Genomic DNA, 56467 nt, shown 5'->3' with positions numbered 1-56467 from the left:
CCTACCCGCCCGCAAACGCGCCCCGATTGCAGCCCAGCTACCAGCCTGCCTGACGTTCTCGCAGGTCGTTTCCCCAGGAGGAGACATGTCGGTCATCGCTCTCGCCCCCCGTCACCAGCGGCCCGCCGCCGGTCCCGGCCGCGCCACCACCCCCGGCGCCCGCCGTCCGGCCGTGACCGTCACGCTCTCCATCCCGCTCGGCCTCGGCGACAACACCCGCCTGCTCGAGGTGATCCGGGAGCTGGCCGCGCTGGGCGGGGGCCAGGTGTCGGTGGCCGACACCGGCGTCCCCGTGCCGGAGCCGGAGCCGCGCGCCGAGTCGGAGCTGCGTGCCGAGTCGGAGCTGCGTGTCGTGCCGGACCTCGCCGGCCTCACCGTCTACGCCGGCTCCCGGACCGTCTTCATCGGCCGCGAGCCGCTCAGCCTCACCCGGCTGGAGTTCGACCTGCTGCACTTCTTCGCGAACAACCCACGCCGTGTCTTCAGCCGCATGCAGCTGCTCTCCGCGGTCTGGGGCTACGAGCACGCCGGCGTGCGCACTGTCGACGTGCACGTGCGCCGCCTGCGGATGAAGCTCGGCGTCGAGGTCCCGCTGATCACCACGGTCTACGGCGTGGGCTACCGCCTCGCCGACGACGCCAGGGTGACGGTGCGCGCCGACGGGTGAGATCGCCGCTTGACTTCGGATAGCCGGACTATCCATACTCGGATAGTCCAACTATCCGAGAGGCCGTCATGGAACCGATCACGCTCATCGTCACCGGCGCCACAGTGCTCACAGTGGTCTCGATCGCGTTCGGCGGCACGTTCGTGCTGCGCGTGGTCACCGGCGGCCAGCCCGCAAACGAGCTGCAGAAGTCGTTCTTCCGGGCCGGCCACGCGCACGCCGGCGTGCTAGTCACGCTCGGCCTGGTCTGCGCGCTGCTGCTCAGCGCGGGCGACGTCCGTGGCCCGTGGCAGTACGCCTACCTCGGCGTGCTGGCCGCCGCGATCCTGATCCCGGCCGGCTTCTTCCTCAGCGTGCTCGGCCGGGACCCGCAGCGTCCCGGCCGGCTGATCGCGCTGCTCTGGGCCGGTGCGGCAGTCCTCGCGCTCGGCCTGCTCGCGGTCGGCCTCGCGCTGCTGATCACCGGCGTCCGGGCGCTGTGACTCAGCTGCCCACCCGGCCTCCGTCCGGGCGCCAGGTCACCGTGACCGCCGGCTTCGCGAAGTCGCCGTCCGGCCAGCGCGACGCGGGCTCGTCAAGCGTCGCGCCGTCGATCTCGCCCGGGTGCTGGACCGCCACGAACACCGACCTGCCGTCCGAGGTGAGGAACGGACCACAGGTCTCGGCCCCCGGGGGTACGGTCAGGAACTGCTTGAGGTGGCCGCGCTCCGGGCCCTCGATCGCTGTGGCGAAGAGCCCGTCGTTGCTGCCCAGAGCGTTGCCGTCGGTGGCGATCCAAAGGTTCCCGGCGCCGTCGAACGCGACGTTGTCCGGGCAGGAGATCGGCGACACCGCAGACTTGTCGTACCCGGCGAAGTAGGTGGCCGGGTCGTCCGGATCACCGCAGACGATCGGCAGCGACCAGGCGAACGTCTCGCCGGTGTGGTCGCCGCCGTCCTCGGTGATCTCCAGGATCTGGCCGTGCCGGTTCTGCCGCCGCGGGTTCGCCTCGTCCACGCCCGGGTACGCACCGACCGCCCGGTTGATGTTGTTGGTGAGCGCCGCGTAGATCTTCCCGGTACGCGGGCTCGGCTGCACGTCCTCCGGCCGGTCCATCCGGGTCGCGCCGACCGCGTCGCCGGCCTGGCGGGTGAAGGTAAGCACCTCCTCGACAGTCATCCCCGGCACGTGCGAGCGGTCGCCGGACGCGAGCCGGATCCACCGCCCGGTCCCGTCGAACGCGCCGTCCGAGGGCAGCGTGCCGGTGCCGTCGATCTCGGCGGGCGGGCTGTCCCCGGTGAGCTGCGCGACGTAGAGCGTGCCGGAGGAGAGCAGCGTCAGGTTGTGCCGCCGGTCGCCGGGCCGGTACCGCCCGTCCGAGACGAACTTGTAGAGGTACTCGAAGCGCTCGTCGTCCCCCATGTACGCGGCCACGTTGCCCCGCCGGGAGACGATCACGTTCGCCCCCTCGTGCTTGAGCCGGCCCATCGCGGTGTGCTTGCGCGGCACACTGCCCGGCTCGTGCGGGTCGACCTCGACGATCCACCCGAACCGGTGCGCCTCGTTCGGATGGCGGGCCAGGTCGAAACGCTCCTGCGCCCGCTCCCACCGGCGGGAGTCGGCCGGGTAGCGGGTGCTCACCGTCACGCCGTACCGGGCCAGCCGGGGTTTGAGCTGCTCCGGTGCCTGATCACCGCCGACGAAGTACTGGTTGACGTTCTCCTCACCGGACAGCACCGTGCCCCACGGCGTGACGCCGCCCGCACAGTTGTTGAGCGTGCCGATCGCGGTCCGCCCGGCCGGGTCCGCGGCCGTGCGCAGCCAGGACGAACCGGCCACCGGCCCGTCGAACCGGAACGGCGTGGACAGCATCGTGAACCGGCGGTTGTAGGGCAGACGCGGGCCGCGTACGGGACGCCACCGCCCGGTGCGCCCGGCCCGCTCGATCTCCACCACCGACATGCCGTGCGCCGCCATCGCCACCTCGACCTGCGCGACGGTCATCGCCTCGAGCGTAGTGAAGCCGGGGAACGCCCGCCGGGGTGACGGCTGATGATCGGCAGACCGGACATCGGAACCTCCCTGTTCCCCGCCGCGGCGAGCCACGACGGACATCGATGTCTGACCGTCGCAGCCTAACCCCGGAGCGGGTGCCCCTAGGGGCGACGCTCCCAGGGAAATGCCAGGGCTGCGGCACAGGTAATCATCAGGTTCGGTTGGCACGATGAGCCGCATGATGATCCGGCCCATCTCCCCGCCGAAACTGGTGGAGGAGCTCGCCGACCGCCTGGCGGCAGACCAGGCGGGCGCACGCCTGCGGGTCGCCGTGGACGGTGCGGCGTCGGCCGGGGTGGAGGAGCTGGCGGCCGCGCTCGTCGATCCGCTGCGGGCCCGGGGCCGGGCGGCACTTCACGTGCCGGCCGGTGGTTTCCTGCGGCCAGCATCGTTGCGGTACGAGTTCGGCAGGCACAACGCGGATTCGTTCTACGAGGGCTGGCTGGACGAGGCCGGGCTGCTCCGCGAGGTGCTGCACCCGGCCGAGCCCGGGCGCGTGCTGCCCTCGCTGTGGGACCCGGTGGCCGACCGGGCCACCCGCGCGCCCTACCAGGAGCTTCCCGTCGACGGGATCGTGCTGGTCAGCGGCCAGTTCCTGCTCGGCGGGACGCTGACGTTCGACGTGGCCGTGCATCTGACGCAGTCGGCGGCCGCACTCGCGCGGCGTACCCCGGAGAGTGAGCTGTGGACGGTCCCGGCCTTCGCTCGTTATGACGACGAGGTCGCGCCCGCCACGTTCGCCGACGTCGTTGTCCGGATGGACGATCCCCGGCACCCGGCTCTGGTCGAATATGCGTGATCTTTTACCGGGAGTTCCGGTTTGGAGGACGATTACGCGGGGTACCTGGCCGACCTCACGACAGCGACGGCATACGGGCTCCTCGTGCGGGGGACGACGGCCGAGGATTCACACAGACGGCTTTGCAGAGGAAGAGGGGGGACCATGCTCGTCAACAGCGTCATGACCGGTGGCACCAAGACCGCGCGCCCGGATCACGAGACCGACCAGATCCGGACCAGTCTCCAGCAGCGGTTCGAGGAGCTCACCGCGGAGTACGAGTCCGCGCTCGCGGACAGCCAGGCGCTGCGCCAGAGCGAGATCGACGACGCGGCCGGCGACGACAGCGCGGACAGCGGCACCAAGGTCGCGGAGCGCGAGGCCGCCTCGGCGCTTCTCCGCACCGTGCTGGACCGCCGTGACCAGTTCGCCCGCGCGATGGAGTCGCTTGACGCCGGCACCTACGGCTACTGCGACTCCTGCACCAAGCCGATCCCGGTGGAGCGGCTGGCGATCTTCCCGTCCGCCACCACCTGCGTCGCCTGCAAGAGCAACCGGGAGCGTCGCGCGCTCTGATCTCCACAAGCATGCGTAAGGCCCCGGGGGACATTCCCCGGGGCCTTAAAAAATTGGCGTCAGGCGCTGACGTGCCGCGGCGCACTGCACGCGGTGACGATCTCCTTGAGCACCCGCTCCGACTCCTCGTGCGGCACCTGGCAGGTCCCGGCCGCGAGGTGCCCGCCGCCGCCGTAGCCGAGGCAGATCGCGCCCACGTCCACAGGCGAGCTGCGGTCCACGATCGACTTGCCGACCGCGAACACGGTATTCAGCTTCTGCCGGCCCCAGATCACGTGCACGGAGACGCGCGCCTCCGGGTACAGCGCGTAGACCATGAACCGGTTGCCCGCGTGGATGGTCTCCTCGTCCCGCAGGTCCACCACGACCACGTCGTTGGTGATCGTGCAGACCCGCTTCAGCTGTGCCACGAACAGCTCGGACTGGTCGCGGTAGAGCAGCACGCGCTCGGCCACGTCCGGCAGCGCCAGGATCTGCTCCACGTCCTGGTGGTGCAGGCAGGCGTCGATCAGCTGCATCATCAGCTGGTAGTTGGAGATCCGGAAGTTCTGGAAGCGGCCCAGCCCGGTGCGGCTGTCCATCAGGTAGTTGAGAAGCGTCCACCCGGTCGGCCGGAGGATCTCCTCGATGCTGTACGCGGCCGAGTCCGCCTTGTCGACCGCGTCCATCAGGTCGAACGACAGGTCCGGGAACTGCGCCACGCCGCCGTAGTAGTCGTAGACCACGCGCGCGGCCGAGGGTGCGCTCGCGTCGATCACGTGGTTCTCCGGTTTGCCGCCGACCCGGATCGTCTCGGAGTGGTGGTGGTCGAAGACCAGGTGTGCCTCGGGCGCGTACGGCAGGTTGGTCAGGATGTCCGTCGGCCGGATGTCGACGACGCCGTCCTGCACGTCCTTCGGGTGCACGAAGAGCACATCGTCGATCATGTCGAGCCGGCGCAGCAGCACCGCGCAGACCAGCCCGTCGAAGTCGCTCCGGGTCACCAGCCGATGCTTCACGTGGGTCGCCTCCGGGCCGCCGCAGTATTCACCACGCGTCCCATCGGCCCGTTCCCGCGCCTCCTGAGCGGTTCTGCGACCTTTCAGCGGTCTTTCCGGGCTGCCCGCGCGCTCCCGCGAACCGCGGTCACCTGGTCGTCCGGCCCACCCCGGTCAGTGCTGATAGAGGTCGGCGGCGCTCACCAGGACGATGCTGTCGTCGTGGGTGGCCGCCTCGATCAGTTCGTCGCTGAAACCCACCGCGCCGAAGCAGGCCAGCTTGGCCTGGGCGGCACCCGGCCGCCCCTGGGCGTCGAGCAGAGTGCGGATTCGGCGCAGCCGGTCGACGTGCCCGGCCCCCATCCGCTCACCCCACTTGGCCTCGCCGATCGCGAGCAGCGGCTTCCGGTCGTCGTCGTCGAGACCGAACGTCACCAGATCGACCTCGTGCGAGGTCTTCGCGGCCGGGTCGTGGACCACGCCTCCACCGACTGCGTTCGGGTAGTCGCCGAACAGCTCGGGCGGGGCCATGTGCCGGACCCAGCCGCGGCAGACGTGCTCGAAGTGCGGTCCGAGCACGTTGCTCACGAACCGGCGCTGGCTGCGCTGCCACAGCCGGGTGGCGTCGCGGGTGTGTTCGAGATCGGACCAGAGCGGGCGCATCACCGCGTGGTAGAAGGTCATCAGCGGCTCCGCGATGCGGAACGTGGTGCGGTTGTCCCGGAACGCGTCTGGCTCCCTGGTGATCAGCCCGCTGTCCTCGAGTATCGAGAGCGGGTGGGCGAGGTCCCCGGACTTGCGGCCGAGGTAGGACGCGATACCCCCGCGGTGCGCGTTCCCGGCCGCGATCGCCGCGAGCACCGAGTGGTAGAGCGAGATGTTCTGCATGTCCGGCTCGTCGGCAAGCAGATACCGCGCCTCGCGGAACAGCGCGCTGGTGGGGGAGAGCACGGTGCGCAGCACCCAGCCGTCGAAGTCGTCCGGCCCGGCCGGGGTGTCGTCGCGGGCAAATTCCCGCCGGTACGCGGGTGTGCCGCCGACGATCGCGTTGACCTTCAGCGCGGTCACCGGGTCGTCCACGCCCCAGAACTCGGCCGCGAGCCGGTGGTCGAGCGTGTGCACGACAAGCTCCAGCCCGGCGCGGCCACGCAGCGGCGCGTTGCCGCTCAGCAGCCGGCCCATGAACGACATCGCGGAGCCGCAGAGCAGGAGTGCGGTCCGGCTGTCGTCCCGCTCCGGGCGTAGCGGCGCGAACGCGTTCTGGATGATCGAGGGTAGCTGCGGGTTGGCTCTGACCAGGTAGGGGAACTCGTCGATGACGACCGGGACGCGACGCTCCCGGCCCAGCGCGAGCAGCGCGTCGATCGCCGCGTGCCAGCTGTCGAAGGTGAACGGTGCGGGCGCGCCGACGTGCTCGGCGAGCGTGCTGCCGAGCCGGTTCAGCGACTCACGGTCGGCGGCCTCGTCGGCACCGAAATAGAACCCTCCGGTCGCGGCGCAGAGCGCGCGCAACAGGTAGGTCTTGCCCTGCCGTCGCCGTCCCGAGACGATTCCGAGGGTGGCGCCGGCGGCCGGATCGGTGACGAACGACGCGAGTGCCTGCCACTCCCGCTCCCGGTCGAACATCCCCGCTGGCTTCGTGACAGTCATCGGCCCCCGCCCACATAGCTCGGCTTGTCATAACTCCACTTATCATAAGTCGAGTTATGCAAACCTGGCATCGTTGCGGTCAGGCGGTGCCGCGGCGGACCAGGCTTGTGGGCAGGATGATCGGCGGCGGGGCGGGAGCGTCGGCGGGGGACTGGATCATGGCGATCAGTGCCTCGGCAGCGGCGGTCCCGAAGCCGGCCCGGTCCTGCGCGATCGTGGTGAGGCCGGGCGGGATGAGCGCGGCCAGCTCGATGTCGTCGAAGCCGACGATGGACACGTGCGCCGGTATGCGGAGGCCCGCCTCGGTCACGGCCTGAAGCGCGCCGACCGCCATCTCGTCGCCGGCCACGAAGACCGCGGTCGGCGGCGTGTCGAGCAGCAGCAGCTCACGCATGGCGGCCCGGCCGCTGGCCAGGTAGAAGTCGCCGTGCGTGACGTACTCCGGCGGCAGTGGCACGTTGTGTGCGGCAAGCGCGTCCCGGAAACCGGACAGCCGGTCCGCGCCCGGGCCGGTGCGCGCCGGCCCGGCGATCGTGGCGATCCGCCGGTGCCCGCGTTTGTGCAGGTAGGCGACGGCCTGAGCGGCGCCGCCACGATTGTCGGAGGTCACGTGCGTGCAGCGCGGGCCGGTCAGCGGCAGGTCAAGCGCCACGCAGGGTATGTCCGCGTCGGCCAGGCCGAGCACCGCCGGGTCGCGGCTGCCGTTGTCGATCAGCACCACGCCGTCCAGGTTGTGCCGCCGTACCGAGCGCAGATGCCGTTCCGGGCCGTCCGGCCCGGAGGCGAGCAGCAGCAGGTGCAGGCCGTGGGCGGAGAGCGCGGACTTCAGCGCGACAAGGATCTCCTGCAGGAACGGGTGCCGCCAGCCGGTGCTGCGGTGGTCGGTGTCCCAGACCAGGCCGATCATGTTCGACTTCTTGGTGGCGAGCGTGCGGGCGGACTCGTTCGGCAGGTAGCCGATCTCGGCGGCCGCGGCCTCGACCTTCTGCCTGGTGGCCTGGCTGACCACCTCTGGTGTGTTGAAGACGCGGGAGACGGTGGCCACCGAGACGCCGCAGTGCCGGGCAAGTTCGCGGATCGTCGCCATGACGGACACCTAACCACACGGGAGTCTGTAACCGGTTTCAGGCAGCGTACCATCGTGGCCATGAGTCTGATCGGGATAGACGAGCGTGAAAAGCCGAGGCTGCCGGACGTTCCGGCCGGCTTCGTGTGGGGGACGGCCACGGCCGCCTACCAGATCGAGGGCGGCGCCGCCGAGGACGGCCGTGGTCCGTCGATCTGGGACACGTTCAGCCGGGTCCCGGGCGCGATCGCGGACGGCAGCAGCGGCGACGTGGCCTGCGACCATTACCACCGCTGGGCCGAGGACGTGGACCTGCTCGGCGATCTGGGCGCGGACGCGTACCGTTTCTCGATCTCCTGGTCCCGGATCTTCCCGGACGGCGCCGGGCGGGTCAACCAGGCCGGGCTCGACTTCTACCGGCGGCTTGTCGACGGGCTGGCCGGGCGCGGCATCCGCCCGTTCGTGACGCTCTACCACTGGGATCTGCCGCAGGCACTCGAGGATCTCGGCGGCTGGCGCTCCCGGGACACCGCCGAGCGCTTCGCTGACTACGCCGGTGTGGTGGCCGACGCGCTCGGCGACCGGGTGCAGGACTGGATCACCCTCAACGAGCCCTACTGCTCAAGCATCACCGGGTACGCGGAGGGCCGCCACGCGCCCGGCACCCGCGAAGGCCACGGCGCGCTCGCGGCCGTGCACCACCTGCTGCTCGGCCACGGCCTGGCCACCCGGGTACTGCGCGAACGCCGCCCGGACGCGCGGGTCGGCATCACGCTCAACCTCTCCCCGGCCGTGCCCGCAAGCGGAAGCGAGGCCGACCGGGCCGCCGCGGACCGGCAGGACCTGCTCGTCAACCGCCAGTTCACCGACCCGGTGCTGGCCGGCGAGTACCCGGCCGGGCTCACCGGCCTCTACGCGGGCGTCACCGACTTCGGCTTCCGGCAGGACGGCGACCTGGAGGTCATCTCCGCGCCGCTCGACTTCCTCGGCGTCAACTACTACTACCGCATCCATGTCGCGGACGCGCCGTTCGCGGAGCCGGACCCGGCGCGGCGCTCGGCGTACGACATCGGGGTCCGGACCTTCAAGCCCGAGGGCGTTCCGGTCACCGACCTCGGCTGGCCGATCGAGCCGGAGGGCCTCCGTTTCACGCTTACCGGGCTGGCCGGCCGCTTTCCCACGCTGCCGCCGATCTACGTCACCGAGAACGGCCGGGCGGAGCTGGACCCGGGCCCCGTTCCGGACCCGGAGCGCATCGAGTTCGTCGCCGGTCACCTCGCCGCGATCCGCGAGGCGATGGACGCGGGCGTCGACGTGCGCGGCTACTTCTACTGGTCCTTGATCGACAACTTCGAGTGGGCGCGCGGCTACGGCCCCCGCTTCGGCCTCGTCCACATCGACTACCCGACCGGCACCCGCACCCCCAAGGACAGCTTCCGCTGGCTCCGGGACGAGCTGGCCGCCCGCTGATCGCGTCCAGGGCCCTGCTCCCGTTCGGGAGCAGGGCTCAGGTGCGGTACGACTCGGCGATCACGCGGATCCGGTCCGGGCCGACGCGGCAGCAGCCGCCGACAAGCGCGGCACCCCTGGCGAAGCCGAGGTCGTCCACGGTGACCGGCCCGGTCCAGCGGCGGGCGGACGCGTCCCACGACTCACCGCTGTTCGGGTAGACCACCACAGGCTTTCCGCCGCTGGCCGCGTGGGCGACCGGGACCGCGGCGGCGGCGTCGGCCGGGTCGCAGCAGTTCACGCCTACCGCAACGATCGAGTCGACGCCTTTGACCAGGCCGAACGCCTCTTCGAGGGACTGGCCGGCGCGAGTACGGCCGCCGGCGACCGTGTAGGAGAGCCAGGCGGGGGTCTCCAGCACGCTGAGCAGCGCCTCGGCCTCGCGGACGTCCGGCACGGTCTCCAGCGCGAGCACGTCCACGTCGGTCCCGGCGAGGATCTCCATCCGCGGGCGGTGGAACGCGGCCAGCTCGCGCACGCTCACGCCGTAGTCTCCGCGGTACTCCGAGCCGTCCGCGAGCATCGCGCCGTAGGGACCGATCGACCCGGCGACCCAGCCGGTGCCGCCCTCCGCGTCGATCGCGTCCCGGGCCAGCCGCACGCTTCGTCGCAGCAGGACGGCGGCCTCGGCGCTTCCGATCCCGTTCCGCGCGAACCCGGGCAGGGTGGCCTGGTAGCTCGCGCTCGTCACCACCTGTGCACCGGCCCGCAGGTAGGCCCGGTGGGCGGCCCGGACCGCGTCCGGATCGTCGCGCAGCAGCCGCGCGGACCACAGCGCGCCGGACAGGTCCGCGCCGGCCGCCTCCAGCTGTGTGGCGAGGCCGCCGTCCAGGACGAGCGGCCCGTCCGAGAGCGCCTGAGCGAAACCCGTCATGACCGCGACGGTACGCCCCGGGCCGCGCGGCCGTGATCAGACGTTCTGGACGACGATCGCCAGGCCGGCCGTGATCAGGGACGAGATGATCAGCACGGAGACCGAGCCCGCCTCCAGGACCGCGCCGCGGCGGTCCGCGTAGACCTTCGCGGCAAGCAGCGCGACGATCGGGCCGAGCGCGAGCGTGAGCAGCAGCGCAAGCACCGGGAGGACCACCGCGAGGTCGCCGCCGACCGAGCGTCCGGCCGCCCGCACGCCGAAACCGGCCAGGCCGGCCAGCAGACCGCCGAGCACGCCGAAGAGCGCGAGCAGGCGGCGGGTCTGCTCGGGCAGGCCGGGCAGACGGCCGGAGCGGGCCAGCTGGACACGCGCCTCCATCAGCCACTCGTCGGCGTCGCGCTGATCCTCGTCCGGGGGCAGCAGCGGCGTGGGCGCGGACGACAGCCGGCCGGCCCGTGCCTTGACGTCCTCCCACAGGCCGTAGACGCGCATGTCGATGTCGTCGGCGCGCCGGTTCGCGTCGCGCAGGCGCTGGGCGCAGGCGGTGACCCGGGCCTCGGCCTCGCGGTGTTTGGCCTCCGCGTTGCCGACCGTGCGGGCGTACCACTCGTGCGCCTCGGCCCGGTGCGCGTCGACCTCCGCGTCGATGCCGGCCAGGCTGCGGATCAGCTCGCGGTACGAGGTCATCAGGTCCACCCGTACGGGATGATCGCCTCGGCGACGCGGTGGACCGCCCGGTCGAAGAACAGGCCGCGCCACGGGCGGGGATACCAGCCCGGCCCGCGCCCGTCCGGGTAGAACTGGGCCAGCTCGCTGCCGTGCACGTCAAGCGCGACCCAGGAGCCGATCGCGTCCGTCCGGGAGCCGACGCCGCCGAGGTCGTCCCGCAGCCGTCCGGGCTGCCGCCACCAGCCGAGCACGTGCGTGTGGTGCTCCGGCCCGGCGGTCAGGATGCGGCGCAGGTCCTCGAGCCCGGTCGGCGGCGCCGGCAGCTCACTCCCGGGAGCGGGCCTGGCCGCGCCCGCGGTCGCGTTGACCGGCGGGATCACGCTGCGCCGCTGTTGCGCGGGGGCGGCTCCGGTGCGCGCGCCGAGCCGGGGGGTGACCGCGTCCACCGCGTACAGCAGGAGGAAGTGTGGCTCGTCGCCCTGGTCCTCAAGGCCGGCCGCGGTCGCGCGGAGCAGCGCCGCCACGTTGTCCGCGTGGTAGACGGTGGTCCGGTCCGGTGGGAGCACGCCGTGCAGCGCGTCCACGGCAAGCGCGGCGGACGCGTCCAGGCAGGCGACGGAGAACCGCGCGCCGCCGTCCGGATATTGCGCCGCGAGCGAGCGGGCGGCAGCGTTGAGCACCGCGCAGGCCTCGTCCGGGCGGGTGCCGACCACTGCCAGGTTCCGGCCGGGTGAGCGGGTGAGCGTCAGCCGGGCGGACCTGGCCTGTACGTCGATCGCCTCGCCGAGCAGCGCGACCGGCCCGCCGTCGGCCCAGCGACGTCCGGCCGCGTCCGCGCCGGGGGCCAGCGCCACGAAGTCCGGCGCGGCGTCCAGCCGGGGGATCGCGTCGCCGTCGAAGAGCCGCGGCTCGGAGTGCAGCTCGGTACGCCGCCGCCAGAGCTGCTGCTGGAGCGACCCCCAGGCGTCCCGGTCGCCGGCCGGCGGCACCCGGATGATCTGGTTCGCCTCAGGTGCGCCCGAGTCCGGGTTCACGATCGCGTGGTGCCGGGGGAGCGTGTCCGCGGCCGTGTTCTGCTCCGGGAGGACCTTGCGCGCCTTGGGAAGCGCGATCCGCAGCGAGAACTGGGCGACAAGCGACGGCCGGCCCCACAGCGCCTCGATGCCTGATACGTCCTGGCTGGCCAGGATCAGGTGGATGCCCTGCGAGCGGCCGCGCCGGGCCAGGTCGTCGAGCAGGTTGACCGACTCGGTGACCACCGCGTCGCGGCCGTTGAGCAGCACCTGGAACTCGTCGATCACCGCGACGATGCGCGGCCAGTGGCCGTCCGGGTTCTCCGCGCGCAGCTCCGGCAGCTTGGTCGCGTCGAACGCCTTCGCCGCGTCCGCCCGGCGGCGCAGCTCCTCACCGAGGAACCGCAGCAGCGCCAGGCCGAACTCGCGGTCGGTGTTCACGTTCACGCCGACCAGGCGTACGTGCGGCAGCCAGCTCGGGTCCCGGCGGCCGGGCGCGAACCTGGCGAAGGACACGCCCTCCTTGAAGTCGAGCAGGTAGAACTCCAGCTCGGCGGGGGAGTAGCGGGCGGCGAGCGCGCCCATCCAGGCGTAGATCAGGTTCGTCTTGCCGGTGCCGGACGGGCCGGCGATCAGCGCGTGCGGCGGGTAGTCGGCGAGCGTCACCTCGACCGGGCGGCCCTGCGAATCCTCACCGACCGGCGCGACCAGACCGTCGGCGGACGACTCCCGCCAGAACTCGGCCGGCAGCAGGTCCGCGAACCGGACCGGGGCCGGGCCCTCGGCGGCGCGCCGGGCCAGCGCGGCGGACGTCTCGGTGACCAGCCGGGCCGGTGGCGGCGGGTCCAGCACCACAGGCAGCCCGCCGAGGCCGCCGACCCGGACCCGGCCGCTCGCGCCGGTCCTGATCGTCTCCACGGACGGGCCGGACGGCATCGGCAGGCCGCGCACGATCAGGTGCACGTTGCAGGCCACGCCGGTCCGGGCGATGCGGTCCAGCTGGTCGCGTTCGTGCGGCGTCAATTCGTCCTTGCGGCCGGCGCCGAGCAGCACCGCGATCCGCCACGGTTCCGGGCGCCGGCCCTCGGCCTCGGCCAGCTCGCGCAGCGACGTGTGCGCGCCGGCCAGCACCTTCTCGTTGATCCGCCGGATGTGGTCGACAAGGCCGTCAAGCAGCTGCGACAGGCCGCCGGGGCCGACGAAGGTGAGCAGGCCCGCATTGGCGAGCGGCGCGAAGCCGGCCAGGCCGCCGCCGAGCTGCTCCGGGTCGTACCCGGTGATGTGCACCTGCCCCGGGGCGGCGCTGCCGAGCGCGCGCAGCAGCAGCGTGGTGACCACCCGGTCGCCGGTCTCCGCGTAGGCGGTGCCCGCGCCGGAACCGGTCTCGCCCCGGCCTATCTGCCGCCCGGTGTCGGCGTCCTCCGCCGCGGGCAGCGTCCCCAGGTGCACGTGCGCACGATCCAGAAGCGGCACCAGCGCGGGTGCGGGCCGGGTGCGCGCGATCCGCACCGCGCCGATCCGCAGCTCCGGTGCGGTCTGCCGGCGCTCGGACGGCGTCGGCTTCCACTCGTCCCACGGCAGGCCGGCCGCGCCCGGTGCCTCGGACTCGCCCGCGTCCGCGGCGGCCCGGGTCAGCGCGGCAAGCTTCGCGGCGTAGAGCTCGTCGATCTCGGCGAGCCGGGCGTCGCGCTGCCGGGCGGCCCGGACCGGCACCTCGTCCGCCACCCGGTCCAGCCGGTCCAGCCGGGACTCGGCCTGGTCCAGCTCGTGCTCCGCGTCGGCGAGTTCGCCGCGGGCGCGCCCGAGCGCGTAGGACAGCGTCCGGCGGACCTGGTCGGCGAAGGTGGCCCGCGAGTCAGGCATCGGCGTCCCGGTACGTCGGCACGGTCTCCGGCGCGGCCGCGTTCAGCGACCCGGGGTCCCGGCCGAGCCGCTTCAGCAGCACGCCGGTGAGCACCGCGCCGGCCACCGCCGAGTCCGCGGGATGGTCGCGCTCGGCCTCGTTGGCACGGCGGCCGTCGTCGGACCGGTTCTCGTCCTCGTCCTTCTTCTCCCGGGCCGCCTTGCGCTGCTCCGGGGGGACCCGGCAGACGCGCTCCGCGAGCGTGTCAAGCGTGGCGGCGGGCAGGCCGGGCAGCAGCTCACGCAGCTGTTCGGTCTCCTTGCGTACCCGCGGCAGGTCTTCGGGTCGTGGCTCGTGGCCCAGCAGGTCGGCGGTGAGCCGGTGCAGCAGCGCGGGCGTGAGCGCGGCCAGGCCCAGCCCGACCGGCGGTTCCACCTCGCCCAGCTCGCGGCGCATGCGGCCGGGGCTGCCCGAGCCGACGGACGCGGCGACGCGGCGCATCAGGTCGGCGCTGTCCACTGCCGCGTCCCGGTCGTGCTTGTCGCGCTCGCCGGGCGTGGCCCTGCCGGGGCCGCCGGCCGCGCCGGCCGACTCGTCCGCGTCCGCCTCGCCGCCGGTGAGGACCGTGACGCGCGCCTTCCACCAGCGGCCGAGCGGTGCGGCATCCGGCGTCTTCGGCTGCTCGCCGGGCCGGTCGCGCTCCTCGAACGCGACCGCGTCCCGCCAGCTGCCGTCCGCGCCGCGGGTGGCGTCGTGGCTCATGCCGATCGCGGTCAGATATTCGGCGATGGCGTCCTGCGCGCTGCGCAGCGCGAACGCGGCGTGCTCCGCGTGCTCGGTGGCGTTGGCCAGCTGCGGCACGCCCATCGGCTGGGATGACGCCTGGCGGACCCAGACCAGCAGCTCGGACGCGACCCGCAGGCGCTCGAGCGCGGCGAGGACCAGCCCGACCGGAAGTTCGTCATGTGTGGCGCGGATGCGCGCGCCCAGCTCCTCCAGAAGCGACATGGCGTCGCTCTACAGAGTCGCGGTGTAGGTCTGCGCCTGTTCCACCGCGGCGAGCGTGGCGGTATAACAGTTCTCCAGGTCCACCGTGGCCTGCTGCAACGACGCGTACGCCGCCTGCGTGGCCTGGTGCCCGGAACCGTCCCAGGCGGCGGCGAGACTCATCTGCGCCTCGGAGAGCTTCTCGTTCGCCGCGCTGATCGCCACCTGCGACTCGGTCACCTGCTGGACCGCGGCGTCGATGGCGGCGCGAACCTCAGCGACACTGGCCACTCGACGACCCCTCTCACACCCACTGAGGAAGATCCTAACGGAGATCGTCCGCGAAGGGTCCCGGCGGGTCTCATTGGGACGGACATTTAGGTCTGATGATGGACGCGACTCTGCGTCCACTTCACAGTAACCACTAGTCATCAGGAATAGCCACTCGTGGAGATTTCACTCATCGCACCGCACGGGGGCCCAGCACCCGCGCGCCAAGCGCGATGACCCGTTCCCGCAGGCCACGGTCGGCGGTCACCACCACGACGGACCGGCCCGCGGCCTCCCGGACCACGTCCACGACGGCATCGTCGCCGGAACCAGGCGCATCCACAACTGACACCTCTGGCGCGGCGCCGATGCCCTTCGCCTTCCCCTCCACGACAAGCACCACGTCAAGCGGCGGCGGCAGGCCGGGCAGTCCATCGGCGGCCAGCGGGCGCAGTCGTTCGCGCAGCCGTACGGCCGCGCCGGCGCGGTCCCGCCACCACCCGTCCGGCACCGAACCGACCACGTTCGCCCCGTCGACGACAAGCAGTGTCATGCGTCCATTAGATAGCCAGCAGGCGCTCGCCCGAGCGTTGCACGCCGAGCCGGGGCTTGCCGGCCACCCATTCCAGATAGCGCGTGTTGCGTCCCACCGACTCCCGGTAGGACTCGGTGGCGTGCTCGACCACGCGGTGGGCGACCCCGGCCGCGGTGCTCTCCGGGTGCCAGCCGACCAGGTGCCGCCAGCGCAGCGGCGTGCCGGCCAGCGGGACCGTCACCAGCCCCGGCGTCGGCCGGAAGGTGGGCTGGCAGATGCCGATTGCGGCGCCGGACTCGACCATGTCGATCGCGGCCCGCACGTCGATCTCGAACACCTGACGCGGCGTGAACCCGGCCCGGGCGCACGCGGCCGCGAAGCAGTCCGCGAAACAGCCGTCGCCGGGCGCGGCCACCCAGTTGTCGTCCGCGAGATCGGCGAGCGCCACCTCGTCCGCCTTCGCGGCGCGGTGGTTCTCCGGAAGCATCACGCACACGCCGTCGACCGCGACCGCCTCCCAGGAGAGCCCGAACTCGGCGGACGGCGAGGAGTCACCGCACATGCCGATCAGCCCGAAATCCAGGCGCCCACCGGCAAGCTTCTCGTAGAGCTCGTCGCGCAGCCAGGTGGAGTAGGTGGTGATCTGCGCCTGTGGCTGGTCCTCCGCGAGCCGGCGCAGCAGCCCGCCCACGATCGGGCCCATAGTCGAACCGATTCGATATCGGGTCAGCGCGCTGCCATTGCCCGCGAGCCGCGCCGCCTCGTCCTGCAGGCCCTTCATCGCGGGCAGCAGTACCCGCGCCCGGGCCAGCACCAGCTCGCCGAGCGCTGTGGGCCGGGCGCCGCGCCGGTCCCGGTCGAAGAGCGGGCCGCCGAGCGCCCGCTCGATGCGCTGCAGCTGCGCCGTCAGCGCCGGCTGGGCGAGCCCCAAGGTCGAGGCCGCCTTTGTGACACTCCCCGTTTCCGCAATCGTGCAGACCACCTTGAGATGCCGCAGCTCCAGGTTCATAGCGTGACGGTAGGACCTATGGGGGAGTAAGCGAAAGAGTTTCAGACAGTGAAGGTTGACCGAAAATACGAGTCGAACACTGTCGGGTCCGGCTGAACCACGGATCGGTCCGATGTGCTCAGTCGTCGCCGTGGGATCGCGCGGCCCACATCAGACCGCGCTCCGTGATCGTTCTGATCTCCGGTACCAGCAGGTCATCCACCCTGTGGCCGACCGTGCTGACGAACACGCGACCCGCGCCCCAATGCCGTGTCCAGACCGCCGGCATCGTGATCGACTCGTGCCACTCGCCGTCCTCTTCGTGATCGAAGGTCACCGTTGCGAGTACGTCGTTCAGCGCATCCGAGATCACCCAGTATTTTTCGGTGTGCAATTCGACTGAGTCAATGCCTGTAACAATCTCATGCTGAGTACGGCGGGGCGCCACCGTGAGCGTGTGATCCACGAAGCCGTCCGGGTGCCAGACGAACTGCCCGCCGGTGAGCCTTTGGTACGTGTTGTGGTGGAATGCGCCGATGATCCCGCCGTGCCACCCGGCGAGCCCGGTGCCGGCGCGGACCGCTGTCGCCAGGCCGGCGACCTGAGCATCCGTGACGGTCCCAATCGACCAGCACTGCACGATCAGATCCGTGTGCCGCAGCCGTTCCGCGTCCAGGTAGGCGTCGAGCGTGTCGCTGATCTCGATCTCGAAGCCCTGGGACCCGAGGAACGGGATGACGACGTCGGTGGCCTCGACCGGGACGTGCCCGTCCCAGCCACCTCGGACGATCAGGGCACGGCGCGTGGTCATGATCCTCATTGAAGCCGGTGGGGTCCTCGTTCGCCAGGACCACGGCGGGGCCGGTGCCCGCGGGAGCATGCGGGCCGGACCATCGCGGAAGCGGGACGATGGATTTAAAGGTCTGAGGGGTAGGTGGGCCGGCGCGTCACCACGTCGAGCACCTTGTCCACCACCGCGACCGCCGGGTCCACCACCTTGTTCCACGGCGGCGTCGCGGGCGTGCCCGGGTGCGGCCGGGTCGGCGCCGCCTCCTCCGCGACCTGCACCCGGTTGCCCAGGCGGATCAGCTCGGCCTCGGAGGCGATTTCCCGAAGGCCCGGGAGCAGCTCGCCGGTGGCCGCCTCGGTGTGGCGCTGGAGCTGGCCGCAGAGCGCGGTCGCCAGCCTGTCGAAGTCGGCGTCGCCGGGCTTCGTCGAGGAGAACGACTGCAGCGTCAGCAGGATCTCGCGGTCCTCGGCGATCTCCCGGTCCGCGATCGAGCGGCCGTCCTCGAGCGTGCCGGCGACGGCCGGGTAGACGTACTGCTCCTCGGCGGAGAGGTGCCGGGTCACCGTCGCGATCACGACCTCGGCGGTGCGGGCACGCTCGACGGCGTCGACGTCGGAGTCGGTCAGGCGGCCGCAGAGCGAGGTGATCCGCCGGTGCTCCTCGGAGAGAACCTTGACGACCTCCTCGCCGGCCGGCTTCCAGTCGGCGTCGCCGGGGACGGAGGGGAGCGGGGGAAGGGGGATCGACACGGGGTCCTCCTCGGGACTGCTGCGGCGGGCGACGCCCTGATTCCCGGCGCGCCTGACCGGCAAACGCCGTGCGGTGGTAAGAAAGGCGGATGAACGACTCAGCCGAGGTTGTCGGGATCTGCCGCGACCTGCTCCGGATCGACACGAGCAACACCGGGGACCCGGACACCAGCAAGGGGGAACGCGCCGCCGCGGAGTACGTCGCGGAGAAGCTGTCCGCCGCCGGGATCGAGCCGGTGATGCACGAGACGCTGCCCGGCCGGACCTCGCTCGTCGCGCGCATCCCGGGCGCGGACTCCTCCCGTGGCGGCCTGCTGGTCCACGGCCATCTGGACGTGGTGCCCGCCGACCCGGCCGAGTGGTCGGTGGACCCGTTCGCCGGTGAGCTGCGCGACGGCTACCTGTGGGGCCGTGGCGCGGTGGACATGAAGGACTTCGACGCGATGGTGCTGACAGTGGTGTCGCAGTGGCACCGCGAGGGGTACGTCCCGCCGCGCGACATCGTGCTCGCGTTCACCGCGGACGAGGAGGCCGGCGGCAGGTACGGCGCCAAGTCGCTCGTCGCCGAGCGCGCCGACCTGTTCGAGGGCGTGACCGAGGCGATCGGCGAGGTCGGCGGCTACTCGTTCACGGTGAGCAACGACCTGCGGCTGTACCTGATCGAGACCGCGCAGAAGGGGATGGACTGGCTTCGCATCCACGCGAAGGGCCGCCCCGGCCACGGCTCGATGGTGCACGACGACAACGCGGTGACCGCGCTTGCGGAGGCGGTGGCCCGGATCGGCAACCACAAGTTCCCGCTGACCGTGACTCCCACGGTGCGCACGTTCCTTGAGCAGACCACCGAACTGCTCGGGATCGAACTGGACCTGGACGACCCGGAGAAGGCGATCGCCAAGCTCGGCCCGATCGCGAACATCATCGGCGCGACGGTCCGCAACACCGCGAACCCGACCCGGCTGGACGCGGGCTACAAGGACAACGTGATCCCGGGCCGCGCGTCCGCCACCATCGACTGCCGGACGCTGCCGGGCCAGCACGAGCTCTTCTACGAGCAGCTGCGCGAGCTGATCGGGCCGGACATCGAGATCGAGTCGCGGGACCCGCAGCCGGCGCTGGAGACCACCTTCGACGGCGACCTGGTGGACGCGATGTCGGCCGCGCTCAAGGCGGAGGACCCGGGCGCGCTCGCCGTGCCGTACATGCTCTCCGCCGGCACCGACGCCAAACACTTCCACGACCTGGGCATCCGCTGTTTCGGCTTCGCGCCGCTGAAGCTGCCTGCGGATCTGAACTTCTCCGCACTGTTCCACGGCATCGACGAGCGCGTTCCGGTCGAGGGTCTAGAGTTCGGCACGCGAGTGCTGGACCGATTCCTGCGCGGCTGCTGAGTAAAACCCCTAGAACTGAGGAAATTTCATGACTGACCTGAAGCCGGCCGACCTCGACGCGGCGCTGGAGCGCGTCTTCGAGGCAGCCCGGGCCCACCTCGCGGCCGTCAAGGCGAGCGGCGGCGCGGTCGAGGACGACAACGTCGGCAAGGCCTACGTCGTGCTGAACAACGCCTCCTTCGACTACGACGAGCTGCTGCTCGACGCGTACAACGAGGTCACGCCGTGGGACGTGAAGCCGATCGACGAGGACGAGGCCGACCACGACCACGATCACGACCACGACGGCCCCGGTGACGCGTACCCGAACTCGATCGCGGTCCGTCAGCGCCGCGACTACCGGGTGCCGAGCGTCTCCGCGCTCATCCGGGTCGCCGAGTCCGCCCGCCGCGCCGCCGCCGGCCCCGACGCCGACGACGCCGACCTCGGCGAGCCGATCACGTCCGTCGGCGAGGCCGTGCTCGAGCTGCTGCAGAGCGGCGACGGCTCGCTCGGCGAACTCGACATCCCCGAGCTGGAGCCGCTCGACGGCCTCGTCACGGTGACCGAGGTCGTCGCGCCTCTCGACCTCGACGCGTTCGAGGAGGAGGACGGCGACGGCCCGTTCGCCCCCGGCCCCGAGGACCGGCTGCTCGGCCGCCTCGACGAGCACCCGTTCATCGAGCTGCCGGACGAGGACCGCTAGCCCTCAGATGGAGAGGCCCGGTTGCGGCTGTTCCCGGACCCGGCGGCGCAGCACCACCTGCCGCGTCCCGTCCCGGTACAGCCGCACCCGGGCCAGCTCCCAGCCGGAGAACTCGGCCTGGATGGCGAGCTGCGCCGTGGCGGTCGTCCGATCGACGTGTGGCGGCAACCGCAGCGGCGCGTATTCGTAGTCCATGACCTCTATCCTGCGCCGGGGATCGGGGTGCACGCCAGAACCTGTCCCGAACTGAGGGGCGGGTAACGGCAGAAGATCGTCTTCCCTCTCCCGCGGTGGTCCGGCCCCGTTCGCTCCCGACTCTGTTTCCCATTCGCGTCCGGCCGCCCGGGGACCCAGGATTGAAAGAGCTGGGCGTGGCGAGTGGTTTCGGCTGTTCGTTGTGGTTGCGGAGGGCGAGAGCAGCGCTGCCGTCGTCTCGGCAGCTGCGGGTTGAGGCGCCGCGGGTTGAGGTGGCGCGGGTTGAGGTGGCGTGCGTTGATGTGGCGCGCGTTGAGGTGGCTTTGGGTCGAGGCGGCTGGGGCGTGGGTGGGTGCAAGGGCCGGCATCGAGGCCGCGAGTTCCGCGGGTGTGCGGGTCGGTCGTGGCGCTTCGGCAGGTCTCAGGGCTGGGCATGAACGCAAAGCAACCCCGGATCCGCATATGTCAGGACACAGCCGACGCTCATGACCTGCTTCATGCAGGTCCGCGGTAGTGGCCCAGCTTCGAGCGCAGCGCGCCCGATATGTGTCAGGACACAGCCGACGCTCATGACCTGCTTCATGCAGGTCCGCGGTAGTGGCTCAGCTTCGAGCGCAGCGCGCCCGATATTTCGTTATATAGGTGCCTCCTGGCTCGTTCATCCTGACGCCGAAAGATCAGTAAGGCCCGCGTCAAGATCCTTGCGGCTCTGGTGGCCCTTATCTCACTCGGATAAGGGCCACCAGAGCCGCAAGGATCTTGCATCCCGTCAGATGGACGCGAGATCCCGAACAGCGAACCCATCTCGGCGTTGAGCGGCCGAGCTGCCTTTGTCTCTGGCGCGGCGATACGTGAGAGCCAAGATCGACTGCCCCTTCGGCAAGCTCTCGGCTTCGGTGCCGGCCCTTGCGACCGCCCCGGCCGCAGCCGCGCTGACCAGCCGCCGCCTACTGACCTTCCGCGGTCTGGGTAAGGCCCGTCAGGGGCTTCTTTATTACGAAATTTCGGGCGCGGAGTGCCCGACTCGCACCCCGACCGCGAAACCTCAGTAGACGATGGCCGTGCTGCCCCCGCATGCCGCGAAACCGTCGGCCAGCCAGACTGACCCGCCACCCCCCCTTCCTCGATGCCAGCCCTTCGATCGTGAGGCCCCAGACCGCCGCATGCGGATGGGCAACAGAGTCGCTCCCGCGGGCAGACCTCGCCGGGCTCCGCTGGCGCTCCGCTCGTCGCTCGGAGCCGGCTTCGCCGTGGGTCAGGGGCCGGTTTCGCCGTGGGTCAGGGGGCGGTTCCGTCGTGGGTCAGGGGCCGGCTCCGCCGTGGGGCTGGAGCCGTTTCGCCGTGGGTCAGGGGAGTTGGCCGCCACCGGCGCCGCCGCCGACGGCTGCGTCCGACTCGGCGAGGGCGGGGGCGCGGCGGCCGCGGCGCTTCTTGGCCGGGGGTGGCACCAGCGCGGCCAGGTCGCCACCTGTGTCGTTGGAGCGCAGCACGAACGGCCGGGTCGCGGTGTACCTGATCGCGGTGACGGAGGCGGGGTCGGCGACGATGCGCTGGAACTGGTCGAGGTGCAGGCCGAGGGCGTCGGCGGCGATGGCCTTGATGACGTCGCCGTGGCTGCAGGCGATCCAGACGGCCTCCGGGCCGTGCGAGGCGGTGATCTTTGCGTCCCAGGCGCGGATCGCGGCGACGGCGCGGGTGGCCATGGCGGCCATCGCCTCGCCGTTCGGGAAGACGACGGCGCTGGGGTGCTGCTGGACGACGGGCCACAGGGGGTCCTTGGCCAGCTTGGACAGGGGTTGGCCCTCCCAGGCGCCGTAGTCGCACTCGACGATGCCGTCCTCGAGCTGCGGCGGCGTGTCCGGCAGCGCGAGGGAGAGCGTCTGGCGGCAGCGCAGGAGCGGGCTGGAGACCACCGCGGCCAGGGGGAGCCCGGCGAGGCGGACGCCGACCGCGGCGGCCTGGCCACGGCCGGCGTCGTCGAGCTCGACGGGCTGGCGGCCGGCGAGCGCGCCGGAGGCGTTGGCGGTGGTCCGCCCATGACGGAGGAGAAGGACGGTTGCCACGAGATGCAACCCTACGCGACCCCGGACGCCTCGAAGGCCTCGGCGAGGGAGCGCAGCGTGGAGATCGAGGACTCCCGGTCGCCGGTGAACAGGTTGACCGACAGGGTGGTGACGCCGCTCTCGGCGTACCGCCGGATCTCTTCCTTGATCTTGTCCTTGGGACCGATGAGGGAGGTGCGGTCGATGAAGTCCTGTGGGACGGCGGCGGCCGCGTCGCGCTGGCGGCCGGTCAGGTAGAGGTCCTGGACCTCGGCGGCGGCCTGCTCGTAGCCCATCCGGACGGCGATCTGGTTGTAGAAGTTCTGCTTGCGGCTGCCCATGCCGCCGACGTAGAGCGCGGCGTGCGGGCGGATCAGGTCGGCGCAGGCGGCCAGGTCGTCGCCGATCGCGACCGGGACTGCGGGTGCCACGTCGAAGCCCTTGAGGTCGAGTCCGGCCTTGGCGCGGCCGGCGGCGACCGAGGCGAGGTAGCCGTCGGCCAGGTCGGGCGCGAAGAAGATGCCGAGCCAGCCGTCCGCGATCTCGCCGGCCAGCTCAAGGTTCTTCGGGCCGACCGCGGCCAGGTAGATCGGGATGTCGCCGCGCAGCGGGCGGAAGCCGAGCTTGAGCGCCTTGCCGGGGCCGTCCGGAAGTGGCAGCGTGTAATGCTCGCCCTGAAACTCGACCCGCTCGCGGCGCAGGGCGGCCTTGACGATCTCCACATATTCGCGGGTACGGGCGAGCGGCGCGCCGAACCGCACGCCGTGCCAGCCCTCGGAGACCTGCGGGCCGGAGACGCCGAGCCCGAGCCGGAACCGGCCGCCGGAGAACGTGTCGATGGTGGCCGCGGTCATCGCGGTCATCGCCGGTGTGCGCGCGGGGATCTGCATGATCCCGGAGCCGACGTGGATGCGGCTGGTCTGGCCCGCGATCCAGGAGAGCATGCTGACCACGTCCGACCCGTACGCCTCGGCCGCCCAGACGACCGAGTAGCCGAGCCGGTCCGCCTCCTGTGCGATCGCGAGATGGTCGGCGGGCGTGCTCCAGGCGGTCTGATAGCCCAGGCTCAGTCCGAGTTTCACCGCATTCAACCCCTTTAACCGTTTGTGAATACCCACGAGTAACGTCAAGGTGCCGACGAGGATATCCGTACGGCACAGTTCTTAATAAGGTTCACCCATGCAACAGCGACCGCTCGGCCGAAGCGGGCTGGCGGTTTCGCGGCTCGCGCTCGGCACCATGACCTGGGGCCGGGACACCGACGCCGACGACGCGGCCGCGCAGTTGAAGAGCTACCTCGACGCGGGCGGCAATCTGGTCGACACCGCTGATGTCTACGGCGACGGTGACGCCGAGGCGGTGATCGGCTCGCTGCTGGGCGGCCTGGTCCCCCGCGAGGACCTGCTGATCGCCACCAAGGCCGGCGTGCGGCCGGGTGCGGGCCGCCGGCGGGACTGCTCGCGCGGGCACCTGCTGCGCAGCCTGGACGCGTCGCTGCGCCGGCTCGGCACCGACTACGTCGACCTGTTCCAGGTGCACGGCTACGACCCGGCCACGCCGCTCGAGGAGACCATGTCCGCGCTCGACGCGGCCGTCACCAGCGGCCGGGTGCGCTACGTGGGACTGTCCAACTACTCCGGCTGGCAGACCGCGCGCGCCGCCACCTGGCAGGCCGCCTACCCCGGCCGCGCGCCGGTGGTCGCCACCCAGATGGAATATTCGCTGCTTGAACGCGGTGTCGAGCGCGAGGTGCTGCCGGCCTGCGCGGCGCTCGGGCTGGGCCTGCTGCCCTGGTCACCGCTCGGCCGCGGCGTGCTCACCGGGAAGTACCGCAACGGCCGGCCGGCCGACTCGCGCGCGGTGTCGCCGCACTTCGCCGCGTTCGTGGAGAGCTACCTCGACCCGCGCAGCTCGAGCATCGTGGAGGCGGTGGTCATCGCGGCCGGCGGGCTCGGCGTCTCACCGCTCGAGGTGGCGCTGGCCTGGATCCGCGACCAGCCCGGCGTGGTGGCGCCGATCCTCGGCGCGCGCACGGTGGGCCAGCTGCTCGGCGCGCTGCAGGTGGAGTATGTGGAGCTCCCGGGCGAGATAGTCCGCGCACTCGACGACGTGTCCGCCATCGGCTACGCGTATCCCGAGCGCGACGACTGAACACACCCGGCCGCCACGTGCCGCATCGGGCGACGATGTGCCGCATCTGACCGCGAGTGACCGCGAGGCAGCACATCGGGCTGGAACGAGCCTTGAGGAGGCGCAGTCCGGGTGGAGCGCGTGATTCCCGTGCTGCCCCGAGAGGTCCGGCGTCTTAGGGCTGCTCTGGGCCGGTCCCCGGCGGGACCGCGGCCCGCGGGAGCGTGCGGGCCGCGACCACCCGCGGAGTGGGAAGACCGGTTTTTGATCTTCGATTGGGGCTAGGCGCTGTGTCGACGTGGGATGCCGGGCTGCGGCGAGGCCCAGGCGCCCCCTGGACCGCGCCTCGCTCCGACCCCCACGTCGGCACAGCGCCTAGAGCTGTGAGCCGCCGCCGTCGACGGCCAGTTCGGAGCCGGTGGTGAAGGTGGCGTCGAACGCGAGGAACGCGGCCGCCCGGGCCACCTCGGCCGGCTCGCCGAAGCGCAGCATCGGGACCTCGGCGGTCATCTGCGCCTTTGTCTGCGCCGCCACCTCGGCCGGCAGCGACCGGTCGAGGATGCCGGTGTCGATCGGGCCGGGGCTGACCGCGTTGACCCGCACGCCGCGCGGGAGCAGTTCGCGGGCCATCGTCCGGGTCATCGAGCGCAGCGCCGCCTTCGTCGCGGAGTAGACGCTTGTCAGCGGGTAGCCCATCCTGTTGATCACCGAGGTGGTGAATACGACGCCGCTGCCCGGGGCGAGGGCCGGGACGAGTCGCTGCACTGTGAAGTAGGGGCCCTTCGCGTTGATCGCGAACAGCCTGTCGTACATCTCCTCCGGCGTCTCCTCGAACGATGCGAAGCCGTTGATTCCCGCGTTGACGAAGAGCCCGTCGAGCGGGCCGCCGTCCGCGTCGACGAACGCCGCGAGCGCCTCGATGTCGGACCTGGACGCGCTGTCGCTGCGGACCGCCGTCACGTCGCCGCCGATCTCGGCGCGCGCCTTGTCGAGCGTGTCCTGGGTACGGCCCGTGATGATCACGTGGGCGCCCTCGCCGGCCAGCAGCCGCGCGGTGGCGAGACCGAGCCCGCTGCCGCCGCCGGTGATGAGGGCCCGCTTGCCGTCGTACCTGCCCATGGGGGGTGCCTTTCCGTCATTGCCGAACCGGACGGATCAAGTCAACGGCCGGGCGGGCGGCGCGGTCCAAGACCCGTTCCGCACCCCGTCATGCAGTCATCGCATGACGGGCGTGTGGGTACGCTGGACCGGTGCGCGTACCCGGAGCGGATCTTGATTTACGGCTGGTCGGGTACTTCACGGCCGTCGCCGAGCACCAGAACTTCGGCCGGGCCGCGGCCGCCCTGCACGTCGCGCAGCCCGCGCTCAGCCGCCAGATCCAGCGCCTCGAGGACCGGATCGGCGTGCGGCTCTTCGACCGGACGCCGCAGGGCAGCCGGCTGACCGAGGCGGGGCACGCGTTCCTGCCCGAGGCGCGGCGGCTGCTGCGGACCGCGGACCAGGCGGTTCTCGCCGCGCGGGAGGCAGCGCCGGGCGAGTCCGTCACCATCGGGTACGCGGACGACCTGGTGATCACGCCCGCGATCCGGGATCTGCGCCGCCGCCGTCCCGCCGCGGTGGTCCACACCCGGCACGTCGGCTGGAACGATCCCGGCGTGCTTGCGGAACGCCGGGTGGACGCGCTTGTCACCCGCGCGCCGCTGCCGTTCCCGGACGACGGTCTGCACACGACAGTGCTCTACCGGGAGCCGCGGGTGCTGGTGCTGCCGCGGACCCACCACCTGGCCGGCCGGGTCTCGGTCACGCTGCGGGAGTTGGCGGGCGAGGCCGCACTCGACTGCCCGCACGCGGAGCCGGCCTGGGGTGAGTTCTGGCGGCTCGGGCCGGTGTTGGCGGACGTGCCGGTGGCGGCCGGGTACGACTTCGAGGAGAAGCTCGACCTGGTGGCGGAGGAGCGGGCCGTGCTGGCGCTGCCGGCCGGCGACCGGCGGGTGTCGCTTCACCCGGATCTCGTCACCGTGCCGATCACGGACGCGGAGCCGTGCCGGGTGGTGGTGCTGACCCGCTCCGGGGAGCGGAGTCCGCTCGTGGGTGCGTTCCGGGCGTCCGCGCTGGCATGCCTGTCCGGCCCGGCCGTCGTGACCGGCCTGCACCATCAAGTGATCATGCCCACCTAAACCGTCCGTTGCGTCCGGAATCCGCCGATCGGTTCGGTCTTATTCGGCCCTGTGCGCTACGCGCGTGGCCGTTCGGGCGGATAGGGTTCACCCTATGACCCACCAGGTGCATGCGTTCGAGCCGCCGGATCGGTTCGTCGCCGGGACCGTGGGGACGCCGGGTGACCGGACGTTCTTCCTCCAGGCCCGGGGCGGTGGCCGAGTGGTAAGCGTGGCGCTGGAGAAGGTCCAGGTGTCCCTGCTCGCGGAGAAGCTCGAGGAGCTGCTCGCCGAGGCCCACCGTCGCTTCGGCGTCGACCTGCCCGTGCTCGCCACAGTCAACGATCCGGACAACGACCCGCTCGACACCCCCGTCGACGAGGAGTTCCGGGTCGGCACGCTCGGCCTCGCCTTCGACGTGGACACTGCCACTGTCATCATCGAGGCGATCGCGGCAGGCGAGGGCGAGCAGGAGCTGATCGCCGAGGACGAGGACGACGCGGACGACGAGCCGGAGGAGCCCGACGAGGACCTCGACCGGCTGCGCGTGCGGCTCACGCCGGAGGCGACCCGCGAGTTCATCGACCGGGCCAAGCGGGTGCTCTCCGCCGGGCGGCCGCCGTGCCCGCTCTGCGGCCAGCCGCTCGACCCCAAGGGTCACCTCTGCCCGCGCCACAACGGTTACCATCGCTGACCATGATCTGCGTACCGGGTGACGCGTGACGTCCACCGAGGCTGACCGCCTGCTCGACGAGCCGGACGCGCTCCGGCTGCTGCGCCGCGGTGAGCTGGAGCTGGAAGGCCGGCTCGTCGACGCGTCGAACACCACGCTGCGGGCCTTCGTGACGCTCGACGGGGTCACCCGCCGCTGCGTCTACAAGCCGGTCCGTGGTGAACGGCCGCTCTGGGACTTCCCGGACGGCACGCTTGCCGGCCGCGAGGTCTCGGCCTACCTGGTCTCGTCCTGGATGGCGGAGCGGGACGCGGGCTTCGGCCTGATCCCGCCGACCATACTCAGGGACGGCCCGCTCGGCCCCGGCGCCTGCCAGCTCTGGATCGACGAGCCGGAGGAGGCGGAGCAGGTCGTCGGCTTCATCCCGGCCTGGGAGCTGCCGCCCGGCTGGTTCCGGATCGCCTCCGCTGAGGACGACGACGGCGAGCGCTACGCGCTTGCCCACGCGGACGACGAACGCCTGGCCCGGCTGGCCGTGCTGGACGCGGTGCTCAACAACGCGGACCGCAAGGGCGGGCACGTGCTGCTCGGCCCGTCCGGCCGGATCTTCGGCGTCGACCACGGCATCTGCTTCCACCAGGAGGAGAAGCTGCGCACGGTGCTGTGGGGCTGGGCCGGCAAACGCCTTCCGGCCTGGGCGCTCGCCGTGCTTGAGGAGCTGCGCACCGGCCTCCGCGGTGATCTCGGCGAGTCGCTCGACGAGCACCTCACCGGCGCCGAAGTCAACGCCACCCGGCGCCGCGTCGCCCGGCTGATCGCCCGCCGCACGTTCCCCGACCCGCCGGAGGGCTGGCCGGCCGTACCGTGGCCGCCGATCTGACCGCAGTGTGGCCGATCCGCGCGGGACCGCCGCGAGGTGTGACCGCGGGCCGGACCACCACGTGAGTGGGAAGATCAGCTTCTCCGCTGAGCGGGTGAGCGTTGGATCACCCGGAGGTACGGACCGGAGGCGGGCAGCGGTCGTTAGGCTTGCGCCATGGATCCATGGACCGGGCACGAGGTGCCGGGGCTGCCGGGCGACGGGCGGCCGCTGAGCTTGTACGACGCGTCCCGGCAGGGCGTCTTCCCGGTGACGCCCACGCCGGCGCCCGCGTCGATGTACGTCTGCGGCATCACCCCCTACGACGCCACCCACCTGGGTCACGCGGCCACGATGATCGCGTTCGACCTGGTCAACCGCCTCTGGCGGGATGCCGGTCGCGAGGTCAGTTACGTGCAGAACGTGACGGACATCGACGACCCGCTGCTTGAGCGCGCGGCGCGGGACGGCGAGGACTGGGTGGTGCTCGCGATGCGGGAGACCGCGCTGTTCCGCGAGGACATGGAGGCGCTGCGGATCATCCCGCCGGAGCACTACGTGGGCGCGGTCGAGTCCATCCCGACGATCGCGGCGAAGGTGGCCGGGCTCCTCGGTGAGGGGGCGGCCTACCGGCTCGACGACGGCACCGGCGACGTGTACTTCGACCTCGCGGTCGCGGCCCCCCGCTTCGGCTACGAGTCGAACCTGACCCGGGAGGAGATGCTGCCGCTCTTCGCGGACCGGGGCGGCGACCCGGAGCGCGCCGGCAAGAAGGACCCGCTCGACCCGCTGCTCTGGCGCGGCACCCGCGACGGCGAGCCGGCCTGGGACGGCGGTGTGCTCGGCCCCGGCCGCCCCGGCTGGCACATCGAGTGCGCGGTGATCGCGCTCGGCCTGCTCGGCGACCGGATCGACGTGCAGGGCGGCGGCAACGACCTGATCTTCCCGCACCACGAGTGTTCCGCCGCGCACGCGGAGCGGCTGACCGGCGTCTCGCCCTTCGCCGGGCACTACACGCACGCCGGCATGATCGGCCTGAACGGCGAGAAGATGTCGAAGTCCCGGGGCAACCTGGTCTTCGTCTCCCGCCTGCGCGCCGACCACGTGGACCCGATGGCGATCCGGCTCGCGCTGATCGCCGACCACTACCGCGCGGACCGGCAGTGGACGGACGACGTGCTCAAGACCGCGCAGCAGCGGCTGGCCCGGTGGCGGGAGGCTTCTCTGCTCGGTGGCGGTCCGTCCGGCGAGGCCGTGCTCGCGGCGGTGCGGGAGCGGCTGTCCGACGACCTGGACACCGCCGGCGCGCTGGCCGTGGTGGACGAGTGGGCGGCGGCCGCGCTCGGCGGGGACACGCCTGACACCGACGCCCCTCGCCTGGTGGCGCTGACCGTGGACGCACTGCTCGGCGTGCGTCTTTAACGATCAAGGGCCGCATCCGTGGGTACGGGTGCGGCCCTTCCTCATCAGGCCAGTGCCATCCCCGGGTCGGGGTCCGGGTCCGGAGCGGGCGCCGGGATCGTGTACTCCTCGGTAAGCGTGGTCTGCGGCCCCGGCCAGGTCGCCTGGGACACCTCGACCGGCTTGCGCGCCGGGTCGAACGCCACGTGCAGCAGGTGGAGCACAGGCGTGTCCGGCCGGATCTGCAGGATCATCGCCTCCTCCCGGGACGGCTGGCGCGCGCTGATCACGTCGCTCGCGGACGCGTACCGCCGGCCGATGACCTCCTCCGCCTCCTGGTAGAGCGGGCGGCCGAACGCCTCCATCCGCTCCAGGCTGGTGCCGGCCGCGTCCTGCACCCGGAACCAGGCCGCACCGACCTCGACCGGTGCGTCGTCCACACGTACCAGGTGACGGCGGACGATCAGGTCGGTGCCGTCCTTGACGCCGAACGCGTCGGCGACCTCGGCCGGCGCGGGCGCGCGGGTGACCTCGATGAGCTGCTGCCGGTAGCGGGCCGCGAGATCGGCGTGGTAGCCGCGGTGCCCGCCGTAGCGGCCGCGGGAGAGCCGGTTGAGCCGCCGCCGGGTGCCGCGGACGTAGGTCCCGGAGCCCGGCTTCGTGATCAGCAGCCCTTCCACGCGCAGCTGGTCGATGGCGCGCTGCACGGTCTGCTTCGCCACGCCGTACTGCTCGGCGATCCCCGGGATCGACGGCAGGCGCTCACCGGGCTGCCAGTCACCGCGCCGGATCTGCGCTCTGAGCTGTTCGGCGATCTGCCGGTGCGGGAACTCGGCGGCGCCGGGATTGATCTGGGCCATGCGGTGCCCTCCTACGCGACTAGGTTCCTAGGATGCACCAGGCGGCGTGCGCGCGCCACCCGCCGCACCGCGTTTCGCCGTGTTGTCGACTCGCGGCCGCCGATGTTGACTCGCGGCCGCCGATCAGGAACTGCCAGAGCGCCGGTCCCGGTCGGCCACGACGCACAGGACGGTGATCACTGCCAGCAGCCCGGTGAGGATCAGGACCGCCTCGGTGGGGCCGGCGCGATCGTCGATGGGGAGACCCGGTGGGACGAGACCGAGCGGGTCGCGCAGCACGATCACCGTGTCGCCCAGCCGGCCGTGGTCGCTCTCGCCGAAGGCCTCGTCGCCGTCCGGCCACGAGGAGAGCCGCCCGGGGATCCGCTCACCGTCGTAGCCGAGCGTGTAGCTGTCGCCGGACACCGCGGTCACTGTCGCGATCACCGGCTCTCCCCGGTAGGTGAGGCTCAGCTGACGGGCGTAGGAGGCGCCGAGCCCGCCGGCGCCCATCGTCGCCACCACCGCGACGGCCAGGCAGGCGCCGCGCACGTCCGGCCGCCAGGGGTCGAGCAGGTGAAGAGTCACCCCTGCGGCCACGCCGAGCCCGATGACGATGAGGGCCGCGGCCGGCGCCGGCACCCAGGCGGACGCGGCGGTCAGCGAGAGCAGTGCGGCGGTGGCGAATACGCCGAGCGCGCGCAGCACCGAGGGGGTCCACATGGGATAACCGTAGACAAGTAGATCAACAGGCTATCGTTGACCTGATGTCCATGTCGCCGCTGCCGGAGTGGGAGCGCCTGCGTCTGCGGCGCGCCGAGGACGAGTTCGCGTCGGTGCGCAAGAGCGTCCGGGTCGCGTACGGACTGTGGCTGGTCTCCGGGGTCTTCGGTGGTCACCGGTTCTATCTCGGCGACACCGCGCGGTCGATCGCGATGCTGTTCACGCTCGGCGGGCTCGGGCTCTGGACCCTCGCGGACGCATTCCTGATCGCCCGCCGGGTCAGGGCCGTGAACGCGGTGCGCCGGGCGGCGATCATGTCGCGGCACGGGATCATCGAGGGGTGAGGATCCCGTGCGGCGACACGGTCACCAACTGCCGGCGGTCGGCCCCGGGGAGCCGCCCCGGCGGCGCAGGTACTTCTCGAACTCCTTGGCGATCTCGTCGCCGGACAGCGGCTGGATGCCCGCGTCCTGAGCCCGTTCCTCCAGCTCACGCACGTACTCGCCGAGTTCGGCGTCCTGCTCGGCGGCGGCGCGGACCCGCTCCTCCCACTCCGCGGTCTCCTCTTCGAGATCTGCGGTGGGGACCGGGATGTCAAGCACGTCCTCGATGTGGTGCAGCAGCGCAAGCGTCGCCTTCGGGCAGGGCGGATTGTTCGCGTAGTGGGGAACGTGCACCCAGAACGACACCGCCTCAAGGTCCGCCCGGGTGGCCGCGTCGTGCAGCACCCCGACGATGCCGGTCGGGCCGTCGTACCGCGTCGGAACCAGCTTGTAGCGCTCGGCGGCACCCGACTCGGTCGCGCCCCCGCTGATCGGGAGCGGCCTCGAGTACGGCACGTCGGCGAGCAGCGCACCGAGCAGCACGATCTTGTTGATCTCCATGCTGTGGCAGACCTCGAGGATCTGCTCGCAGAACGTACGCCAGCGCATGCTCGGCTCGATGCCGCGGATCAGCACCACGTCGCGCTCCGCGCCGGGCGGGCTGGCCACCATGAATTTGGTGCTCGGCCACTCGATGCTTCGCGTCTCGCCCTCGGACATCGTCACCGTCGGCCGGCTGACCTGGAAGTCGTAGAAGTCCTCCGGATCAAGCTCGCTGACCTTGCGTGCGTCCCACACCTGTTCCAGGTGCTCGACGGCGGCCGTCGAGGCGTCGGCCGCGTCGTTCCACCCCTCGAACGCAACGACCGCGATCGGGGATCGCAGCATGGGCAGCCCGTCGAACTCCGTCACGCCATCACCCTTTCCATGCTCACCTCCGCCAGCCTACGTGCCGCCGCGCGAACTGGCTTGCTGGCCGCGCCGCCGGAGGATAGCCGGGCGGATTGCGTACAATGCGGCTTTTGCTGTTAATGGCCCAGGAACTGCGCCAGGTGCGGGACCTCGACGGCCTCGAGCGTGGCGCGGACGTGGATGCCGGTCTCGCCGTCCAGGTGGCTCAGGTCCAGCTCGCACGGGACCGCAAGCACTGCCGCGCCCGCCGCCCGCGCGGACGCGATGCCGGCCAGGGAGTCCTCGATCGCCACGCACGCCGCGATGTCCACGCCGAGCGCGTCCGCGGCGATCCGGTACGGCGCCGGGTCCGGCTTGTTTGCGGTCACCTCGTCGCCGCAGACCACCACGTCGAACGAGTCGCGGCCGAGCGTGTCGAGCGCGACCTCGACCAGGCGGCGGCGGGTGGACGTGACAAGCGCGGTGGGGATGCCCGCGGCGCGCACCGCGGCCAGCAGCGCCATCGCGCCGGGCCGCCAGATCAGGCCGGAGGCGAACAGGCCCGCGACCCGGTCCTCGAGCGCCGTGGCACCGGCGCCGTGGTCGCGCCAGGTCTGGCCCAGGTCCTCGTGCAGGATGCGCATCGACTGGTCCATGCTCGCACCCACCATGGCCGCGCGGGCCGCCTCGGAGAGCTCACCGCCGTACGAGCGGGCCAGTTCCTGGAGCGCGATCTCCCAGACCTTCTCGCTGTCGATCAGCGTGCCGTCCATGTCGAAGAGCACGGCGGCGGGGGACTTGATCTGCACGTCGCTGGTCACCCGGACCATTGTCCGGATCAGTGCGGCCGTCTGCCACGGAGTGTGAGCGGTTTGGCTCAACCCGGCCCGGTCGCGGCCGAAACAACAACCGGCGTCCCAGGTAGGTGACCGCCCCGGGAGGTTCTCCCGGGGCGGTATTAACTCAGCCGACCATCAGCGTTTACTCGTACGCGATCGCGTCCAGGACGTTGAGCCGGGACGCCCGGCGCGCCGGCAGGATCGCGGCGAGCACACCTGCCAGCGCGGCCGCAACCAACAGGCCGGCGAGCTGGCCGTAGGGGACGGTGACCACGGACAGCAGGTCCTGCTGCCGCATCGCCATCGAGGCCGTCCCGCCCAGTCCCACGCCGAGCAGGATGCCGAGCAGGCAGCCGTAGACCGCTATCAGCAGCGACTCGACCCGCACCATGCTGCGCACCTGGCGCCGCGTGGTGCCGATCGCCCGCAGCAGGCCCAGCTCGCGAGTCCGTTCGTAGATGCTCAGCACAAGCGTGTTCACGATGCCGAGGAACGCCACGATCACGGCGAGCGCCAGCAGCACGTAGAAGATCGCGAGCACGCCGTCGACCACCGCGTTCTGCTGCGCGATGAACGACTCCTGGTCCCCGACCGTCACCAGGGGGTAGTCCGCCATGATCTGCTCGACGCCGGCCACCACGGCGTCGACGTCGGCGCCCTCGTCCACCGACACGTACCCCTGCGCGGCAAGCGGCCCGGCGAACGTCGCGGCCGCGGACTCCGGCAGCAGCACGCCGGACGTGAGCTGGCTCTTGTAGACACCCGCGATCGTGTACGTGACCGGCCCGCCCCTGGCCGCCTCGACAGTGACCCGGCTCCCGGTCGTCACGCCCAGCGCCGTAGCGGTGTTCGTGTCGATGAGCGCGTCGGCCGCGCCGCCCGGCGTGAGCGTGCCGGACTCCTGCTCCAGCGCGAACGCCGGCCCGGCCCGGGTCAGATCGGTCGCGGAGACGAACTGCTGCGGCCGCCCGTTCACCGTGGCCACGCTGAAGTGGTACGCGATGGAGTCGCGCACGCCCGGCAGCGCGTCGACCTGCGCCAGCCGCGCCGGATCGAAGCCCTCCCGGCCGTCCGGCAGCTGCTGTGAGTTGGTCATGATCATCACCTCGGCGCCGATGTCGTTCTCCACCAGGTCCCGCACTGTGGAGCGCAACGACGAGCCGATCACGGCCACGGTGCTGACCAGCGCGACGCCGATCATCAGCGCGGCCGCGGTGACTGCGGTGCGCCGCGGGTTCCGCAGCGCGTTGCGGCGGCCGAGGTCACCCGCCGCACCCCAGGCGACGAGCCGGCCGATCAGGCCCGCCACCGGCCGGGTCAGCGCCGGTGACAGCAGCGCCACGCCGACGATTGAGAACAGCACGCCCACGCCGATGAGGAGCGCGGCCAGCGGCGCGCCGAGCAGTGCGGCGCCGAGCGCGGCCACGCCCAGCCCGGTGACCACGCCGCCGCTGACCGTCAGCGCCAGCAGTGGCTTGTCCGGCCGGACTACCTCGCGCATCGCGGCGACCGGCGGCACCGACGCGGCCCGGACCGCCGGGATCAGCGCGGCCGCGACAGTCATCAGGATGCCGAGCAGGTAGGAGACAACGACCGCTGTCACGCCGACCACCAGGCCGCCCTCGGGCAGCGGGAAACCGGCCGCAGTGGCCGCCGCCTGCAGCCCGTAGGCGACGCCGATGCCGGCGAGCAGGCCCAGCGTGGACGCGACGAATCCGACCACCAGCGCCTCGATCAGCACAGAGCCGGTCAGCTGCCCCCAGCTCGCGCCGAGCGCCCGGAAGAGTGCCAGCTCCCGGGCCCGCTGAGCGATGATGATGTTGAACGTGTTGAAGATCAGGAACATCCCGACAAGCAACGCCACGAGCGCGAACCCGAGGAAGAACCAGTTCACGAAGGTCAGCAGCTGGGTGAACGAGCTGGCCTGCTCCTCAGCGATCTCCGCACCGGTGACCGCCTCGAACCCGGCCGGCGCGACCTCCCGCACCCGGTCCCGCAGCGCCTCGTCCGAGACACCCTCGGCGGCGGTCAGCTGCGCGCCCCCGTAGACGCCGGCCTGCCCGAAGAACAGCCGCTGCGCCTCAGGCACGGTGAACGCCACCATGGTCTCGCCGGACAGCGACGGCCGGCCGCCGGAGTACTCGAGCACGCCGGTCACCGTGTACTCGCCGGTCTCGTACCGTGGTCCGATGTAGACCCGGACCGTGTCCCCGACCCCGACGCCGGCCTGCTCGGCAGTGAACCGGGTCAGCGCCACCTCGCTGCCCTCCGCCGGCGCGCGGCCGTCCGCGACCTGCAACAGGTCACCGCCGCCCGTGTAGCCGACGCCGAGTTGCGGCGCGCCCACGGACGGCACCGCCTTCCCGTCCCGCGCCCGGAACGGCACCACACCCTCCGCGGACACGTCGCCGTCCGCCCGCGCCACGCCCGGCACCTCCCTGATCCGCGCCAGGTCCGCGTCGGTGAGCAGCGAAGGCGTGCCGGCGTCAGCGTCCGGGTCCGCGCGCACCTGCACCGCGGTGTCCGCGTTGATCGTCTGGAACAGCCGCTCGAACCGGCCGCCGAGCGAGTCGGTAAGCACGAACGCGCTCGACACGAACATCACGCCCAGCACGATCGCCAGCCCGGACAGGACCAGTCGCAGCTTCCGGGCCAGCAGACTCTTGATCGTCGCGCGCAGCATCAGTGCACCGGCTCCGCGACGACCGGGGGCTCCTCCGGCAGGTCCAGGTGCTTGAGCTTGTCAAGCACCGCCTCCGCGGTCGGCGCGGAAAGCTCGTCCACCATCCGCCCGTCGGCCAGGAAGATCACGTGGTCCGCGTAGGAGGCCGCGACCGGATCGTGCGTCACCATGATGATCGTCTGGCCGTGCTCGTGCACGCTGTTACGCAGGAACGACAGCACATCCGCGCCCGCCCTGCTGTCCAGGTTCCCGGTCGGCTCGTCCGCGAAGACCACATCCGGCCGGGCCAGCAGCGCCCGCGCACACGCCACCCGCTGCTGCTGACCACCGGACAGCTGCGTCGGCCGGTGATGGAGCCGATCCGTCAACCCCACCGTCGACACGATCGTGTCGAACCACTCCCGGTCCGGCTTGCGCCCCGCGATCGACAGCGGCAGCAGAATGTTCTCCTCCGCCGTCAACGTCGGCAGCAGGTTGAACTGCTGAAAAATGAACCCGATCTTGTCACGCCGCAGCTTCGTCAGCTGCGTGTCGTTCATCCCGGTCAGCGGCGTCTCACCGATGTGGATCATCCCGCGGGAGGTCGTGTCCAACCCCGCCAGACAATGCATCAACGTCGACTTCCCACTGCCCGACGGCCCCATGATCGCCGTGAATCGCCCCTTCGCGAACCGGGTGGTGATGCCGGCGAGCGCGGTGACCTGTGCCTCCCCGGCGCCGTACACCTTCCAGACGTCCACCGCCGACACCGCCGCAATGCTCTCCGTCATCCCACAACTCCCCGTCCGTCCGCTTCCCGGGCCGCCGACCACGACGACCTGCGAACCTCACGCTACGTGCCGATCCGGCTCCCGTCGTCCGTCACCGGGCTGGTTCCCCGCTCGCCCCCAGGACGGTCCACCCCTCCTCCTCAAGGAGGACACCCCTGCCAGCCCGCGAGCCGATCCTCCCGGTGCGGCCCGCTTGTTCCCCGCGGTCGCCTGAGCTCGCCCGGGAACCCGATTTCCCCGCTCACGCCGTGTCCGGCCCGCACGCTTCCCCGGGTGCCTGTGTTCGCCGGGGGGACAACCCAAGACCTCGATCTTCCCGCTTCCGCCGGAGTTCAGCCCGCATGCTCCCGCGGGCCAACCTCGCTGCGGGCAAAGACTCCGCTGGCGCTCCGCTTTCCCCTCCGCATCGGAGCCGGTCCCGCCGTCCCAGACCCACCCCACGCAATTCCCGCCGCTCACCGCTACCACCCGCGGCACACATCGGCGTCGCTTGAGTGGTGGTCGGGCGATGCGGCCGCAGTTCCCGCCTTCCACGTTCCGGCAGCGGCCCTGGAGGCTCGTGGTGGTTCCGTCGGTCGTTCGCACCGGTGTCGCTTCAGTGGTTGTCGGGCGATGCGGCTGCCGGTCCCGCTTTCCACGTTCCGGCACCGACCCCGGAGACTCGCGGTGGTTCCGTTGATTCGGGGCCGTGGCGGTCCGTTTCGGGCTGCGTGGGGCCGCGTCGGCGCAGGTCGATGGGGTGCGGCTGCGGTTGGGCGGTCGCAAGGGCCGGCGTCGAAGGCAGGGGGTTCCGGCGCTCGGGTTTATGCCGGCCGCGCGCGTTCGGGGCGGCTACGGTCCAAGGCACGGCCGGTGTCGCGTCAGCGGCGGCTGGTCGGCGCCGGTGCTGCCAGCTGGTCGCACGATCCTGGCCGACATTCCGGGCTCGCCGGGCAGACCTCCGCTCCCACATCCTGACCAGCGGCACGCGTCGCCACCATCCCGGGCGCTCTGCGCCCGAAATTTCACGTTATACATACCTAGCCAGAGCGCGGATTTCGACTATGTATGCGTAATCAACGCTATGAGGTCGCTATAACGTTGATTACGCATACATGGTCGAGCCCGCAGCAAGATCGACGCCTTGTGAAGGCGAATGTCAGACGCGAAACAGGCTTTTTCGGTGAGGCGGTAAGGCCGGCAAGCCGCAGAGGGGCCGCGCATCGCCGCGTTTGTCACCTCGCGTGCCGTCGGTGCCGAAGGCGCGACAGCCCGCGCCTCCTCCGCCTCCATGATTTGTCCAAACAAAGAGTAATTTTTCGGACGTAAGCTCTCGCACTTTCTGTCCGGGAACCGTGAGAGCCAAGACTGACCGCATGTCTTCGGTGCTCCGGCTTCGGTGCCGGTCCTTGTGATCGCCTGAGTGGCAGCCATGCCGCCTGACTGTCGCTGGCGCGAGGGTAGGTTCGCCCGGCGAGCCGGGACTGCCCCGACCAGGCCGGTGCTGCTGGCGAGTTCTGGCTTCGGTGCCGGTCCTTGTGATCGCCTGAGTGGCAGCCATGCCGCCTGACTGTCGCTGGCGCGAGGCTAGGTCTGCCCGGTGAGCCGCAACTGCCCCGACCAAGCCGGTGCCGCTGGTGAGTCCTGGCTTCGGTGCCGGTCCTTGTGATCACCTGAGTCGCAGCCATGCCGCCCGACTGCCGCTGACGCGAGGCTACGCCCGCTCGGCGAGCCGCGACTGCCCGACCAAGCCGGTGCCGCTGGCGGACCCTGGCGTCGGTGCCGGCCCTCGCGGTGCTCCGAACCTGTGGCCGCCCCGACCCGCCGTTGCTGACCAGGAGCCCGAGCCGAGAACCGCCGCCGTCACCCGGGTCAGGCGCCGGGCCGGACGAGGCCGGACTCGTAGGCGAGGACGACGGCCTGGACGCGGTCGCGGAGGCCGAGTTTGGTGAGGACGTGGCCGACGTGGGTCTTGATGGTGGTTTCGCTTACGGAGAGGGCGCGGGCGATCTCGGCGTTGGAGAGGCCCTTGGCGACGTGGATGAGGACCTCACGTTCGCGTTCGGTGAGGGTGCTGAGGGAGCGGGGTGGGGTGGCGTTCGGGTCGGGGAGGGCGTCGGCGAAGCGGTCGAGGAGGCGTTTGAGGATGCGGGGGGCGACGACGGCCTCGCCCGCGGCGACCGTGCGGATCGCGGTGACCAGGTCTTCGGCGGGGACATCCTTGGCGAGGAAGCCGCTGGCGCCGGCGCGGAGCGCGCCCACCACGTATTCGTCCAGGTCGAACGTGGTCAGGATCAGCACTCGGACCGGCAGGCGGGCGTCGACGATCGCCTTGGTGGCGGCCACGCCGTCGAGGCGTGGCATGCGGATGTCCATCAGGACGACGTCGGGCAGCAGGCGGCGGGCCAGGTCGACGGCCTCGCTGCCGTCGCCGGCCTCGCCCACCACGTGCAGGTCCGCCTCGGCGCTCAGCACCATGCGGAAACCGGTCCGCAGCAGCGGCTGGTCGTCGGCGAGCAGAATGCGCACCGGACGTGCGTCTGTCAACGGGAACCCCCTCAGTCCACCGGAATCTTCGCGTAGACCCGGAAGCCGCCACCAGGCCGGGGTCCGACGCGGAGTGTGCCGCCGTAGAGCGCCACCCGTTCGCGCATGCCGACCAGTCCGTGTCCGGCGCCGTGTTCGGAGCCGGGGGCCGGGCCGCGGCCGGTGTCGAAGACCTCGACGATCAGCCAGTAGATGCCGAAGCTCAAGCGGACCTGAGCGGTCGCCGGGCCCGCGTGCTTGAGCGCGTTCGTCAGCGCCTCCTGCACGATCCGGTAGACGGTCAGCGCCACGCCGGGCTCAAGGGTCGCGGGCGTGCCGTCGATCCGGAGTGTGGTCGGCAGCCCGGCGTCGCGTACCTGGTCGGCCAGCTCCTCCAGTCCGGCTATCCCGGGCTGCGGGGCCATCTCCGTGTCGGTCTCGGTCTCGGTGCGCAGCACGCCGAGCATGCGGCGCAGCTCGCGCATCGCGGACCGGGACGTCTCCTCGATCGTGGTCAGCGCCTCGTCAGCGGTGTCCGGGTTTGCGCGCAGCACCCGCCGGGCGCCGGTGGCCAGCACGCCCATCACGCTGACGTTGTGGGCGACCACGTCGTGCAGTTCGCGGGCGATGCGCCGCCGTTCGTCCGCGACCGCCTGTTCGGCCAGGGCGCGCTGGTTGGACTCGGCAGCGATCGCGCGTTCCTCAAGCGCCCGTGCGGTCACCCGGCGCCCATGGACCGCGCGCCCGACCAGGAACACGACCAGCCCGATCAGCCCGTTGTTCAAGGCCAGGAACACGGGGGGTACGCCGTGCTCGCCGATCAGCCGCTCGGGCAGCATCAGCACGCCGGCCAGCGCGGGCGTCCAGAGCAGCAGCGCGGCGGCGGTCGCGGCGCGCAGCGACAGCCGGGCGGCGACCGTGTAGGTCAGGATCGCGAACGCGGCCGGAAGCGTCACCGGCTGTGGCGCGCCGAGCAGCGGCACGGCCAGCGTGGGCAGCAACAGCAGCAGGGCCGGCCACGGCGCGACCCGGCGCAGCGTGACCGGGAGCGCGCTGTAGACCGCGGTCAGGGCCAGGAGCAGCAGGTTTCCGGCGCGCTGTTCCGGCGAGGCCCAGGTGGCGACCGCGTCGACGGTCAGCACCACGAGCGCGAGCCGGCAGTCGGCGGTGAACGCGTGGCGCGGGTCGCGGCTGCGCCCGGCGGAGGCCCATGCGCGCAAGCTCTTCATGTCGGTGCTCCGGTGCTGGACGGGCCTGTCCGGTGAACCTATCGGCCGTGCCGGACCGCTGAATCGCCCCCGGCGGCGACCCTCCTCTCCTCCTCAGGCACGAGGTGGTGGGGGCGTGGGGAGGAGAACGTGGCTATGAGCTGGGGCACAGCACGCCGATATTAGGTCAGCCGGGGCCCGCACCTGCCGATCACCGGTCTGCAACACAGTGACGAGGCGCGGAGGGGTACGGACGATGGGACTGCGACTGCCGTGGAAACGGGTGCCGGAACCGGTCGAGTACGCCGACTTCCCGGAGGACGCCACGCTTGTGACAGTGGTCGCCGGTGAGAAGACCTACCACGATCTGAGCGTCATCCGTACCCCGGACCGGGTGTTGAACTTCCGGATCGCCGGCGGTCTGAAGGAGGGCCAGACCGTCGAGTTGATCTGGACCGCGGACGGGCGTGGCGGCGTGGGCAGCGCGCAGGTGGTGCGCGCGACGGAGGCGACAGTGGGCCTGCGCCCGACCCGGGTGGAGACCGGCATCCAGCGCCGCTCAAGCCTGCGCGTGCCGGCCACGGTGCCGCTCACGCTCAACGGCCCCGAGGGCGCGAACTTCCCGCTGACCACGCGGAACATCTCGCTCGGCGGCGCGCTCGCCTTCGGCCGGGGCCCGGACGCGGGGGAGTCGTTCCCCGGCCGCCTGGACCTGCCCGGCCAGTTCGTCACGGTGAGCGCGAAGGTGCTGCCCGGCCTGGACCCGGTCAACATGCACCGGCTTCTCTTCGTGGGACTGACCACGCAGGCCGAGGACCTGATCGCCGATTACGTCGCTGCCCAGGAGCGCCGTCGCGCCTACGCCAGGTTCTGATCGGCCTCCACGAGAACGGGTGCGGCGGCGCGCTGCGCGGGAACCACCTCCGGGTACGGCGGCGGGGTGCCGCCGAACGCCGGGCACAGCGCCTTGTGGCTGCACCAGCCGCACAGCTTGCTCGGCTGCGGCCGGAAGTCACGCGCGGCCGTGGCCGCCTCGATCGCCTTGGCCAGCGCAAGCACCGTGCGCTCGAATCGCTGCAGCTCCTCCACGTCCGGCGAGTAGTCGCAGACCTCGACGTCCTTGAGGTAGATCAGGCGGAGCACGCGCGGCACCACGCCCCGGGTCCGCCACAGCACCAGCGCGTAGAACTTGAGCTGGAACAGCGCCTTAGCCTCGAACGCCTCGCGCGGCGCGCCGCCGGTCTTGTAGTCGACGACGCGGATCTGCCCGTCCGGTGAGACGTCCAGCCGGTCGACGAAGCCGCGCAGCCGCAGCCGGTCGTCCACCACCGTGGAGATCAGCTGCTCGCGCTCGGCCGGCTCTAGCCGCTGCGGGTCCTCAAGCGTGAAGTAGCCCTCCAGCAGCGCCTTCGCGGACGCGAGGAAGTCGTCCACACCTGCCACCGGCCGCTCGCCGGGCTGGACCTCCACGAGCACCTCCGCAGGCGTACCCCCGTCGTCGCCTGTGGGGGTTTCGAAGATCGAGGTGAGGTCGGGGTTCTCCGCGAGCAGGCGCTCCCAGGACGGGGCGACCAGATCAACCGCGGCGGCGGGGGTACGCTCCGCGGCCGGCAGATCGTAGAGACGCTCCAGCACCGCGTGCACAAGCGTGCCCCGCGTCTGGTCCGCGGTCGGCTGCTCGGGGATGCGGTCGATCGTGCGGAAGCGGAACAGCAGCGGGCAGGTCTTGAAGTCGCCGGCCCGGGAGGGGGAGAGCGACGGGCCGGTCCAGTCCGGCTGGGCGAGCTCCGCGGGCGAGGGGCCTGTCTGCACGTGCGCTGCTCCCGACGGCTGTGCTGCTCCCGACAATTGTGCTGCTCCCGACAAGAGCGCTGCCTCCGTCTCGATGGTCATGCCACAAGGCTAAGGGCTACGTATGACGGTTTCAGACTGAGCATGTACAAGCGGTCACGAAGACACGTGCACACCACAGTCACCGTCTTCCCCGATAGCATCGGCCCGGTGGACAACGAGGCGCCCGACCCGGGCCGCCGCGCCGGCGTCACGGTGGGGCGGCTCTTCGGCGTTCCCGTCTACCTCAATGCCTCGATGCTGCTGCTCGCGGTCGCGGTCACGGTCATCTACGGCGAGTTCGTCCGCGGTCAGCTGGGCCTCTCCCGTGTCGCCGGCTACGCGGTCGGCGCCGGCTTCGTGGTCTGCCTGCTCGGCTCGGTGCTGCTGCACGAGCTCGGGCATGCGCTGACCGCCCGCCGGTTCGGCATCGGCGTGCGCGGCATCACCCTCGAGCTGCTCGGCGGCTACACCGAGATGGACCGCGACGCCCCCCGCCCCCGGGTGGACCTGCTCGTCTCGCTTGCCGGCCCGGCCGTGTCGCTTGTGCTCGGCGTGCTCGCCACCATCGCCACGCTGCTGTTGCCGGACGACACGCTCGCCGGCCAGCTCACCTTCCAGCTCGCGGTGAGCAACGTGGTCGTCGCGGTCTTCAACTCGCTGCCCGGCCTGCCGCTGGACGGCGGTCGCGCGCTGCGGGCCGCGGTCTGGGCCGTCAACGGCGATCGCCACCTGGCCACCGAGGTCGCCGGCTGGTCCGGCCGCGCGCTGGCCGGGCTGACCGCGGCCGGCGTGCTTGTCACCTACCTGCTGGGCTGGCTCAGCGTGTTCGGCCTGGTGTTCATGCTCCTGGTCACGCTTACCCTGTGGCAGGGCGCCGGGCAGTCGATCCGGCTGGCCCGGATGAGCCGCCGCTTCCCGATGGTCAACCTGTCGCACCTGGCCCGGCCGATCTTCGCGGTGCCGACCGGCACGCCGCTGGCCGAGGCGCAGCGACGCGGTCGCGAGTCCGCCCCGGGCAACGCGTCGCTCGTCGTGGCGGACGCGTCCGGCCGGGTGATGGCGCTCGTCGACGGCGCCCGCGCGGCCGCGGTGCCGGCCGACCGGCGCCCGTGGGTGTCGGTCGACACGGTCGCGCGCGGCGTCGAGGGCATCCCGGCCATGTCGGTGGACCTCACCGGCGAGCAGGTCGTGCGCGTAGTGCAGACTCACCCGGGCGCGCAGTACCTGGTGACCGCGGGCGAGGACGTCGTGGGCGTGCTGCACCTGATCGATCTGGCCGAGGTGCTCGAACCACGACGTGGCCGGGGCAACCCGGCCGTTTGACCCCCGATACGGTGTTCGCGCCCGTATCAATGAGAAGTAGCACGTCCGAGGAAGAGGAACACCGTGACCGTACCGTCCACCGCCGTCGTCCCGACCGCCGAGCCGGTGCCTGCGCGCCGCGGGCCGTTCCGGGCGGGTGACCGGGTCCAGCTCACCGACCCGAAGGGACGGATGCACACGGTTGTCCTGGAGTCCGGCAAGTCATTCCACACGCACCGCGGCGCGCTGGAACACGACGACCTGATCGGCCTGCCCGAGGGCAGCGTGATCACCTCGGCGAACGGCACCGCCTACCTGGCGCTGCGCCCGCTGCTCGCCGACTACGTGCTCTCCATGCCGCGCGGCGCGCAGGTCATCTACCCGAAGGACGCGGCGCAGATCGTCCAGATGGGCGACATCTTCCCCGGCGCCAAGGTGCTTGAGGCCGGCGCCGGCTCCGGCGCGCTGAGCTGCTCGCTGCTGCGCGCGGTCGGCGACACCGGCGAGCTGCACTCGTTCGAGCTGCGCGAGGACTTCGCGGTCATCGCCCGGAAGAACGTCGAGGCGTTCTTCGGCGCGCCGCCGCCCGCCTGGACGCTGCACCAGGGCGACGTGGCGGACTGCCAGGAGACCGGATTCGACCGGATCATCCTGGACATGCTCACGCCGTGGGAGGCTCTGGACATGGTCGAACGGGCTCTGGTCCCCGGCGGCGTGTTCATCGGCTACGTGGCCACTACGCCGCAGCTGTCCGAGCTGGTCGAGGCGCTGCGCGAGCGCGGCGGCTGGACCGAGCCGCGCGCCTGGGAGTCGCTTGTGCGGGACTGGCACGCGGAGGGTCTCGCGGTCCGGCCCGACCACCGGATGATCGCGCACACTGCGTTCCTGGTGTCGGCCCGCAAGCTCGCGCCCGGCGTCCAGGCCCCGCCGCGCCGGCGGAAGCCCTCCAAGGGTGCTGAGGCGTATGCGGCACGTAAGGCGACCCTGCAGACGGCCGCCGCGGCCGCAGTTGTGCCGGAGCAGGCCGAGCCGGTCGAGCCGCAGTCACCGGAGACCGACGAGTGAGTCACAGCCTCGGTGGGGGAGGGGATCTGCCCGCGGTGTTCCCGGACTGGTCCCCCTACCACGACCTCGACTCGGCGGCCCGCGCCTACCTCCGCGATCCGGACGTGGCGCTGGAGTCGCTCGGCGGCGTGCTCCGCGGCGCCGACGTGCTCTGTTTCACGCTTGAGCGCTTCGTCAACGAGGTCAACGGCGTCTGGCAGGAGGTCGTCGTCTGCGACGGCAACCGGCTGATCCTCTGGCACGGCGAGGACGTGCCGCTCGGCGAGGGCCCGCCCGGCTCCATGACGTCGTCGCTGCGGGTGGTCCCGCTCTCCACGGTCACCGAGGTCGGCTGCCGGCGGCAGCTCACCCGGACGCCCAGCGGGCAGGCCCAGGTCGGCAGCGTCGACGTCTATCTGCTGCTCAGCACCATGGACGAGGCGGCGCCGAGCGGTGGAACGCTTGAGGAGGGCGAGCGCCCGCCGGTACGGCACGACGCGCTGCGGTTCGGCAAGACGATAGACGACGGCGGAGCCGGTCAGATCGCGCGTCTGGAGGAGTTCGCAAGGGTCATCGCGTCGCTCGTCGGGCGTCCGACGCTGTAGCCGCCGTGGCCCCCTCCGCGTGAATCACGTGAATTACGCGCAGGGCGGACTCACTCCGTACCCCTGATGTGGGTTGGTGTTCTTCGGGGGTTTTCGCGCCATGCGCAGGATGTTTTCGCACTCAGGAGGCGTGTTTCGGCCACGGTGACCGGTTGTGATCGGATGGACACATCTGATCAAGCTTCGGTGACGAGGGTGTTGCGTGGGTTGGAATCCCGGCTTTTACGGCTAGTGTTATGGCAAGACGTTCGAGCCCCCGGGGAGGTGGGACGTGGCACGTAGCGACGACGCCGACCAGCGCGCCGCACGGTGGGAGAAAGAGGCCCACGATCTCTCCACGCAGGTCGCGTTTCTTCAAGAGGAACTCGCCCTGGTGCGGCGCAAGCTGACCGAAAGCCCCCGTCACGTGAGGCAGCTCGAGGAGCGGCTGGCGGCAACGCAGGCGCAGCTCTCCCGGCTGTCCGAGAACAATGAGCGACTGGTGTCCACGCTGAAGGAAGCGCGGAGCCAGATCGTCACGCTCAAGGAGGAGATCGACCGCCTGGCGCAGCCGCCGAGTGGTTACGGTGTCTTCCTGACCCGCCATGAGGACGGCACTGTCGACGTCTTCACCGGTGGGCGCAAGTTGCGCGTGGCGGTCTCCCCGTCGCTCGAGGTGGATGAGCTTCAGCGCGGGCAGGAAGTCCTGCTCAACGATGCGCTGAACGTCGTCGACGCGTTCGGTTTCGAGCGCGTGGGCGAGGTGGTGATGCTCAAGGAGATCCTGGAGTCGCCGGAAGGCACCCCGGGTGACCGCGCGCTCGTCATCTCGCACGCCGACGAGGAGCGCATCGTCCATCTCGCGGACACGCTCATCGGCACCGCACTGCGTGCCGGTGACTCGCTCATGATCGAGCCCCGCTCGGCGTACGCCTACGAGCGGATCCCGAAGAGTGAGGTCGAGGAGCTGGTTCTGGAGGAGGTGCCGGACGTCGGTTACACCGACATCGGCGGTCTCCACTCCCAGATCGAGCAGATCCGTGACGCGGTGGAGCTTCCGTTCCTGCACGCCGACCTGTTCCGGGAGCACCAGCTGCGCCCGCCGAAGGGCATCCTGCTCTACGGCCCGCCCGGCTGCGGCAAGACCCTCATCGCGAAGGCCGTCGCGAACTCGCTGGCGAAGAAGATCGCCGAGCGCCAGGGCAAGGAGAAGCACACCAGCTTCTTCCTGAACATCAAGGGCCCTGAGCTGCTCAACAAGTACGTCGGCGAGACCGAGCGGCACATCCGGCTGATCTTCCAGCGTGCGCGGGAGAAGGCCGGCGAGGGCACCCCGGTCATCGTGTTCTTCGACGAGATGGACTCGGTGTTCCGCACCCGCGGCACCGGCGTCTCCTCCGACGTGGAGAACACCATCGTCCCCCAGCTGCTGTCGGAGATCGACGGCGTGGAGGGCTTGGAGAACGTCATCGTCATCGGCGCCTCCAACCGTGAGGACATGATCGACCCGGCCATCCTGCGCCCGGGCCGGTTGGACGTGAAGATCAAGATCGAGCGTCCGGACGCCGAGGCGGCCAAGGACATCTTCTCGAAGTACATCCTCAGCGGCCTGCCGCTCAACGACGACGACCTGAACGAGCACGGCAAGGACCGGGACGCCACGGTCGCCGCCATGATCGAGTCGGTGGTCCTGCGGATGTACTCCGAGTCGGAGGAGAACCGGTTCCTGGAGGTCACCTACGCCAACGGTGACAAGGAGGTCCTGTACTTCAAGGACTTCAACTCCGGCGCCATGATCCAGAACATCGTGGACCGCGGCAAGAAGATGGCGATCAAGGAGTTCCTCTCCTCCGGACGCAAGGGCCTGCGCCTGCAGCACCTCCTCGACGCCTGCGTCGACGAGTTCCGCGAGAACGAGGACCTGCCGAACACCACGAACCCGGACGACTGGGCCCGCATCTCCGGCAAGAAGGGCGAGCGGATCGTCTACATCCGCACGCTCGTCTCCGGCGGCAAGGGCACCGACGCCGGCCGTGCCATCGAAACCGCCTCGAACACGGGGCAGTACCTGTAGGTCGTGTCATCGAAAGGGCGGCACCGTGGAGGGTGCCGCCCTTTCGTGTGTCCGGCCGGCATATTTACCATCGTGCTGACACGCTTTGTGACGGTGCCGCGGGCTAGGCTTCTCTCATCGGGCTTTAGGAGTGAGGTCTCATGAGCGAGCTTGCGAGCAAATCAGGAAGCTCAGTGTCTGCTGCGAACGCGCGGCCGGAGCGAATCGGAGGCCGCGGGTGAGCGTGCGTCGGATCATGGGCACCGAGGTCGAGTACGGCATCTCCGTGCCCGGCCAGCCCGGAGCGAACCCGATGGTGACCTCCTCGCAGGTGGTCAACGCCTACGGTGCACGCCCGGAGCTCAACCGCGGCGGCCGCACCCGCTGGGACTACGAAGAGGAGTCGCCGCTGCGGGACGCGCGCGGCTTCACCTACTCCGGCGCCGCCTACGACCCCGCCGAGGCGCTCGCGGACGAGGACCTGGGCCTCGCCAACGTCATCCTCACCAACGGCGCACGTCTCTACGTCGACCACGCCCACCCCGAATACTCCACGCCCGAAGTGACAAGTCCGATGGACATCGTCAAATGGGACAAGGCCGGCGAGCGGGTGATGGCGGAGGCGGCCCGGCGCGCGGCCACCATTCCGGGCGCGCACCAGATCCACCTCTACAAGAACAACACCGACAACAAGGGCGCGTCGTACGGCGCCCATGAGAACTACCTGATGCGCCGCCAGACGCCGTTCGCGGACATCGTGGCGTACCTGACGCCGTTCTTCGTCACCCGGCAGATCGTCACCGGCGCCGGCCGGGTCGGCATCGGGCAGGACGGCTCCGGCACCGGCTTCCAGATCTCCCAGCGCGCCGACTTCTTCGAGGTCGAGGTCGGCCTGGAGACCACGCTCAAGCGGCCGATCATCAACACCCGCGACGAGCCCCACGCGGACGCGGACAAGTACCGCCGCCTGCACGTCATCATCGGCGATGCGAACCTCTCCGAGACCTCGACCTACCTCAAGGTCGGCACCACCGCGCTGATCCTCGCCATGATCGAGGAGAAGGCGCTCACCGGCGACCTCAGCATCGCCGACCCGGTCTCCGAGCTGAAGAACATCAGTCACGACCCCACGCTTCAGCACATGGTCCGGCTCCGCGACGGCCGCAAGCTCACCGCGCTGGACCTGCAGTGGGCGTTCTTCGAGCGCGCCAAGCTCTTCGTCGACGACCGGCTCGGCTCCGACGCCGACGACCAGACCGCCGACGTGCTCAACCGCTGGGAGAACATCCTGGACAAGCTCGGCCGCGACCCGATGTCCTGTGCGGACGAGCTGGACTGGGTGGCGAAACTCCGGCTGCTGGAAGGCTACCGGGAGCGGGAGAAGCTCGGCTGGGCCTCGCACAAGCTCCAGCTCGTCGATCTGCAGTACTCGGACGTACGCCCGGAGAAGGGCCTCTACCACCGCCTGGTGGCCCGTGGCTCGATGAAGACGCTTCTCGACGAGCGCGACACCTGGGACGCCATGGTCAACCCGCCGGAGGACACCCGGGCGTTCTTCCGCGGCCGGTGCCTCGCGCAGTACGCGTCCGAGGTGGTCGCCGCCAGCTGGGACTCGGTCATCTTCGACATCGGGCGGGAATCGCTTGTCCGGGTGCCGATGATGGAGCCGGAGCGCGGCACGAAGAAGCACGTGGGCGCGCTGTTCGACCGCTGTGAGAGCGCCAAGGACCTGCTCGAGGCGCTGACCGGAGGTACCAAGCCGGCCACCTAGGATCCCGACCGTGCACGGAAGGGCTCGGCTGAGCGCGAAACACGCGCTTGGGCGAGCCTTTTCGTCATAACTCCGGGGTAGGTTTTACGTACCTGATGTTGCCGGGCTCGGTCACCGCCCGGCACGAGGCGAGGGAGGGACCGGCCATGGCTACCAAGGACACCGGCGGACAGTCGCAATCCAGCAAGAGCAGCCAGCAGGACGAGGTTGACGAGGCCACGGTCGAGGCCAACCCGGAGGTCGCCGAGCGGCACGCCGAGATCACCGAGGACGTCGACGATCTGCTCGACGAGATCGACTCCGTCCTGGAAGAGAACGCCGAGGAATTCGTCAGGGGCTATGTGCAAAAAGGGGGCCAATGAGGCTTATGTTCGTTTTGGACATAACGGTGTGAGCAGCTGCTCTCGGTCGCAAAGTTCCACCGCAACGACGGTTGGCCTTCTATTGCAAGCGGTGTGCCGCTGAGCGGTCGGAGGCGAGCCGTCGCCGTCGTGGCATCAAGCCGCCCGTCCCGGTCGGCAGGGATGACGTGGTGTCCCGAACACGTCGATCATGACCATCGCACCGGAGCCGTGCGCGGGATATTGTGCTTCAACTGCAACGGCGGCCTCGGCCAGTTTCGTGACAACATCGCGCATCTGGACAGGGCGATCACATACCTGAGAGGACACACGTGGCAACGGGTTTTGATCCATCCGGGCGTCTACCAGGTGCGTTCACCGATCTGGGCACTTCCTCCTTCACCCAGTTCCTGAGTGTCGCCGCGCCCGATCTGCTGCCCGGCCGCCGGCCGCTGCCGCCCGGCCTTTCCGCCGGAGACGTCGCGCCGCACGGCACCACGATCGTGGCGATCTCGTTCGCTGGTGGCGTCGTGCTGGCCGGTGACCGGCGGGCGACCATGGGCAACATGATCGCCAGCCGGGACATCGAGAAGGTGCACCCCGCGGACGCGTTCTCGCTTATCGGCATCGCCGGCACGGCCGGGGTCGGCATCGAGCTGATGCGCCTGTTCCAGGTCGAGCTGGAGCACTACGAGAAGATCGAGGGCGTCATGCTCTCCGTCGACGGTAAGGCCAACCGCCTCGCCGCGATGATCCGGCAGAACCTCGGCGCCGCACTCCAGGGCCTCGCTGTCATCCCGCTCTTCGCCGGGTACGACCAGGCCGCGGCCGACCCCGCGCGCGTCGGGCGGATCTTCAGCTTCGACATCGCCGGCGGCCTCTACGAGGAGACCGGCTACGACGCGATCGGCTCCGGCTCGATCTTCGCGAAGTCCGCCCTCAAGAAGCGGTACCGGCCCGGCATCTCCGCCGAGGAGGCCACCCGGCTCGCCGTCGAGGCGCTCTACGACGCCGCCGACGACGACACCGCCACCGGCGGGCCGGACCTGATCCGCCGGATCTTCCCGGTCGTCATGACCGCGACCGCCGAGGGCACCAACCGGCTCAGCGAGGCGGAGGTCTCCGCGATCGCCGAGACCGTCGTCGACGCCCGCCGCGAGAACCCCGGCGGCTGAGCGGCTCTCCGTCGCCCCCAGCCCGAGGGCTTGTGCCGATGTGGCGGCCGGGCTGCGGCAAGGCTTAGCCGCCGTCCGGCCGCACGTCGCAACCGCCCACCTGCAACACCGGTGCGAGGGCGCCTGCGCCGCGCTCCGACCCCAGCCCTAATCCTGATTGGAGAGCCGCCGTGGCTATGCAGTTCTACGCCTCACCCGAGCAGATCATGCGCGACCGCTCCGAGCTCGCCCGCAAGGGCATCGCCCGGGGCCGTAGCGCGGTGGTCCTCAGCTACGCCGGTGGGGTCCTCCTCGTCGCGGAGAACGTGACGTCGCTGCGCAAGGTAAGCGAAATCTACGACCGGATCGGCTTCGCCGCCGTCGGCCGCTACAACGAGTTCGAGAACCTGCGCCGTGCCGGCGTGCGCAAGGCCGACATCGACGGCTACAGCTACGACCGCCGTGACGTCACCGGCCGCGCGCTCGCCAGCACGTACACGCAGGTCCTCGGCGCCATCTTCACCGAGCAGCAGAAGCCGTTCGAGGTCGAGCTGTGCGTGGCCCAGGTCGGCGCGACGCCGGAACTCGACGAGATCTACCGCATCATGTACGACGGCTCCGTCCAGGACGAGCCCGGCTTCATGGCGATGGGCGGCCAGGCCGAGGGCATCTCCAGCACGCTCAAGGACGGCCACGACCACGGCCTGTCCCTGTCCGACGCGCTGAAGCTCGCCGTCAAGTCCCTGGCCAGCGTCGGCGGCGAGAACGGCAACCCGCGCACCATCACCGCCAAGCAGCTCGAGGTCGCGGTCCTCGACCGTACCCGCAAGGGCCGCACGTTCCGCCGCTTCGCCACCGACGCCCTCAGCACCCTCCTCGACGGCGGCGACCTCCCGGCCGACTCCACCGAGAAGCCCGGCACCCCCGCCCCCGGCCCCGACACCCCGACCGTCTCCGCGGCCTCCGCCGACCTGGAGACCGCCGGCGAGTCGGCCGCCGTCGACGGCGAAGGCCCCGCCGACAAGTAGTCCCCCTCCACAGTGGTAGCCGCCGGCCAGCACGACGCCGGCGGCTACCACCGTGCCAGGCCTTTCAAGCCGGCAGTTCAAGATCTAAATCGTTTTCCCGCTCTGCGGATGGTGCAGCCCGCATGCTCCCGCGGGCAAACCTCGCCGCCCACCAAGACTCCGCTTACGCTCCGCTTGCCGGGCGGCTCGGAGCCGGTCCCGCACGGGCCGGGAAAGTGCACGCGATCACCGCCGCACGGCCTCGCGTGGCGCGCGGCGCGTCCGGTTCTTGACGTGCGCGCCGGGGTAGTGTCAGCGGTCGAGGCCTCCTCGTTGGCCGAAGGCGGTGGGTCTCCCTGCAACGGGCTGTGCGGGTGTCGCGTCAGTGCTGGCACGTGGTGCGGTTGGGTCGGATGCAAAGGTCACTGGCGATGGTTTGGGCTGTTGCTGCCTGTGATGGGTGGCGCGGGGTCGTGTCAGCGCTGATTGGGTGGCGCGGTTGAGGTCCGGCAGTGGCGAGGGTGGGTTCGGGTCGTTGCGGCTCGTGATGGGTGCGCGGGGTCGTATCAGCGCTGGTTCGGTGGCACGGCTTAGGTCCGGTAGTCGCTCGCAAAGGGCCGGCGGCGAAGGCGGAGGCTCGTGGTGGTCGGGTTGATGTCGGCGGCGTGCGTCCGGGGCAGGCCGGGTCAGGGCGCGGCCGGTGCCGCGGCAGTGGCGGATGATCAGCGCGGTGACCGGTGGCGAGTCGAGAAACCGGGCACCGGTGCCGTGGATGCCGCGATGTTTCGCCTGACTTTCGCTTTCCGCTTTCGCCTTCCGCTTTCCGCTTTCGCTTTCGTCGGTCTGAGGCCGGTGCGCAAGCGCCATCGCGCCTCTACCCCGATATCGCCGTCGGCTTTCTGTGCTCAAGATCCTTGCGGCTGTGGTGGCCCTTATTGCGCCGTTATAAGGGCCACCAGAGCCGCAAGGATCTTCAATCTCACTAAATGGGTAGCTCGCTCCCACACTCTGGGCGTGAATGGCGCGCGCCAGGCATTGTGGGGCACCGCCGCGTGTCTGGACGGCTTATGACGCCCACTCGCGCGCCGACGTGCAGAAACGCACCAAGAAGGCCGCGTTAAGAAGGAGATTGTTCAATTCATGGAACGCTACGCAGCCTGAGGTTTCTTGACAGAGCTTGCAGGGTCAGCATGCGCATGCATCGGAGGCATATATAGCGAAATTTCGGGCGCGAAGTGCCGAATAGCCCCTGGTCGCGAACCTCAGTAGGCGCGTCTTATCTCTGAATCGCCGCCGGGATAAAGGCACAGGGAGATCGCTGCGCTTTTCACCCTGCTCAAAGCCGGCTCGGCCTGGCTCGGCTCGGCCTGGCTCGGCTCGGCCTGGCCCGGGTAGAGCGGTGGCGGTCTTCACCGTGGCGCGAAGTTGAGGTGGGGTGTGGGGGCGTGAACAGCGGTGGCCGGTGCTTGTGGTTGGCCCTGACGCCAACGGTCTGACAGGGAGGAGCTCTGGCGACGACCGGTGCCTATGCCACTCAGCCTATTTTGATCATGGTTTCTGACCTGGCCATTTGCTGCCGACCTTCGGGGGCAGGGTGAGTGCCGCCGCAGCCCGCTGGATCACGGAACGTTCGGGCGCGACGCACCGGGCCGGTCCGTGGAACCGGCCCTTGACCACCTTGACCACCTCGACCACCTCGACCACCTCGACCACGAAGGTCAGCAGGGGCCCGCCTGGCTCGGCGATTCACACTGTGAAATCCGGCAGGTCAGTCTGTCTCGCGGGGCAGATCAGGAGCGGCATGCTCTGTACCCAGGCACGAAGCCCGCCCCGGCACCGGAAATGTCGTCTCATAAGCACCTGCGGGTGGAGCGGCCGAGGATGGTCAAGATCCTTGTTTTGCTCACGGTCCTTTCCTGGCGGTGCAAAGGACCGTGAGCAAAACAAGGATCTTGATTCCCGCATAGTGGAAGATCCGTTTCCGGTCGGCGGGCTGGACGGTCGCGCCGGACTTGGACCCTGAGCCCGAAAGTTCAGTAAACGCCCACCTGCGTCTGCGTCCTACCCGCCGGACCGGGCAGGAGAGCATCCGCACTGGCCAGAGACCCGCGGCTCGACCGGGTCCATTTCACGATCAAAAGCGGCATTGTGATCGGTGCCGCGGGAGCGTGCGGAACCGGAGGCCGGCGGAAGCGGGAAGAGAGGTTTTAGGATCTTGCGGCTTTGGCGAGGTCGGCCATGCCGGGCTCGCTGAGGGCGTGGTCGAGTTGTACCCGCCAGTCGGGCTGGGGTGGGATGCCGGCGGCGGCCCAGGCGTCGTGGCCTAGGACGCTGTAGGCGGGGCGCTTTGCCGGGCGGGCGAAGGCCTCCGCCGTGGTGGGCTTGATCCGGTCCGGGTCGAGGCCGGCCATGTCGTAGATGGTGCGGGCCAGGTCGTGCCAGCTGGCCTGGCCGGAGGCGGTGCCGTGGTAGACGCCGGGCGGGGCGGTGCCGGCGAGCGCGGCCGTGCCCAGGCGGACCAGCTGTTCGGCGAGTGCGGCGGTCCAGGTGGGCTGGCCGATCTGGTCCGTGACCACGTCGACGGTGGGGCGGGTAGCGGCCAGCTTCAGCATTGTGGCCACGAAGTTGGGGCCGTGGTCGCCGTAGGTCCAGGCGGTGCGCACGACGTAGCCGCCGGTCCGGAGTGCGAGCTGCTCGCCGAGGAGCTTGCCGCGGCCGTAGGCGTTGATCGGGGAGGTCGGGTGCGTCTCCGGGTACGGCGAGGTGCGGGTGCCGTCGAAGACGTAGTCCGTGGAGATCTGGATCAGCTTGGTGCCGTTGACAGTGCACGCCGCCGCGATGTTGTTGACCGCACGGCCGTTGATGTCGGTCGCCACGTCCTCGTGGTCCTCGGCCGCGTCGACGTCGGTCCACGCCGCCGCGTTGATCACTATGTCGTGCCCGGAGACCAGCGAGGCGACCGCGGCCGCGTCCGTCACGTCCAGGTTGTCGCGCGTCGCCGCAGTGATCTCCACCGAGGTCTCGCTGCGCCGGGCGTGCCGGCCGTACGGCGCGGTGGGCTCGGTCAGGGCGGCGACGAGGTCGCGGCCGAGCATCCCGCCCGCGCCGGTGATCAGCCAACGGGTCATTGTGTCGGCCCCCCAGGAGTGCGATGACATGCTCCCGGCCAAGGAGCGCTCGCCACGGTACCAGGGTGCGAGGAACACCCCGTCCGTCTACCGCGCGCGTCGATCACAGCTTGATTGCGAAGTCACTGCCGGTAGTGGCCTGACATGAGTACTATTCGCCGGTGCGTGGGATCCTTTTGGCAGGTGGCACCGGTTCTCGGCTCTGGCCGATCACCCAGGCGGTGTCCAAGCAGCTGATGCCTGTCTTCGACAAGCCGATGATCTACTACCCGCTCACCACGCTCGTCACCGCGGGTGTGCGTGAGATCCTGATCATCACGACTCCGGACGACCAGGAGCAGTTCCGCAGGCTGCTCGGGGACGGGTCGCAGTGGGGGCTGTCGCTGACGTACGCGATGCAGCCACGCCCGGAGGGGATCGCCCAGGCCTTCCTGATCGGCGAGGACTTCCTGGCCGGGGACGACGTCGCGCTGATCCTGGGCGACAACATCTTCCACGGCGGCGACCTGCCGAACCGGCTGAAGGAGAACGCCGCGCACGCCGGCGGCCGGGTGTTCGCCTATCCGGTGGCGGATCCCACCGCCTACGGCGTGGTCGAGTTCGACGAGTCCGGCAAGGTCATCTCGATCGAGGAAAAGCCGACAAAGCCGAAGTCGCGGTACGCCGTGCCGGGTTTGTACTTCTACGACGCCGACGTGGTGAAGATCGCGAAGGAACTGCGGCCGTCCGGTCGGGGCGAGCTGGAAATCACCGGGATTAACGATGCCTACCTCCGCCGCGGTGAACTGACGGTGACCGTGCTCGACCGGGGCACCGCCTGGCTCGACACCGGCACGTTCGCGGATCTGGTGCACGCCGCGGAGTACGTGCGCGTGATAGAGGCGCGCCAAGGCTTCAAGATCGGATGCGTGGAGGAAGCCGCATGGCGCACCGGACACATCGACGACGAGCAGCTGAGAGAGCTGGCACAGCCGTTGCTTCGCAGCGGATACGGGGAGTACCTGTTGCGCCTGCTCGATTGGGAGCGGTAGCGGCCGGTTTGGGCTGAGTTGGCGGCGGCGGTCCTGCTCTGGCCGGCCTGCTCTGGTCGGTCTGCTTCGGCTGGCCCGCTTACTGGGGTTTTGCGGTCGGGATGCGGGTCGAGCACCCCGCGCCCGAAATTTCATTATATAGAAGTCTCTGAGGCGCGCTCACCCTGACCGGGACAGGTCAGTAGGTTGGTCTGCTCTGGCTGTTCTCCAGCGTCCCTCCGGGGCTCGTGGCTTCCAGCGGCTTTCTGTTTTTGGGTCCGGCGGCTCTAGTGGGTGGCCTCCGGCGGCCCTCCGGGGGGAGCACTCTGGCTCCGGGTCAACCGAAAGCACTTTCAGCTTCGCTGTTAAGGCTTTGTCTGTGGTCGGGTTTCGCGCGGCCTGTCTACCCCGTCTGCCGTCGACCCGGGCAGAGCCGAGCAGATCATCGGCAGGGCCGCCAGCCTGGGTGGTGTTGGCGCTGCCTTGATCGGTGCTCACGAGTCCGCTGGTCACGCTGGGTTCGCCGGGTTCCGGCCCATGGGTGGGCGCGTGCCGTTGGTTGCGCTTCGCAGTGTTGTTATCTGTCCGTCGGTGGCGGCCCTGCCGATGATCTGCTCCCCGTTGGGCGGGTCGACGGCAGACGGGGCAGCCAGGCGGTCACCTCTGTGTGCTTCGCACACACTGGGACCTGAAGAGCGGGTTGATCTGCTCCGAAGTGCTGCACCCGCTGGAGTGTGGAGCACGGGTGCAGTACATAACGGGTGTGGGGCGCGGGTGCTGTGCATAGCGGGGTGTGGGGCGCGGGTGCTGTGCATAGCGGGGTGTGGGGCGCGGGTGCTCTGCATAACGGCGTGTACTGAGGTGATCTCAGCAGGGTTTGGGTAGGTATTTGTATTCATGGTGGGTCAGGTGGAGTGCGGCGGCGACGATGTTGCCGATTCGGCGTGGGCTT

General features: G+C 70.8%; 52 protein-coding genes and 1 pseudogene (1 of these 53 cut by a window edge). 25 read left to right on the top strand and 28 right to left on the bottom strand.

What is annotated here, in order from left to right; genetic code table 11:
• The 3 genes from ACIA8K_RS37385 to ACIA8K_RS37375 all read left to right on the top strand — a co-directional run.
• On the top strand, positions 1–53 hold the 3' portion of the coding sequence (locus ACIA8K_RS37385; RefSeq protein ID WP_396068216.1) for a rhodanese-like domain-containing protein. The gene continues 433 nt to the left of window position 1, outside the view; only the last 53 of its 486 coding nucleotides appear in the window; its start codon lies beyond the left edge, outside the window; the stop codon is at positions 51–53.
• 32 nt (positions 54–85) lie between these two features.
• Entirely contained in the window at positions 86–667 is a 582-nt protein-coding gene (locus ACIA8K_RS37380; protein ID WP_396068215.1) for a winged helix-turn-helix domain-containing protein, read from the top strand.
• 68 nt (positions 668–735) lie between these two features.
• Positions 736–1149: a hypothetical protein gene (locus ACIA8K_RS37375; RefSeq protein WP_396068214.1), complete on the top strand. Its 414-nt coding sequence runs from the start codon at positions 736–738 to the stop codon at positions 1147–1149.
• 1 nt (position 1150) lies between these two features.
• Here ACIA8K_RS37375 and ACIA8K_RS37370 read toward each other — a convergent pair.
• A pseudogene (locus tag ACIA8K_RS37370) lies at positions 1151–2677 on the bottom strand (PhoX family protein); the annotation flags it as partial.
• Between the two features lie 202 nt (positions 2678–2879).
• On the opposite strand from ACIA8K_RS37370, the gene ACIA8K_RS37365 reads away from it, so the two are divergent.
• On the top strand, positions 2880–3500 hold the full coding sequence (locus tag ACIA8K_RS37365) for a uridine kinase (RefSeq protein WP_396068212.1): 621 nt from the start codon (positions 2880–2882) through the stop codon (positions 3498–3500).
• A 144-nt stretch (positions 3501–3644) separates the two neighbouring features.
• Positions 3645–4055, top strand: coding sequence for a TraR/DksA family transcriptional regulator (locus ACIA8K_RS37360; protein ID WP_396068210.1), 411 nt, complete (start codon positions 3645–3647; stop codon positions 4053–4055).
• Between the two features lie 59 nt (positions 4056–4114).
• Here the strand turns inward: ACIA8K_RS37360 and ACIA8K_RS37355 are convergent, their stop codons facing one another.
• The 3 genes from ACIA8K_RS37355 to ACIA8K_RS37345 form a co-directional block, all read right to left on the bottom strand.
• Positions 4115–5038, bottom strand: coding sequence for an exopolyphosphatase (locus ACIA8K_RS37355; protein ID WP_396068208.1), 924 nt, complete (start codon positions 5036–5038; stop codon positions 4115–4117).
• Between the two features lie 168 nt (positions 5039–5206).
• Entirely contained in the window at positions 5207–6682 is a 1476-nt protein-coding gene (locus ACIA8K_RS37350; RefSeq protein ID WP_396068206.1) for an ATP-binding protein, read from the bottom strand.
• Positions 6683–6761: 79 nt separating this feature from the next.
• A complete protein-coding gene (locus ACIA8K_RS37345; protein ID WP_396068204.1) occupies positions 6762–7769 on the bottom strand; it encodes a LacI family DNA-binding transcriptional regulator in 1008 nt (335 codons plus the stop codon).
• 60 nt (positions 7770–7829) lie between these two features.
• Between ACIA8K_RS37345 and ACIA8K_RS37340 the strand changes: the two genes are divergently transcribed.
• A complete protein-coding gene (locus ACIA8K_RS37340) occupies positions 7830–9218 on the top strand; it encodes a GH1 family beta-glucosidase (RefSeq protein ID WP_396068202.1) in 1389 nt (462 codons plus the stop codon).
• A gap of 37 nt (positions 9219–9255) precedes the next feature.
• Here ACIA8K_RS37340 and mmuM read toward each other — a convergent pair whose 3' ends face one another.
• The 9 genes from mmuM to ACIA8K_RS37295 all read right to left on the bottom strand — a co-directional run bounded on the left by mmuM (position 9256) and on the right by ACIA8K_RS37295 (position 17975).
• Positions 9256–10131 carry a homocysteine S-methyltransferase gene (mmuM, locus tag ACIA8K_RS37335; protein ID WP_396068200.1) on the bottom strand — a complete coding sequence of 292 codons (876 nt, stop codon included), beginning with the start codon at positions 10129–10131 and terminating at the stop codon, positions 9256–9258.
• 36 nt (positions 10132–10167) lie between these two features.
• Positions 10168–10818 (bottom strand): hypothetical protein, encoded by a 651-nt coding sequence (locus ACIA8K_RS37330; RefSeq protein WP_396068198.1) that lies wholly within the window; start codon positions 10816–10818, stop codon positions 10168–10170.
• Positions 10818–13676, bottom strand: a complete 2859-nt coding sequence (locus tag ACIA8K_RS37325; protein ID WP_396068196.1) for an FtsK/SpoIIIE domain-containing protein — start codon at positions 13674–13676, stop codon at positions 10818–10820. Before ACIA8K_RS37325 ends, ACIA8K_RS37330 begins: the two co-directional genes overlap by 1 nt.
• Complete coding sequence (locus ACIA8K_RS37320; protein ID WP_396068194.1) at positions 13669–14664, bottom strand: hypothetical protein; 996 nt, start codon at positions 14662–14664, stop codon at positions 13669–13671. Before ACIA8K_RS37320 ends, ACIA8K_RS37325 begins: the two co-directional genes overlap by 8 nt.
• A gap of 9 nt (positions 14665–14673) precedes the next feature.
• Positions 14674–14934: a hypothetical protein gene (locus tag ACIA8K_RS37315; protein ID WP_033345744.1), complete on the bottom strand. Its 261-nt coding sequence runs from the start codon at positions 14932–14934 to the stop codon at positions 14674–14676.
• A 169-nt stretch (positions 14935–15103) separates the two neighbouring features.
• Positions 15104–15466 carry a hypothetical protein gene (locus tag ACIA8K_RS37310; RefSeq protein ID WP_396068192.1) on the bottom strand — a complete coding sequence of 121 codons (363 nt, stop codon included), beginning with the start codon at positions 15464–15466 and terminating at the stop codon, positions 15104–15106.
• A gap of 7 nt (positions 15467–15473) precedes the next feature.
• Entirely contained in the window at positions 15474–16457 is a 984-nt protein-coding gene (locus tag ACIA8K_RS37305; RefSeq protein WP_396068190.1) for a LysR family transcriptional regulator, read from the bottom strand.
• A gap of 118 nt (positions 16458–16575) precedes the next feature.
• Positions 16576–17247: a ThuA domain-containing protein gene (locus ACIA8K_RS37300; protein WP_396068188.1), complete on the bottom strand. Its 672-nt coding sequence runs from the start codon at positions 17245–17247 to the stop codon at positions 16576–16578.
• Between the two features lie 104 nt (positions 17248–17351).
• Positions 17352–17975: a hemerythrin domain-containing protein gene (locus tag ACIA8K_RS37295; RefSeq protein ID WP_396068186.1), complete on the bottom strand. Its 624-nt coding sequence runs from the start codon at positions 17973–17975 to the stop codon at positions 17352–17354.
• Positions 17976–18064: 89 nt separating this feature from the next.
• Here ACIA8K_RS37295 and ACIA8K_RS37290 point away from each other — a divergent pair, with 89 nt between their 5' ends.
• Together ACIA8K_RS37290 and ACIA8K_RS37285 are read left to right on the top strand one after the other, a co-directional pair.
• On the top strand, positions 18065–19366 hold the full coding sequence (locus tag ACIA8K_RS37290; RefSeq protein WP_396068184.1) for a M20/M25/M40 family metallo-hydrolase: 1302 nt from the start codon (positions 18065–18067) through the stop codon (positions 19364–19366).
• Between the two features lie 28 nt (positions 19367–19394).
• Positions 19395–20051 (top strand): hypothetical protein, encoded by a 657-nt coding sequence (locus ACIA8K_RS37285; protein ID WP_396068182.1) that lies wholly within the window; start codon positions 19395–19397, stop codon positions 20049–20051.
• A gap of 3 nt (positions 20052–20054) precedes the next feature.
• Here the strand turns inward: ACIA8K_RS37285 and ACIA8K_RS37280 are convergent, their stop codons facing one another.
• The 3 genes from ACIA8K_RS37280 to ACIA8K_RS37270 all read right to left on the bottom strand — a co-directional run bounded on the left by ACIA8K_RS37280 (position 20055) and on the right by ACIA8K_RS37270 (position 23370).
• The gene (locus ACIA8K_RS37280; RefSeq protein WP_396068180.1) at positions 20055–20246 is read right to left on the bottom strand and encodes a DUF5703 family protein; all 192 of its coding nucleotides are present in this window, start codon (positions 20244–20246) and stop codon (positions 20055–20057) included.
• Positions 20247–21592: 1346 nt separating this feature from the next.
• Entirely contained in the window at positions 21593–22318 is a 726-nt protein-coding gene (locus tag ACIA8K_RS37275; protein WP_396068178.1) for an MSMEG_4193 family putative phosphomutase, read from the bottom strand.
• Positions 22319–22320: 2 nt separating this feature from the next.
• Positions 22321–23370 carry an LLM class F420-dependent oxidoreductase gene (locus tag ACIA8K_RS37270; protein WP_396068176.1) on the bottom strand — a complete coding sequence of 350 codons (1050 nt, stop codon included), beginning with the start codon at positions 23368–23370 and terminating at the stop codon, positions 22321–22323.
• A gap of 97 nt (positions 23371–23467) precedes the next feature.
• Between ACIA8K_RS37270 and ACIA8K_RS37265 the strand changes: the two genes are divergently transcribed.
• Positions 23468–24439 carry an aldo/keto reductase gene (locus ACIA8K_RS37265; RefSeq protein ID WP_396068174.1) on the top strand — a complete coding sequence of 324 codons (972 nt, stop codon included), beginning with the start codon at positions 23468–23470 and terminating at the stop codon, positions 24437–24439.
• Between the two features lie 354 nt (positions 24440–24793).
• On the opposite strand, the gene ACIA8K_RS37260 is transcribed toward ACIA8K_RS37265, so the two are convergent.
• A complete protein-coding gene (locus tag ACIA8K_RS37260; protein ID WP_396068172.1) occupies positions 24794–25537 on the bottom strand; it encodes an SDR family oxidoreductase in 744 nt (247 codons plus the stop codon).
• A 131-nt stretch (positions 25538–25668) separates the two neighbouring features.
• Here ACIA8K_RS37260 and ACIA8K_RS37255 point away from each other — a divergent pair, with 131 nt between their 5' ends.
• The 4 genes from ACIA8K_RS37255 to mshC all read left to right on the top strand — a co-directional run bounded on the left by ACIA8K_RS37255 (position 25669) and on the right by mshC (position 29528).
• On the top strand, positions 25669–26595 hold the full coding sequence (locus ACIA8K_RS37255; protein WP_396068170.1) for a LysR family transcriptional regulator: 927 nt from the start codon (positions 25669–25671) through the stop codon (positions 26593–26595).
• A gap of 94 nt (positions 26596–26689) precedes the next feature.
• Positions 26690–27268, top strand: a complete 579-nt coding sequence (locus tag ACIA8K_RS37250) for a DUF3090 domain-containing protein (protein ID WP_396068168.1) — start codon at positions 26690–26692, stop codon at positions 27266–27268.
• A gap of 25 nt (positions 27269–27293) precedes the next feature.
• On the top strand, positions 27294–28127 hold the full coding sequence (locus tag ACIA8K_RS37245; protein WP_396068166.1) for an SCO1664 family protein: 834 nt from the start codon (positions 27294–27296) through the stop codon (positions 28125–28127).
• A 156-nt stretch (positions 28128–28283) separates the two neighbouring features.
• Positions 28284–29528 (top strand): cysteine--1-D-myo-inosityl 2-amino-2-deoxy-alpha-D-glucopyranoside ligase, encoded by a 1245-nt coding sequence (mshC, locus tag ACIA8K_RS37240; protein ID WP_396068164.1) that lies wholly within the window; start codon positions 28284–28286, stop codon positions 29526–29528.
• Between the two features lie 44 nt (positions 29529–29572).
• On the opposite strand, the gene ACIA8K_RS37235 is transcribed toward mshC, so the two are convergent.
• Together ACIA8K_RS37235 and ACIA8K_RS37230 are read right to left on the bottom strand one after the other, a co-directional pair.
• On the bottom strand, positions 29573–30367 hold the full coding sequence (locus ACIA8K_RS37235) for a GntR family transcriptional regulator (RefSeq protein WP_396068162.1): 795 nt from the start codon (positions 30365–30367) through the stop codon (positions 29573–29575).
• A gap of 123 nt (positions 30368–30490) precedes the next feature.
• Entirely contained in the window at positions 30491–31069 is a 579-nt protein-coding gene (locus ACIA8K_RS37230) for a hypothetical protein (RefSeq protein WP_396068160.1), read from the bottom strand.
• Between the two features lie 44 nt (positions 31070–31113).
• Here ACIA8K_RS37230 and ACIA8K_RS37225 point away from each other — a divergent pair, with 44 nt between their 5' ends.
• Positions 31114–31413: a TM2 domain-containing protein gene (locus tag ACIA8K_RS37225; RefSeq protein ID WP_396068158.1), complete on the top strand. Its 300-nt coding sequence runs from the start codon at positions 31114–31116 to the stop codon at positions 31411–31413.
• Between the two features lie 21 nt (positions 31414–31434).
• Here the strand turns inward: ACIA8K_RS37225 and ACIA8K_RS37220 are convergent, their stop codons facing one another.
• The 6 genes from ACIA8K_RS37220 to ACIA8K_RS37195 all read right to left on the bottom strand — a co-directional run bounded on the left by ACIA8K_RS37220 (position 31435) and on the right by ACIA8K_RS37195 (position 40309).
• Positions 31435–32304: a PAC2 family protein gene (locus tag ACIA8K_RS37220; protein ID WP_396068156.1), complete on the bottom strand. Its 870-nt coding sequence runs from the start codon at positions 32302–32304 to the stop codon at positions 31435–31437.
• 116 nt (positions 32305–32420) lie between these two features.
• Positions 32421–33068 carry an HAD family hydrolase gene (locus ACIA8K_RS37215; RefSeq protein WP_396068232.1) on the bottom strand — a complete coding sequence of 216 codons (648 nt, stop codon included), beginning with the start codon at positions 33066–33068 and terminating at the stop codon, positions 32421–32423.
• A 196-nt stretch (positions 33069–33264) separates the two neighbouring features.
• Positions 33265–35805: an ABC transporter permease gene (locus tag ACIA8K_RS37210; RefSeq protein ID WP_396068154.1), complete on the bottom strand. Its 2541-nt coding sequence runs from the start codon at positions 35803–35805 to the stop codon at positions 33265–33267.
• Positions 35805–36575 carry an ABC transporter ATP-binding protein gene (locus ACIA8K_RS37205; RefSeq protein WP_396068152.1) on the bottom strand — a complete coding sequence of 257 codons (771 nt, stop codon included), beginning with the start codon at positions 36573–36575 and terminating at the stop codon, positions 35805–35807. Before ACIA8K_RS37205 ends, ACIA8K_RS37210 begins: the two co-directional genes overlap by 1 nt.
• Before the next feature lie 1851 nt (positions 36576–38426).
• On the bottom strand, positions 38427–39101 hold the full coding sequence (locus tag ACIA8K_RS37200; RefSeq protein ID WP_396068150.1) for a response regulator: 675 nt from the start codon (positions 39099–39101) through the stop codon (positions 38427–38429).
• A gap of 11 nt (positions 39102–39112) precedes the next feature.
• A complete protein-coding gene (locus ACIA8K_RS37195; RefSeq protein ID WP_396068148.1) occupies positions 39113–40309 on the bottom strand; it encodes a sensor histidine kinase in 1197 nt (398 codons plus the stop codon).
• Between the two features lie 235 nt (positions 40310–40544).
• On the opposite strand from ACIA8K_RS37195, the gene ACIA8K_RS37190 reads away from it, so the two are divergent.
• On the top strand, positions 40545–41162 hold the full coding sequence (locus ACIA8K_RS37190) for a PilZ domain-containing protein (protein WP_396068146.1): 618 nt from the start codon (positions 40545–40547) through the stop codon (positions 41160–41162).
• Here the strand turns inward: ACIA8K_RS37190 and ACIA8K_RS37185 are convergent.
• Entirely contained in the window at positions 41147–42100 is a 954-nt protein-coding gene (locus ACIA8K_RS37185) for a RecB family exonuclease (protein WP_396068144.1), read from the bottom strand. The genes ACIA8K_RS37190 and ACIA8K_RS37185 overlap by 16 nt on opposite strands.
• A 276-nt stretch (positions 42101–42376) precedes the next feature.
• Between ACIA8K_RS37185 and ACIA8K_RS37180 the strand changes: the two genes are divergently transcribed.
• The 9 genes from ACIA8K_RS37180 (at position 42377) to prcA (ending at position 51398) form a co-directional block, all read left to right on the top strand.
• Positions 42377–43444 carry a site-2 protease family protein gene (locus ACIA8K_RS37180; RefSeq protein ID WP_396068231.1) on the top strand — a complete coding sequence of 356 codons (1068 nt, stop codon included), beginning with the start codon at positions 42377–42379 and terminating at the stop codon, positions 43442–43444.
• Between the two features lie 63 nt (positions 43445–43507).
• The gene (locus ACIA8K_RS37175) at positions 43508–44488 is read left to right on the top strand and encodes a tRNA (adenine-N1)-methyltransferase (protein ID WP_396068142.1); all 981 of its coding nucleotides are present in this window, start codon (positions 43508–43510) and stop codon (positions 44486–44488) included.
• Entirely contained in the window at positions 44485–45072 is a 588-nt protein-coding gene (locus ACIA8K_RS37170) for a hypothetical protein (RefSeq protein ID WP_396068140.1), read from the top strand. Before ACIA8K_RS37175 ends, ACIA8K_RS37170 begins: the two co-directional genes overlap by 4 nt.
• Before the next feature lie 271 nt (positions 45073–45343).
• On the top strand, positions 45344–47125 hold the full coding sequence (gene arc / locus ACIA8K_RS37165) for a proteasome ATPase (protein WP_396068138.1): 1782 nt from the start codon (positions 45344–45346) through the stop codon (positions 47123–47125).
• 217 nt (positions 47126–47342) lie between these two features.
• Positions 47343–48875: a depupylase/deamidase Dop gene (gene dop, locus ACIA8K_RS37160; protein ID WP_396068136.1), complete on the top strand. Its 1533-nt coding sequence runs from the start codon at positions 47343–47345 to the stop codon at positions 48873–48875.
• A gap of 146 nt (positions 48876–49021) precedes the next feature.
• Positions 49022–49237, top strand: coding sequence for a ubiquitin-like protein Pup (locus ACIA8K_RS37155; RefSeq protein ID WP_396068134.1), 216 nt, complete (start codon positions 49022–49024; stop codon positions 49235–49237).
• Positions 49238–49399: 162 nt separating this feature from the next.
• On the top strand, positions 49400–49630 hold the full coding sequence (locus ACIA8K_RS37150; RefSeq protein WP_396068132.1) for an endonuclease VII domain-containing protein: 231 nt from the start codon (positions 49400–49402) through the stop codon (positions 49628–49630).
• Positions 49549–50391 carry a proteasome subunit beta gene (gene prcB, locus ACIA8K_RS37145; RefSeq protein WP_396068130.1) on the top strand — a complete coding sequence of 281 codons (843 nt, stop codon included), beginning with the start codon at positions 49549–49551 and terminating at the stop codon, positions 50389–50391. Before ACIA8K_RS37150 ends, prcB begins: the two co-directional genes overlap by 82 nt.
• 170 nt (positions 50392–50561) lie before the next feature.
• On the top strand, positions 50562–51398 hold the full coding sequence (prcA, locus tag ACIA8K_RS37140) for a proteasome subunit alpha (protein ID WP_396068128.1): 837 nt from the start codon (positions 50562–50564) through the stop codon (positions 51396–51398).
• Positions 51399–52925: 1527 nt separating this feature from the next.
• Here prcA and ACIA8K_RS37135 read toward each other — a convergent pair.
• Both ACIA8K_RS37135 and rfbD read right to left on the bottom strand, forming a co-directional pair.
• Positions 52926–53090 carry a hypothetical protein gene (locus ACIA8K_RS37135; protein WP_396068126.1) on the bottom strand — a complete coding sequence of 55 codons (165 nt, stop codon included), beginning with the start codon at positions 53088–53090 and terminating at the stop codon, positions 52926–52928.
• A 494-nt stretch (positions 53091–53584) separates the two neighbouring features.
• The gene (rfbD, locus tag ACIA8K_RS37130) at positions 53585–54505 is read right to left on the bottom strand and encodes a dTDP-4-dehydrorhamnose reductase (RefSeq protein ID WP_396068124.1); all 921 of its coding nucleotides are present in this window, start codon (positions 54503–54505) and stop codon (positions 53585–53587) included.
• Between the two features lie 161 nt (positions 54506–54666).
• On the opposite strand from rfbD, the gene rfbA reads away from it, so the two are divergent.
• Positions 54667–55536: a glucose-1-phosphate thymidylyltransferase RfbA gene (rfbA, locus tag ACIA8K_RS37125; protein ID WP_396068122.1), complete on the top strand. Its 870-nt coding sequence runs from the start codon at positions 54667–54669 to the stop codon at positions 55534–55536.
• The last annotated feature ends 931 nt before the right edge of the window (positions 55537–56467 follow it).

It is taken from the genome of Catenuloplanes sp. NPDC051500 (assembly GCF_044454585.1).
GTDB lineage: Bacteria > Actinomycetota > Actinomycetes > Mycobacteriales > Micromonosporaceae > Catenuloplanes.
This window is presented reverse-complemented; position numbering and strand designations above follow the sequence as displayed.

What these genes read in the sequence shown, in the direction of transcription:
- ACIA8K_RS37150 (WP_396068132.1), top strand. Translation starts at nt 49,400, where the DNA reads ATGACGTGGTGTCCCGAACACGTCGATCATGACCATCGCACCGGAGCC.
- ACIA8K_RS37180 (WP_396068231.1), top strand. Translation starts at nt 42,377, where the DNA reads ATGCTGCTGCTCGCGGTCGCGGTCACGGTCATCTACGGCGAGTTCGTC.
- ACIA8K_RS37260 (WP_396068172.1), bottom strand. Translation starts at nt 25,537, where the DNA reads ATGGGCAGGTACGACGGCAAGCGGGCCCTCATCACCGGCGGCGGCAGC.
- ACIA8K_RS37265 (WP_396068174.1), top strand. Translation starts at nt 23,468, where the DNA reads ATGCAACAGCGACCGCTCGGCCGAAGCGGGCTGGCGGTTTCGCGGCTC.
- ACIA8K_RS37380 (WP_396068215.1), top strand. Translation starts at nt 86, where the DNA reads ATGTCGGTCATCGCTCTCGCCCCCCGTCACCAGCGGCCCGCCGCCGGT.
- ACIA8K_RS37365 (WP_396068212.1), top strand. Translation starts at nt 2,880, where the DNA reads ATGATGATCCGGCCCATCTCCCCGCCGAAACTGGTGGAGGAGCTCGCC.
- ACIA8K_RS37350 (WP_396068206.1), bottom strand. Translation starts at nt 6,682, where the DNA reads ATGACTGTCACGAAGCCAGCGGGGATGTTCGACCGGGAGCGGGAGTGG.
- ACIA8K_RS37305 (WP_396068190.1), bottom strand. Translation starts at nt 16,457, where the DNA reads ATGAACCTGGAGCTGCGGCATCTCAAGGTGGTCTGCACGATTGCGGAA.
- ACIA8K_RS37225 (WP_396068158.1), top strand. Translation starts at nt 31,114, where the DNA reads ATGTCCATGTCGCCGCTGCCGGAGTGGGAGCGCCTGCGTCTGCGGCGC.
- ACIA8K_RS37280 (WP_396068180.1), bottom strand. Translation starts at nt 20,246, where the DNA reads ATGGACTACGAATACGCGCCGCTGCGGTTGCCGCCACACGTCGATCGG.
- ACIA8K_RS37235 (WP_396068162.1), bottom strand. Translation starts at nt 30,367, where the DNA reads ATGGCCCAGATCAATCCCGGCGCCGCCGAGTTCCCGCACCGGCAGATC.
- ACIA8K_RS37230 (WP_396068160.1), bottom strand. Translation starts at nt 31,069, where the DNA reads ATGTGGACCCCCTCGGTGCTGCGCGCGCTCGGCGTATTCGCCACCGCC.
- ACIA8K_RS37210 (WP_396068154.1), bottom strand. Translation starts at nt 35,805, where the DNA reads ATGCTGCGCGCGACGATCAAGAGTCTGCTGGCCCGGAAGCTGCGACTG.
- ACIA8K_RS37300 (WP_396068188.1), bottom strand. Translation starts at nt 17,247, where the DNA reads ATGACCACGCGCCGTGCCCTGATCGTCCGAGGTGGCTGGGACGGGCAC.
- mshC (WP_396068164.1), top strand. Translation starts at nt 28,284, where the DNA reads ATGGATCCATGGACCGGGCACGAGGTGCCGGGGCTGCCGGGCGACGGG.
- ACIA8K_RS37330 (WP_396068198.1), bottom strand. Translation starts at nt 10,818, where the DNA reads ATGACCTCGTACCGCGAGCTGATCCGCAGCCTGGCCGGCATCGACGCG.
- ACIA8K_RS37285 (WP_396068182.1), top strand. Translation starts at nt 19,395, where the DNA reads ATGACTGACCTGAAGCCGGCCGACCTCGACGCGGCGCTGGAGCGCGTC.
- ACIA8K_RS37205 (WP_396068152.1), bottom strand. Translation starts at nt 36,575, where the DNA reads ATGACGGAGAGCATTGCGGCGGTGTCGGCGGTGGACGTCTGGAAGGTG.
- ACIA8K_RS37290 (WP_396068184.1), top strand. Translation starts at nt 18,065, where the DNA reads ATGAACGACTCAGCCGAGGTTGTCGGGATCTGCCGCGACCTGCTCCGG.
- ACIA8K_RS37250 (WP_396068168.1), top strand. Translation starts at nt 26,690, where the DNA reads ATGACCCACCAGGTGCATGCGTTCGAGCCGCCGGATCGGTTCGTCGCC.
- ACIA8K_RS37340 (WP_396068202.1), top strand. Translation starts at nt 7,830, where the DNA reads ATGAGTCTGATCGGGATAGACGAGCGTGAAAAGCCGAGGCTGCCGGAC.
- ACIA8K_RS37320 (WP_396068194.1), bottom strand. Translation starts at nt 14,664, where the DNA reads ATGTCGCTTCTGGAGGAGCTGGGCGCGCGCATCCGCGCCACACATGAC.
- ACIA8K_RS37190 (WP_396068146.1), top strand. Translation starts at nt 40,545, where the DNA reads ATGGGACTGCGACTGCCGTGGAAACGGGTGCCGGAACCGGTCGAGTAC.
- ACIA8K_RS37360 (WP_396068210.1), top strand. Translation starts at nt 3,645, where the DNA reads ATGCTCGTCAACAGCGTCATGACCGGTGGCACCAAGACCGCGCGCCCG.
- rfbD (WP_396068124.1), bottom strand. Translation starts at nt 54,505, where the DNA reads ATGACCCGTTGGCTGATCACCGGCGCGGGCGGGATGCTCGGCCGCGAC.
- ACIA8K_RS37195 (WP_396068148.1), bottom strand. Translation starts at nt 40,309, where the DNA reads ATGAAGAGCTTGCGCGCATGGGCCTCCGCCGGGCGCAGCCGCGACCCG.
- ACIA8K_RS37155 (WP_396068134.1), top strand. Translation starts at nt 49,022, where the DNA reads ATGGCTACCAAGGACACCGGCGGACAGTCGCAATCCAGCAAGAGCAGC.
- ACIA8K_RS37345 (WP_396068204.1), bottom strand. Translation starts at nt 7,769, where the DNA reads ATGGCGACGATCCGCGAACTTGCCCGGCACTGCGGCGTCTCGGTGGCC.
- ACIA8K_RS37310 (WP_396068192.1), bottom strand. Translation starts at nt 15,466, where the DNA reads ATGACACTGCTTGTCGTCGACGGGGCGAACGTGGTCGGTTCGGTGCCG.
- mmuM (WP_396068200.1), bottom strand. Translation starts at nt 10,131, where the DNA reads ATGACGGGTTTCGCTCAGGCGCTCTCGGACGGGCCGCTCGTCCTGGAC.
- ACIA8K_RS37375 (WP_396068214.1), top strand. Translation starts at nt 736, where the DNA reads ATGGAACCGATCACGCTCATCGTCACCGGCGCCACAGTGCTCACAGTG.
- ACIA8K_RS37325 (WP_396068196.1), bottom strand. Translation starts at nt 13,676, where the DNA reads ATGCCTGACTCGCGGGCCACCTTCGCCGACCAGGTCCGCCGGACGCTG.